This window comes from Segatella copri (assembly GCF_003465495.1).
Lineage (GTDB): Bacteria > Bacteroidota > Bacteroidia > Bacteroidales > Bacteroidaceae > Prevotella > Prevotella copri_G.
Genome location: NZ_QSAV01000009.1, coordinates 1 through 57,671 on the forward strand (window position 1 = coordinate 1; position 57,671 = coordinate 57,671).

Annotated in this window: 35 protein-coding genes (1 of these 35 running past the window's edge); 23 read left to right on the top strand and 12 right to left on the bottom strand. The window is 46.5% G+C overall.

Annotated features, from left to right (window positions below; genetic code table 11):
- The first annotated feature begins 624 nt into the window (after window positions 1-624).
- The 16 genes from DWV53_RS03900 to DWV53_RS03980 all read left to right on the top strand — a co-directional run bounded on the left by DWV53_RS03900 (window position 625) and on the right by DWV53_RS03980 (window position 32,380).
- Window positions 625-963, top strand: coding sequence for an Hsp20/alpha crystallin family protein (locus tag DWV53_RS03900; protein ID WP_367379678.1), 339 nt, complete (start codon window positions 625-627; stop codon window positions 961-963).
- 135 nt (window positions 964-1,098) lie between these two features.
- Window positions 1,099-1,719, top strand: coding sequence for a DUF4251 domain-containing protein (locus tag DWV53_RS03905; RefSeq protein ID WP_259318903.1), 621 nt, complete (start codon window positions 1,099-1,101; stop codon window positions 1,717-1,719).
- Between the two features lie 549 nt (window positions 1,720-2,268).
- Window positions 2,269-5,544, top strand: coding sequence for a glycoside hydrolase family 2 TIM barrel-domain containing protein (locus DWV53_RS03910; RefSeq protein WP_437181742.1), 3,276 nt, complete (start codon window positions 2,269-2,271; stop codon window positions 5,542-5,544).
- A 243-nt stretch (window positions 5,545-5,787) separates the two neighbouring features.
- Window positions 5,788-6,906 carry an AAA family ATPase gene (locus DWV53_RS03915; RefSeq protein ID WP_118151762.1) on the top strand — a complete coding sequence of 373 codons (1,119 nt, stop codon included), beginning with the start codon at window positions 5,788-5,790 and terminating at the stop codon, window positions 6,904-6,906.
- A 15-nt stretch (window positions 6,907-6,921) separates the two neighbouring features.
- On the top strand, window positions 6,922-7,635 hold the full coding sequence (locus DWV53_RS03920; protein ID WP_118151764.1) for a hypothetical protein: 714 nt from the start codon (window positions 6,922-6,924) through the stop codon (window positions 7,633-7,635).
- 202 nt (window positions 7,636-7,837) lie between these two features.
- The gene (locus DWV53_RS03925; protein WP_118151766.1) at window positions 7,838-9,265 is read left to right on the top strand and encodes an AAA family ATPase; all 1,428 of its coding nucleotides are present in this window, start codon (window positions 7,838-7,840) and stop codon (window positions 9,263-9,265) included.
- Between the two features lie 173 nt (window positions 9,266-9,438).
- Window positions 9,439-12,282: a glycoside hydrolase family 2 protein gene (locus tag DWV53_RS03930; protein ID WP_259318904.1), complete on the top strand. Its 2,844-nt coding sequence runs from the start codon at window positions 9,439-9,441 to the stop codon at window positions 12,280-12,282.
- A 44-nt stretch (window positions 12,283-12,326) separates the two neighbouring features.
- Entirely contained in the window at window positions 12,327-15,557 is a 3,231-nt protein-coding gene (locus DWV53_RS03935) for a glycosyl hydrolase (protein ID WP_259318905.1), read from the top strand.
- Between the two features lie 86 nt (window positions 15,558-15,643).
- Entirely contained in the window at window positions 15,644-17,071 is a 1,428-nt protein-coding gene (locus tag DWV53_RS03940) for a sialate O-acetylesterase (RefSeq protein ID WP_117691918.1), read from the top strand.
- A 31-nt stretch (window positions 17,072-17,102) separates the two neighbouring features.
- Window positions 17,103-19,682: a glycoside hydrolase family 2 TIM barrel-domain containing protein gene (locus DWV53_RS03945; RefSeq protein WP_437181743.1), complete on the top strand. Its 2,580-nt coding sequence runs from the start codon at window positions 17,103-17,105 to the stop codon at window positions 19,680-19,682.
- Window positions 19,683-19,855: 173 nt separating this feature from the next.
- Window positions 19,856-22,720 carry an AraC family transcriptional regulator gene (locus DWV53_RS03950; RefSeq protein WP_259318906.1) on the top strand — a complete coding sequence of 955 codons (2,865 nt, stop codon included), beginning with the start codon at window positions 19,856-19,858 and terminating at the stop codon, window positions 22,718-22,720.
- A 115-nt stretch (window positions 22,721-22,835) separates the two neighbouring features.
- A complete protein-coding gene (locus DWV53_RS03955) occupies window positions 22,836-23,729 on the top strand; it encodes a sugar phosphate isomerase/epimerase family protein (RefSeq protein WP_118151772.1) in 894 nt (297 codons plus the stop codon).
- A 106-nt stretch (window positions 23,730-23,835) separates the two neighbouring features.
- Window positions 23,836-25,353, top strand: a complete 1,518-nt coding sequence (locus tag DWV53_RS03960) for a DUF4992 family lipoprotein (protein WP_118151774.1) — start codon at window positions 23,836-23,838, stop codon at window positions 25,351-25,353.
- Window positions 25,354-25,379: 26 nt separating this feature from the next.
- Window positions 25,380-28,691 (top strand): SusC/RagA family TonB-linked outer membrane protein, encoded by a 3,312-nt coding sequence (locus DWV53_RS03965; protein ID WP_118151776.1) that lies wholly within the window; start codon window positions 25,380-25,382, stop codon window positions 28,689-28,691.
- A 36-nt stretch (window positions 28,692-28,727) separates the two neighbouring features.
- Window positions 28,728-30,917 (top strand): RagB/SusD family nutrient uptake outer membrane protein, encoded by a 2,190-nt coding sequence (locus DWV53_RS03970; RefSeq protein WP_118151778.1) that lies wholly within the window; start codon window positions 28,728-28,730, stop codon window positions 30,915-30,917.
- 482 nt (window positions 30,918-31,399) lie between these two features.
- Window positions 31,400-32,380 (top strand): hypothetical protein, encoded by a 981-nt coding sequence (locus DWV53_RS03980; protein ID WP_147468730.1) that lies wholly within the window; start codon window positions 31,400-31,402, stop codon window positions 32,378-32,380.
- A 141-nt stretch (window positions 32,381-32,521) separates the two neighbouring features.
- Here the strand turns inward: DWV53_RS03980 and DWV53_RS03985 are convergent, their stop codons facing one another.
- Window positions 32,522-35,287 (bottom strand): T9SS type A sorting domain-containing protein, encoded by a 2,766-nt coding sequence (locus DWV53_RS03985; RefSeq protein WP_181992402.1) that lies wholly within the window; start codon window positions 35,285-35,287, stop codon window positions 32,522-32,524.
- Between the two features lie 96 nt (window positions 35,288-35,383).
- Window positions 35,384-37,972: a hypothetical protein gene (locus DWV53_RS03990; protein WP_259318907.1), complete on the bottom strand. Its 2,589-nt coding sequence runs from the start codon at window positions 37,970-37,972 to the stop codon at window positions 35,384-35,386.
- 195 nt (window positions 37,973-38,167) lie between these two features.
- Here DWV53_RS03990 and DWV53_RS03995 point away from each other — a divergent pair, with 195 nt between their 5' ends.
- The 5 genes from DWV53_RS03995 to DWV53_RS04015 all read left to right on the top strand — a co-directional run bounded on the left by DWV53_RS03995 (window position 38,168) and on the right by DWV53_RS04015 (window position 44,381).
- Entirely contained in the window at window positions 38,168-39,913 is a 1,746-nt protein-coding gene (locus DWV53_RS03995) for a polysaccharide lyase (protein ID WP_118151784.1), read from the top strand.
- 60 nt (window positions 39,914-39,973) lie between these two features.
- On the top strand, window positions 39,974-40,591 hold the full coding sequence (locus DWV53_RS04000; RefSeq protein ID WP_118151836.1) for a DUF3826 domain-containing protein: 618 nt from the start codon (window positions 39,974-39,976) through the stop codon (window positions 40,589-40,591).
- A gap of 43 nt (window positions 40,592-40,634) precedes the next feature.
- Window positions 40,635-43,403 (top strand): DUF6298 domain-containing protein, encoded by a 2,769-nt coding sequence (locus DWV53_RS04005; protein WP_147468731.1) that lies wholly within the window; start codon window positions 40,635-40,637, stop codon window positions 43,401-43,403.
- Window positions 43,404-43,424: 21 nt separating this feature from the next.
- The gene (locus tag DWV53_RS04010) at window positions 43,425-43,691 is read left to right on the top strand and encodes a hypothetical protein (RefSeq protein WP_147468732.1); all 267 of its coding nucleotides are present in this window, start codon (window positions 43,425-43,427) and stop codon (window positions 43,689-43,691) included.
- Between the two features lie 117 nt (window positions 43,692-43,808).
- Entirely contained in the window at window positions 43,809-44,381 is a 573-nt protein-coding gene (locus tag DWV53_RS04015) for an RNA polymerase sigma factor (RefSeq protein ID WP_118151790.1), read from the top strand.
- A 160-nt stretch (window positions 44,382-44,541) separates the two neighbouring features.
- Here the strand turns inward: DWV53_RS04015 and DWV53_RS04020 are convergent, their stop codons facing one another.
- Window positions 44,542-45,210 (bottom strand): 2-C-methyl-D-erythritol 4-phosphate cytidylyltransferase, encoded by a 669-nt coding sequence (locus tag DWV53_RS04020; RefSeq protein WP_118151792.1) that lies wholly within the window; start codon window positions 45,208-45,210, stop codon window positions 44,542-44,544.
- Between the two features lie 67 nt (window positions 45,211-45,277).
- Window positions 45,278-45,850, bottom strand: a complete 573-nt coding sequence (locus DWV53_RS04025) for a DJ-1 family glyoxalase III (protein ID WP_117586786.1) — start codon at window positions 45,848-45,850, stop codon at window positions 45,278-45,280.
- 83 nt (window positions 45,851-45,933) lie between these two features.
- Between DWV53_RS04025 and DWV53_RS04030 the strand changes: the two genes are divergently transcribed.
- Window positions 45,934-46,824, top strand: a complete 891-nt coding sequence (locus tag DWV53_RS04030) for an NAD kinase (protein ID WP_117586787.1) — start codon at window positions 45,934-45,936, stop codon at window positions 46,822-46,824.
- A gap of 248 nt (window positions 46,825-47,072) precedes the next feature.
- Here DWV53_RS04030 and DWV53_RS04035 read toward each other — a convergent pair whose 3' ends face one another.
- Entirely contained in the window at window positions 47,073-49,091 is a 2,019-nt protein-coding gene (locus DWV53_RS04035) for an alpha-amylase family glycosyl hydrolase (RefSeq protein WP_118151837.1), read from the bottom strand.
- Window positions 49,092-49,416: 325 nt separating this feature from the next.
- Between DWV53_RS04035 and DWV53_RS04040 the strand changes: the two genes are divergently transcribed.
- Window positions 49,417-49,626, top strand: coding sequence for a hypothetical protein (locus DWV53_RS04040; protein WP_147468733.1), 210 nt, complete (start codon window positions 49,417-49,419; stop codon window positions 49,624-49,626).
- 462 nt (window positions 49,627-50,088) lie between these two features.
- Here the strand turns inward: DWV53_RS04040 and DWV53_RS04045 are convergent, their stop codons facing one another.
- From DWV53_RS04045 to DWV53_RS04075, 7 genes are all read right to left on the bottom strand, one after another.
- The gene (locus DWV53_RS04045; protein ID WP_118082101.1) at window positions 50,089-50,295 is read right to left on the bottom strand and encodes a hypothetical protein; all 207 of its coding nucleotides are present in this window, start codon (window positions 50,293-50,295) and stop codon (window positions 50,089-50,091) included.
- A 144-nt stretch (window positions 50,296-50,439) separates the two neighbouring features.
- Entirely contained in the window at window positions 50,440-51,555 is a 1,116-nt protein-coding gene (locus DWV53_RS04050) for a PDDEXK nuclease domain-containing protein (protein WP_118082103.1), read from the bottom strand.
- Between the two features lie 44 nt (window positions 51,556-51,599).
- Entirely contained in the window at window positions 51,600-51,785 is a 186-nt protein-coding gene (locus DWV53_RS04055; protein ID WP_117729633.1) for a transcriptional regulator, read from the bottom strand.
- Window positions 51,786-52,029: 244 nt separating this feature from the next.
- Complete coding sequence (locus DWV53_RS04060) at window positions 52,030-53,424, bottom strand: Outer membrane protein SusF domain-containing protein (protein ID WP_118151795.1); 1,395 nt, start codon at window positions 53,422-53,424, stop codon at window positions 52,030-52,032.
- Between the two features lie 22 nt (window positions 53,425-53,446).
- Window positions 53,447-54,709 (bottom strand): SusE domain-containing protein, encoded by a 1,263-nt coding sequence (locus DWV53_RS04065; RefSeq protein WP_118151797.1) that lies wholly within the window; start codon window positions 54,707-54,709, stop codon window positions 53,447-53,449.
- A 31-nt stretch (window positions 54,710-54,740) separates the two neighbouring features.
- Complete coding sequence (locus tag DWV53_RS04070) at window positions 54,741-56,474, bottom strand: RagB/SusD family nutrient uptake outer membrane protein (RefSeq protein ID WP_118151799.1); 1,734 nt, start codon at window positions 56,472-56,474, stop codon at window positions 54,741-54,743.
- A 21-nt stretch (window positions 56,475-56,495) separates the two neighbouring features.
- Window positions 56,496-57,671, bottom strand: partial view of a SusC/RagA family TonB-linked outer membrane protein gene (locus tag DWV53_RS04075; RefSeq protein ID WP_118151801.1) — the final stretch only. It continues 1,917 nt past the right edge of the window; the window shows 1,176 of its 3,093 coding nt (coding positions 1,918-3,093); its start codon lies off the right edge, out of view; it ends in the stop codon at window positions 56,496-56,498.

The window sequence follows — 57,671 nt, forward strand, 5'->3', positions numbered from 1 at the left end:
TTACGATAAAGGGCAAGGTATAAACGCGGAGCCGCTTACATAAAATAGGGAGAAGTATCATGAAATCGGCAATGGGTTATTGTAAAAGACTAGTAAGAAGCGTCAACTATTTCAGTTTTTAGTATCAGTAGTAGCGTCAACTATCTCAGTCTTATAAAATTGATAGTGTCTACTTTTCTAGTTTATAAAGTAAAAAAGTGTCTACTGTGTTTTGGCAGCAAAGTTTAAATTAATTATCCCTTAATGCCAATCTTACAGAGTTTTTTGCCAAGATTGGCAAAAACTGTTCACTCCCAATATACAAAACGGGTTGGCACGTAACTTGCTTCAACATAGAGTGAAAGCCGAAGCCGGAAGGGCAAGGGGAACGATAAGAACCCTAAGTAATGACATTTGAGGGTTTCTTGAAATCCTTGAGCCTCGAAAGCCGAAGCAATCATTATTAAGAAGGATAAATAAAAAACAATGAGAAATCCCGACAGAGCCGGAAGGCGAAGAGAGGATAAGAAAAATAGAATTTGGAGGTTTTACATTATGTTGTTAGCTCGTAGAAATAACAGTGTTTCAAATTGGTTGGACAGTTGGTTTAATGACAACTTCTTTAATACAAGCTTGATGCCACACATGAACGCGACAGCTCCTGCAGTCAACGTCAAGGAAAGTGCTACAGCTTATACTATGGAGGTTGCAGCTCCTGGTTTGAAGAAAGATATGGTCAAGATGAACATCGACAAGGATGGCTATCTGAATGTATCCATCGAGAACAAGGATGAGAAGAAGGAAGAGCATTACTTACGTCGTGAGTTCTCTTACAGCAGCTACTCTCAGAGCTACGCTTTGCCAGAGGATGCTGATCAGGAGAAGATTTCTGCTGAGGTCAGTGATGGTGTCTTGAAGATTGAGATTCCTAAGACTGGCAAGGAGGAGAAGAAAGATGATGTTAAGCACATTGAGGTTAAGTAATATTTTTTAAGTGCTATCAGCTTTCAAGATGACATTGATTACATCGGGAAAATAATTAAAACTGAGGGGCTAGTCCTGATAATAGGGGCCGGCCCTTTTTTGAATTTATGAATTTAATATAGGAAAGGATCTAGGATGATAAGAATATTTATTTCACTTGTTTTCTGTCTGATGTCAGCCTTTGCCTGTGCGCAGTCAAGCCAGTCAGATGATATGTATCAATGGGGAAAAAACAAGGCCAACGAGCAGTTGGTCAATGATCTTAAGTCACGTCAGAAAGCCCTCTGGAAAGATCAGCGTGACTTGCAAAACCGGATAGATAGTGTGTATTGGGATGAAGCATTGGATGCAATTAAGGATACTACCTTTACCTTTGAAGCTGACAAGGTAGTTTTCCCGTATGGGCAGATTGCCTATGTTAATTCCAACACCAATTTCGTCTCCGTCAATAAGGATGATGCTGTTGTGCAGGTTGCCTTTAATGTTCCCTTCTCCGGACCTAATGGCATTGGTGGAGTTACGGTTCAGGGAAACATAAGTGGATACAAGATTCAAACGGACAAGAAAGGGACTACACAAGTAAGTATGAGTGTTACCGGTATTGGTATTTCTGCCCAAATCTGGATTACCATGTATAAGGGAAGCCATGAAGCCAGCGTGGAGATTCTGCCTAACTTCAACTCTCGTAGGCTCACCCTCAATGGAGTCATACTACCTCTTCACAAGAGTACTGTATTTCAAGGGCGAACATTATAACAAAGAAGCCTGTCTTTATATGCCCAGACTTGCTTAAGCCTTTGGGCATTTGTGTCCAATTATGTGGGGCATTGTTGCCCAAGGCTTTGGGCATGGATACCCCTCGTTTTGGTCACTCGTACCCACGTACGTGGTCATCCGTACCCATGTACGTGGGTATGAGTAACCACGTACGTGGGCATAATTGATGCATTTCGTTCGATATTTCGCTTGTTTTGTATGCAGTTTCGCTTGTTTTGTATGATGCTTGCCTGTTTTTATGATACTTCTCCCTATTTTATGATACTTCGATGATACTTCTCTTGCTTTTTTCTGAAAAGTATCATTTTTATAAATAGTTAGATATCAAATATATAAACTGATATTTACCTGGGAAAATGAGACTTTGAGACTTTTTTCGTGAAAAAACATTGTTAATTGTTAAGTGTGCGCGTGCGAGTGACGGTAAATCTAAAAAGTACTCTTTTTCAGTTACAAAAAATGGGGTGGGGCGTCTTTATTGTATGGACAAAAACGATAAACTGGTAAACTGTTTAAAAAATAAATAATATGATGAACAAACGGAAAATCATGATCATGATGGCTGGGATGGTTTTGCCAATCCTTGCACCTCAGGCTTCAGCTGCTGCAGAGCACCATGACTGGGAAGACCAGCATGTGCTTTCCATCAACCGGGAACCGGCACGGGCTGCATTCATGCCTTATCAGGCAAAGAAGGGAGATAGCCAGATGTCGCTCAACGGTGAATGGAAGTTCAGATGGACGAAGACGCCGGAGGAACGAATCGTGGATTTCTATCGTACTGACTATAGCTGCAAGGGCTGGAAATCGCTCGCGGTACCAGCCAACTGGGAGGTGAATGGATATGGTACACCTATCTATATATCAGCAGGTTATCCCTTTAAAATCAATCCTCCTTATGTGATGACTACACCCAAGAAGGACTGGACCACCTACGAGGAACGCAATCCTACCGGACAATATAAACGTACCTTCCAGCTGAAGGCAAACTCGCTGCTGTTCCGCCAGGACCGTCAAACCTTCCTGCGTTTCGAGGGCGTGATGAGCGCATTCTATGTATGGGTGAACGGCGAGAAGGTGGGTTATTCGCAGGGTTCGATGGAGCCGAGCGAATTTAATGTGACTCCTTATCTGAAGGCTGGCAAGAACGAGATAGCCGTGGAGGTTTACAAGTATAGCGACGGCAGTTATCTGGAAGATCAGGACTTCTGGCGCTTCGGTGGCATCCACCGTGATGTGTGGCTCTATTCCACACCGAATGTCCGCATCCGTGATTTCGCCGTTCGCACCCTGCCGCAGCTCTCTTCCGCTACATCCTCTCCTTGTGATTTCACCCTGCAGATCAATCCGCAACTGGCGGTGGCAGCAGGCGAGAAGGGAGAAGGTTACCGGCTGATGGCGTGGCTGGAGGATGCTGAAGATAAAGGCGTGATGCTGAAACTGCCGGGAACTGACAGACTGGAGGCTTCTCTGCAGGCTTCTGCCGACGAGATTCTCGACCTGAATCATAAGGCAGCCCTGATGAACGAATGGTATCCGCAGCGAGGTGGAAGAAAATTCGAACGTATGGAGGGAGTAGTGGAAAAACCGCATGCCTGGACTGCTGAGACACCTTATTTATATACCCTGAAACTGGCACTTCTCGACAAGCAGGGAAGTGTGGTGGAACAGGTGCAGCAGCGCATCGGATTCAGATGGGTTTCGGTAGAAAACGGACAGTTGATGGTGAACGGAAAACCTATCAAACTGCGTGGCGTGAACCGGCATGAGCATGATCCGAAGTTGGCACGAGTGATGACCGAGGAGATGATGCAGCGCGATATCCTACTGATGAAGCAGGCGAACGTGAATGCCGTCAGAACCAGTCATTATCCGAATGTTTCACGCTGGTATGAGCTGTGCGACAGCGCCGGCATCTATGTGATGGACGAGGCAGATTGCGAGACTCACGGACTCCGTGGTACGCTCACCTCTACTCCCGACTGGAATGCCGCCTTTCTGGACAGAGCCGTGAGAATGGCAGAGAGAGACAAGAACCACCCGAGCATCATCTTCTGGAGCCTGGGCAACGAGAGCGGTTTCGGTGCCAATCATGCAGCCATGGCAGGCTGGCTTCATACCTTCGACCCAACGAGGCTGGTACATTATGAAGGTACTCAGACGCCTTATCAGCCAGCGAAGGGCCTGAGCGAGAAGGATTTTGGTGAGACCGACCCAGCCTGTGTGGATGTCATGAGCCGTTTCTATCCCCGTGTGAAGGCAGAGTATTTGAATCCGGGCGTTCCCGAAGGTTCTGACAAGGAGAGAGCGGAGAATGCCCGATGGGAGCATCTGCTGGATATTGCGATGAGAAAGAACGATAATCGTCCTGTGCTTACCAGCGAATATGCCCATTGTATGGGTAATGCGCTGGGTAATTTCAAGGAATATTGGGAGGAGATATACAGTCATCCCCGTATGGCTGGCGGCTTTATCTGGGACTGGGTAGACCAGGGCATCTATGCTCCGAGAACCAACCATGTGCTCTATGGCGGTGATTTCGGTGATAAGCCTAATCTCAAAGCCTTCTGTCTGAATGGTGTGGTCTTCTCCGACCGCTCGGTATCGGCTAAGTATCAGGAGGTAAAGCATGTTTATGCACCGGTGTGGATAACTCAGAAAGGGGATGAAATCTGGGTAAAGAATCATCATTCCCATCTCTCGTTGGAGGGCTTCAGCTGTCAGTATCAGGTGACGAAAAATGGTGCTCTCGTTCAGGAGGGAGAACTGAAAATGCCATCAGTACAGCCGGGTGATAGTGCAAAGTTATGCAGCTTGCGTGACTTCAAAGCGTATAAAAATACAGATTCCCGATTGAATCTCTCTGTCACTTCCCAACAGGGTGTAGAGGTAGGAAGGGAGCAGATAGCCCTCAGCGATGACTTGTATGAAGCTGGCAGGAAACTGGCTGCGGATGCCATGAAGCGATACAAGTCTTCCCGCCGTTTGGCAACTCTGTCAACTGCCGAGTTGCTGGCACGCAATTTCTCCGTGATTCCTCAGTTCTTCCGTGCGCCAACCGACAACGACAAGAGTTTCGGCAACTGGATAGCGAAGGATTGGAAGAAGACTCATCTCGACAGCACACTTTCCGCTATCCCGCTGAAGGATGGGGAGTATGTATATCATTATGGTGAGGATGGAGCATCAGATAAGGCTGGTTCTTCGGCATCGGCTAAGTCTGGCGGCAATATCCGTCTCCGCTTGGAGGTATCTCCTCAGCAGGACGGCTTCGTCGACGTGAAGGCTACCTATAGTTTTGAGGGCAATCTGCCTGAACTTCCTCGTCTGGGTCTGATGCTGAAGCTGCCAAGAGTGGCTTACGACCTGGTGAAATGGTATGGCAGAGGACCTTGGGAGAATTATCCAGACCGCAAGCAGTCTTGTCCGATAGGATGGTATGAGAGTAGCGTGGAGAATCAGTTTACCCACTATCCCCGTCCGCAGGACAACGGCAACCACGAGGACTGTTCGTATATCGAACTGACCAATAAAAATGGCAAGAATGCCCTGCAGGTTGTCGCTGCCGGCGATACACCTTTGAGTTTCTCTGCCTTGCCATACAGCGTGGCAGACCTCTGTGCCGCCCGTCACGATTTCGAACTGAAGCAGTCGGGTAATCCTAACCTGCGCTACACCTGTCTCAGTCTCGACTGTGCCGTTCTGGGCCTGGGTAACAGCAGTTGCGGACCTGGTGTATTGAAGAAATATTCCATCGACAAAACCAAGACTTATACCCTGCATTTCAAGATGAGAATACTGTGAGGCATCAGGTATGGAAATGCCGTTTTGAGGCAAATTAATAACTTGTCGGAAAAGGTGTGTAAAAGCCCTTTTCCGACAATTTTAGCTCTATAATCTGCGAAAGTTGATGATTTTTGATATATTTTCGCAGCTTATCTCGAATTATTTGTTTTGCATTATGCAATTTGCATAATTTAATTTGCATAATTCGAGAAATCTTATTATCTTTGCCGCCATAACTACTGATTTAATTAGGTAAAGAGTATGGAGAATCCTTTTATTATCACAGGCAAGATTAAGCCAGAGTACTTCTGCGACAGAGAGGTGGAGGCAGAAAGAATCATCCGAAAGGTAACTTCGGGTGAAAATATTGTGTTGATGGCTGCACGGCGTGTGGGCAAAAGTAAGCTTATCGACTTTTGTCTTGACTCGCCGATGGTCAAGAATGATTTTATCGCCATTTCTATCGACATACTCCGTACTTCGAGCATCCAGGAGTTTGCCTTCGAACTAGGTAAGGCTGTTTTCGAACAGGCGGCTCATCGCAGTCAGAAGATGCTCAAGATGGTGGTCAGCACATTGAAATCTATCAATGGGTGTTTCGGCTATGATCCCATCTCGAACACGCCGACCTTTAACCTTTCGCTAGGTGATATCTCCAATCCGCTCTATACCCTGGATGAGATATTTGCCTGTTTGGAGCATGCCGACAAGAAATGTATCGTGGCGATAGACGAGTTCCAGCAGATTGGCTATTATCCAGAGAAGAACATGGAAGCAATATTACGCACTTATGTGCAGAAATGCAGCAATGCCAACTTCATATTCTCAGGTAGCGAGCGCCATCTCATTACGAAGATGTTCTCCGAAAAGGCGCATCCATTCTACAATAGTGCCGACATGATGAACTTGGAGGTGATACCATACGATAAGTACTTGGAATTTGCGAAAAGTTTGTTTGCCAGGTTCGGGAAGGACGTGGAGGAAGAGGCTGTGCGTGATGTCTATGATACGTTCGGAGGAAATACGTATTATATGCAGAAGGTGTTTCATGAAGCTTTCAACCAGACGGATGTAAAGGGCAAGGCTGACAAGGCGATGGCGGAAGCCATCATCCACATGATGATATTGGACAACGACCGCAAGTTTAGTGAAATCCTGTCGCGTCTCACGCTCCCTCAGAAGGAATTGCTTTATGCAATAGCCAAGGATGGCATTGCCAAGCAGATTACTTCCACGTTTTTTGTAAAACGGCATAATCTACGCTCTGCCAGCAGCGTTCAGTCTGCCATCAAGAAATTGCTGGAGTATCATCTGGTATCTACTTCCTTGGGCACGTACTATATTGATGACCAACTGATGAAGTTGTGGCTGAAAGCGTAAGGTGGTTGCGATGAATTGACTAATGGTAAAATTAGCTATTGGTCTTGGGGAGGTAATTATGAAGCAAAGCAAACTTCTATAAATGGGGTTCAAATGATTTTTATAGTAAAAAAAATGAAAAAAAATATCAATAAAATCACATGGGCTTGTTATCTGCTTGTATTGTTTTGGTTAGGAGCATGTACTCCTAACCAAGTACATAATTTTCAAATAGATAATATTGGTATGCAGAATGTTAGCCTGGATGGTTGGCAAGGTAGTAATAATAAGTTCTATTTAATGAAAATAAAACTGAAACATTGTAATGAATACTTTGGAATTGGCGGCATCCCTTATGGTGGTGGAATTTTGGATTCTGTATGTAATATAGTAATTTTTGATGGAAAAAATGAAGATGTCGCGAATTCTTTAAAACCGGTTAGCTCTTTTGTTGAAGACTCTGTCAAAACGTTGTGGGGGCGAATTGGATCAAAAGATTTTCCTTGCCATTATTGTTTAAATGTGCGGCAACTCCAAAACTATTTGAATCGGATGACGGTCGAGGTGCGAGGTGAATATTATAGCAAAGAAGAAGATGCTCATTATATGTATCGTTTGTTCTGTGTGCCAAAAGGACAACCTCTTCCGAAGAAGCTGATATTTCGCTTTGATAAATATTCTATAGAATGTGATGTGAATAATATCCCGAAGAGAGTGAAGGTGACACGAATTGACAAAATGGAACCTTAGGAGACTTCTAGTACAATTCTTGTAAATAGAATACTGATTGTTCCGTCAAAAACAAGGAAAAGTGCATTTCTACACTCCCTTTTCCGACAATTTTAGCTCTATAATCTGCGAAAGTTGATGATTTTTGATATATTTTCGCAGCTTATCGGCGTATTTTCGGAAAAATATCGTATCTTTGCACCATCACTTAAAGAATCATAATATGGCAGAGAAAATCATCGGAAGACATTCAGAGAAGGCTCTCCTGGAAAAATATTACAACTCTGGGAAAGCGGAGTTTATCGCTATGTATGGGCGACGCAGAATCGGCAAGACATTCCTGATTCGGGAATACTTCAGAAATCAGTTTTCTTTTGATATGACAGGAGTATTGGAGGGTAACAAGAACGAGCAGATGACTGCTTTCCACATGGCACTCAAAACTTATGGCTACAAAGGAAGGAAGAACAACACTTGGCTAGATGCATTCTTCGCCTTACGTCAACTCTTGGAGGAAAAACTCCAAGATGGAAAACGATGCGTCATATTCATCGATGAACTACCTTGTCTCGATACACCTAGGGCAGGTTTTGTTCATGCCTTGGGACATTTCTGGAACAGTTGGGCAAACTGGCAATCCCAAATCATGCTCATCGTTTGTGGTTCTGCTACGTCATGGATGGTTCGCAATATCATAGACGACCATGGGGGGCTGCACGACAGAGTAACCCATGAGATGCCTCTCCATCCTTTCACCTTAGCGGAAACGGAAGAATACTTCCAGGAAAATGGATTCAGATGGAAACGTTTGAGTCTGCTGCAAGTATATATGGCTGTAGGCGGTGTACCTTATTATATGAGCCTATTTCTGCCAGAAGAAAGTCCTGCCATCGGACTAGACCGTTTGTTCTTTAGCGAGAACGCAGAACTGCAAAAGGAATATCGCCGACTGTTCTACTCTCTCTTTCGCAATGCCCAACCTTACCAGGACATCATCTCTGTCTTGGCAAAGAAGTCGAGCGGCATGACAAGAGAAGAGATAAGCAAAGCCCTCAATGTTGACAACAACGGCAAACTGGGAGACATGCTTACCGACTTGATTTATTGTGATTTTATCCGCAAGTATAATGTAAGGGACAAAAAGATAAAAACGAACTCGGCACTCTACCAACTTGTAGATTTCTATACCATCTTTTACAACACATTTGCCTCAAAAAACAGCACCGAGGAACATTATTGGAGCAGAAATGCCACTTCTTCGGAAATAAAAAGCTGGTATGGGCTAGCCTACGAGAGAGTCTGCCAAGCACATCTGCCACAAATAAAGCAAGCCCTCGGCATCGCCAGTGTCAAAACAGAGCATTATTCTTGGAAAAGCAAGACCCTGACAGATGGCGCACAAATAGACATCATCATCGACCGTGCCGACAATACCATCAATCTCTGTGAGGTAAAGTATTGTGACCACGAATACCAACTTGACAAGGACGAGTTCTTCAAGATAAATCACAGAGTAGAGGCTTTTGAAGAAGAAACCCAAACAAAGAGTACAATCTTACCTACCATGATTACGACATTCGGACTTGCCAAAGGTATGTATAGCGACCAGATTATCGTTAAGCTAACCATGGATGATTTGTTTGGAAAATAGCAAGGCAAAAAAGCCCAGGTCTCGCTCGGCACGCTTGCCAAAGCCTGGACCTGAGTGATACTGAAAGCGTAATTCAAGATGAAATCATCTACTTATCTAGTTACAAAACCGAGGGTTATGAGTCTTTATTGGGGAATAACAAAATGAATATAAACAAATACGGAATAAACAATATGTATCTAAAACAAACGTTTTTAATAATAGCTTTGGGGGCGATGGCGATGACTGCTGCCGCACAGGCTAGTATTGATACACAGCGCCAGTATCTCTCGGGACATGGATGTGATGATATGGTGAACTGGGACTTCTACTGCACAGGTGGTAGAAATGCCGGCAAGTGGACGAAGATTGGGGTGCCTTCCTGCTGGGAACTCCAGGGATTCGGTACCTATCAGTATGGTATGCGATTCTATGGAAAGGCTACTCCGGAAGGTATTGCTGACGAAAAAGGAAAATATAAATATGAGTTTACGCTGCCACAGGAGTGGGAGGGCAAACAGATAGAACTCGTCTTCGAAGCCGTGATGACCGATGCCAAGGTAACCATCAACGGCAGAAAGGCGGGAAACGGTTTGCATCAGGGCGGTTTCTATCGCTTTACTTACGATGTGAGCGACCGCATCTTCTTCGGAAAACATAAGAACAGACTCGAAGTGGAGGTGAGCAAGGAGAGCAGCAACAGTCAGGTGAACATGGCGGAGCGCCGTGCTGACTACTGGAACTTCGGCGGCATCTTCCGTCCTGTATTCATCGTGGCGAAACCTGCGCAGAACATCGACCGTGTGGCGATTGATGCCAAGGGCGATGGTCATTTTATGGCAGACTGCTACCTGAACCGTGCCGTCAAGGGTGCGAAGGTGAAAACCGAGATTCTGGATGAGAAAGGAAAGGTGGTGGCATCGAATGTGGCTGATGCCAGAAACAGCGATGAGGCGCATGTCGACTTCCAGACGAAAGCCCCTAAGCAGTGGACTGCTGAGACTCCACATCTCTATACTGCCGTTTTCACACTCCAGGATGCAGCAGGCAAGACGCTCCACAGAGAGCGTCAGAAGTTCGGCTTCCGCACCATCGAATACCATGCCAGCGATGGCGTTTATATCAATGGTCAGAAAGTCATCTTCAAAGGTGTGAACCGTCACAGCTTCCGTCCTGAGACCGGTAGAACGCTGAGCAAGGCGAAGAATATAGAAGATGTGAAACTCATCAAGAGCATGAACATGAATGCCGTGAGATTGAGTCATTATCCTGCCGATCCTGAGTTTCTGGAGGCATGCGATTCGCTCGGTCTATATGTAGAATGTGAATTGAGTGGCTGGCATTGGGCACATCCTACCATCGTGGGCAAGCAGCTCGTGAAGGAGATGATTACCCGTGATGAGAACCATCCTAGCATCATCTTCTGGAGCAACGGTAACGAGGGTGGTTTCAATTATGAACTGGAGCCAGATTTTGCTCTCTGGGATAAGCAGAAGCGCGTGGTACTCTATCCTTGGGCTAACCGCAACGGCTTTGAAACCAAGCACTACCGTTCTTATGGCGAGACCCAGGAATATATGAGACAGAAGGAAATCTTCATGCCTACCGAGTTCCTGCATGGTCTGTATGACGGCGGACACGGAGCAGGACTGAAGGATTACTGGGACATGATGATGGCAAACCCTCGCTGTGCCGGCGGATTCCTTTGGGATTTGATGGACCAGGGTGTGGTGCGTACCGACAAGAACAATTATGTAGACTGTATGGGTAACTTCGGAGCCGATGGTATCGTGGGTCCTCATGCCGAGAAGGAAGGCTCTTACTATACGATTAAAGAGGTATGGTGCCCGGTACAGTTGACTTGGAATGATGTGGAGAAAGGTGAACTCACCTTATCTAATCAGTATAACTTCGTGAATCTGAAGGATTGCCGTTTCTCTTATCGTCTGTTGCAGATGCCAGCGATGGGCAGCACTCAGGTCAAGGTATTGAAGCAGGGCAATCTCTCTTCTCCGGATGTAGCTCCGGGCAAGGAAGCCCAGGTGAAGATACCGATGATGGCGAATGCTGATGCGGTAGAAATCAAGGCTGTGAACCATGAAGGTGAGGAAATCATGACATGGAGCAGGGGAGTGAAGAGTGAAGAACGAAGAGTGAAAAATTCCAGTGCTCCAAGTACTTCAAGTGCTTCATCTGCTGCTTATGCTGACCAGGTTGATGCTGTTGAAGTGAAGGCGGGTGGCAGAACTTATCGCTTTGCCAAGAAAGATGGCAGACTGATGGGTGTTGAGGTTGGCAGTAAGGCAATCTCGCTGAGCAACGGACCTCGGTTCATGGCTGCCAGAAGAAGCGACCGCAGTCTGGACCAGTTCTATAATCACGACGATAAAGAGGCTGAGAAGAAAAAGACACTCTATACCGAGTTTGTTGACCAGGGCGCTTTTGCCGGTTTCGAATGGAAGGAAGCGGAGGCAAAGCTGGTGGCTACATATCAGCATGGCTCACTCGATGAGGTAGACTGGCAGTTCCTTTCTGACGGTTCGGTGGCTGTAACCTGTCATTACAATTTCGGTGGCGTAGTAGATATGATGGGCATGGCTTTCGACTATCCGGAAAGCAAGGTTCGCAGCAAGGCTTGGGTGGGCAATGGTCCTTACCGGGTTTGGCAGAACCGCGAACAGGGTCCGCAATACGGCTATTGGCAGAACGACTATAATGACCCGATTCCAGCCGAAAGCTGGGATTATCCAGAGTTTAAAGGCTACTTTGCCAACGTGAAGTGGATGCAGTTCAAGACTGATGAAGGAAAGATCGGCTTCTCTGGTCTGACTGCCGATGAGCACATGGGCGTTTATACCCCTCGTGATGGTAGAGATGGTCTGCTCTATACCTTGCCACAAACCGGTCTGGCAGTCTTCAAGGTGATACCTTCAGTAAGAAACAAGGTAAATACCACCGACCTCAACGGACCTTCAGCCCTGCCAAAATGGCTGAACGGTAAGGGTAAAACTGTGTTTACTTTGAACTTTGAGCTTTGAACTGTTAACTTTAAACTGTTAACTTTTAACTGTTATGAACTGTTATGAATAAGAAAAAACGATATACGGTGATGGCATTGTCGGCGCTTCTGGTAGCGTCGACAATGGCTCATAATGACGAGGCTAAGCCCTGGACCTTCTGGTACTGGATGTATGGCGCCGTTTCCAAGGCTGGTATTCATGCCGATCTGGTCGGTATGAAGAATGTTGGTTTGGGCGGTACCTATCTGATGCCAATCCGTGGTGTCAGCGAACGTCCGGAGTATCAGGGCGAGGCGGCACAGTTGTCATCTAAGTTCTGGGAGATGGTGGATTACTCTTTCCAGCAAGCCGACTCCCTGGGCCTTGACATGGGCATTCATATCTGCGACGGTTTCGCCCTGGCAGGCAATCCGTCTATCCTTCCTGCCGAATCGATGCAGAAGGTGGTATGGACCGATACCATTGTGGGTGGCGGTAAGAAGATAGAAGGCATGCAGATGTGGCAACCCGAAAGTTATAAGGACGGGAAGTTGCAGCCTGCTGGAAGCGAGGGTGGATATTATCAGGATATCGCGGCTTTTGCCATCCGATGCAAGGAGAAACCCCAACTCTTCAAACCGGAGAAGATAGAATATACCGAGGCTGTTTCTACCGCCAAGGGCTATTATCTGGCAGCGAAACCTGCCTCTATCATCTATTCGTTTCATAAACCCGTCACGGTGCGCAGCATGCGTGTGGTGCCTAACGGCAACAACATCCAGTCGCAGCGCCTCCTGGTGCAGGCTTCTGATGACGGCATCAACTTCAGAGATATCAAGCAGTTGGTGCCTCCCCGTCAGGGTTGGCAGAACACGATGTGTGATTATACCTTCAGTTTGCCGACTACCACCGCCCGCTATTTCCGATTCTCATGGACGCCGGAAGGTACAGAGCCGGGAGCAGAAGACCTGGATGCAGCTAAATGGAAACCGCTGCTGAAACTGGAGAATATCATCTTGAGCAATCAGCCGATGATTAACCAGTATGAGGGAAAAACGGGTGCCGTATGGCGTATCGAAACCGATGCGGCAGCTAAGAGCGAGACCGTGGCGATGGCAGATGTACTGCCTTTGAAACTGGAAAATGGAATGGTGATGGGTGTCATGGTGAACGGCAACCTGATGAATAAGTTGCCTAAGGGCACCTGGCGCCTGTTGCGAATGGGACATACCTCAACAGGACAGACCAATGCAACAGCCGGAACCGGTAAGGGACTCGAAGTGGATAAGTTCTCACCGGCAGCCGTCAGGAAACTTTTCAATTCCTGGTATGCATTGTTCCTGAACCGTCCGCACAGCGATGTGGTGAAGTATCTGCACATCGACTCCTGGGAGTGTGGCAGTCAGAACTGGGGCTATCAGTTTGCCGAGGAGTTCAAGGCACGCCGCGGTTACGACCTCATCCCATACCTCCCGATTATGGCAGGTGTTCCGATGGAGTCGGCTTCCAGATACGAACAGGTACTGAAGGATATCCGTCTCACCATCAATGACCTGGTAAACGAGAAGTTCTTCAAGACCTTTACCGATCTGGCTCATGAACAGGATATAGAAGTATCTCACGAGAGTATTGCACCAACCTTCCCTGCCGATGGTCTGCAGCATTATCAGTATGCCGACAATCCAATGGGAGAATACTGGCTCAATTCGCCTACTCACGATAAACCCAACGACATGCTCGATGCCGTGAGCGGTGCACATATTTATAATAAGAACATCGTTCAGGCAGAGGGATTCACCGAGGTTCGTGGTGTATGGAATGAGACACCAGCCATGCTCAAGCCGATGCTTGACCGCAATCTGGCGCTTGGCATGAACAAACTCTTCTTCCATGTAACTGCCCATAATCCTTGGATGGACCGCAAGCCTGGTATGACGCTTGATGGCATCGGTCTCTTCTTCCAGCGCGACAATACCTGGTATCCTGAGGCACGCGGTTTTGTGGATTACATCACCCTGTGTCAGAATTATCTGCAGCAGGGCAGACCGGTGGTAGACATCGCCGTGTTTACAGGCGAAGAGATTCCGAGCCGTTCGCTTACTCCGGATAAACTCGTTCCGATGCTTCCGGGTGTGTTTGGCGCAGAACGGGTGGCTAGTGAACAGAAACGTATGGCTAATGTGGGCATTCCGATGGAAGAATCGCCTGTGGGAGTAACTCATTCGGCGAATATTCTCGATCTGAAAGACTGGTGCAATGCCCTGCATGGCTACAAATATGATTCGATGAACAAGGATGCCTTGCTGAAATGGAATTTCGAATACAGTCCGAAGGGCAAGTTGCCAGGAAACCAGGACTACCGCATCCTGGTGGTTCCGCAGCCGGCAAATACCCTGTCTGCCGAGGTAAAGGCGAAGATAGAGGAGTTGCGCGAGGAAGGCATCATTATCATCGACAAGCCTTATCAGGCAAAGGACTTCTCTCAGTATGGCATCGAACCGGATGTCGTTCTGCCCGAGAATATGGATTATGCTCACCGCTGTGTGTTGGAGGCAACAGGCAGAAAGGACATCTATTTCCTGACTAACCAGGAGGATAAGGAACGCCAGATTACGGCAACCTTCCGTACCAGAACTTCCAAAATCCGCCAGATTGTGAAATTGAGTCTGCCTGCTTATGGTTCCGCTTTCGTTATCCTCTCGAACAAGGAAGACATGCAGGTTATCAGTCAGACAGGTCATAAACTGGTTGAAGAAGAAGGTGCAGGTTTTACAGAAAACTATCCTTCTGTGCTGGCTGTAGCCGATAAGTGGAAGGTTCATTTCGATGATATCCGCAAAGATACCACCGTAACGCTTCCTTTCGACTGGTCGAAGTCGGCAGATGAGAAGCTGAAGTACTACAGCGGTCACGTAACCTTTACCTCTTCTTTTGAATGGGGCGATTCTGTTCCGGTTTCAGCAGAAGAGAAAATGGAAGTTCCAGCCGAGAAAACGAAGACGGCTCCTTCTAATGACGGATTCATCAAAATCCAGTTGGGCAAGATTGGTGATGTGGCACGTGTGCTGGTCAACGGCAAGCAATATGGTTATGCCTGGACAGCTCCTTACGAGGTGTATGTTCCGAAGCGCGACCTGAAGAATGGCAGCAACGAAATACAGATTGTTGTAGCCAATACCTGGCACAATGCGCTGCAGGGTGCTGGCGAGGGAAAGGCTCCGTTTAAGGGAATCTGGACCAATGCCAAATATCGCACCAAGAGCAAGGCGCTTCTGCCTGCCGGATTACTCTCCACGATTAACATCGTGTATTAGTTTATAGTTGATAGTTAATAGTTGATAGTTAATAGTTCATAGCAAGACTGCTCATTTAACATTTAACATTGAATACATTGAATAAAATGAAGAAACTGTTATGTTCAGCTCTGCTGCTTGCCATGACTCTGGCAGCGCAGGCAGAAGTGAAACTGCCAAAAATCTTTGGCGACAACATGGTATTGCAACAGCAGACGGAATGCAACCTCTGGGGTACTGCTGATGCCAACAAGGTGGTAAAAGTGCGTGCTTCCTGGAACGGCAAGACCTATAAGACTCAAGCCGATGCCCAGGGAAAATGGGCGATGAAGATAGAAACGCCTCAGGCTGGCGGTCCTTATGAACTGAGTCTGAGCGACGGAAAGGAACTGAAACTTCACAATATCCTGATTGGTGAGGTCTGGATCTGTTCGGGTCAGAGTAACATGGAGATGCCGATGAAGGGATTCAAGGCACAGCCTGTTGCGGGCACTCCGGAAGAACTGATGCTGTGTAAAGACCAGCAGTTGCGCCTCTTTACGGTTCAGCGCAATGCCCAGTTGCATCCTGTTGATACGGTGGCTGGCGACTGGAAGGAAGCTGATGCAGCAAGCGTTCGTGAGTTTAGTGCTGCTGCTTATTATTATGGTAAGACGTTGCGCCAATCGCTGGGTGTACCAGTAGGTCTGATTGTTACTTCCTGGGGCGGTAGTGCCTGTGAGGCATGGATCAACGGCAATCTCATCAAGAGCGATTGGCTCAAGGCATTCCCTAAACTTCATACACCTTGGAATGAGGCTGATGTGAAGAAATATCAGCAGCGCTGTCCTTCAGCTCTCTATAATGGTATGCTCCATCCGCTCATCGGTTACACCATGAAGGGTGTTATCTGGTATCAGGGTGAGGATAACTGCAATCGCTATGCTACTTATGCCGACCAGATGCAGACCCTGGTAAACAGTTGGCGCAAGGAATGGAAGCAGGGGATTTTTCCGTTCTATTATTGTCAGATTGCACCCTACGATTATAGTCTGATAAAATGGAAAAACAACAGTGCCCTGCTTCGTGAAAAGCAGATGGAGGCAGAGAAGCGCATCAGCAACTGCCGTATGGCTGTATTGCTTGATGCCGGTCTGGAGTATGGCATCCATCCACGTAAGAAGAAGGAGGTGGGCGAGCGTCTGGCTCTGCTTTCTCTTGCCAATACTTATGGTCAGAAGGGATTGCCTGATTTCGCTGTCTACAAGAGTGTTGAGTTCAAGGGCGATACCGCTGTTGTCAGCTTCGACCGCAGCAAGGAGTGGGTTTACTTCAACAATGGTCCTAAGAGCGACAACTTCGAGATTGCCGGCGATGACCAGGTATTCCACAAGGCACAGGCTTGGATTTCACGCAACAAGGTGTATGTGAAGAGCGAGGAAGTGAAGAAACCTGTGGCTGTGCGCTATGCATTCAAAAACTGGGTTGTGGGCGATCTCTTCCACGATGGTCTGCCTGTCAGCTCTTTCCGTACCGACGATTGGGAAGTGAAGTAATAGTTTATAGTTTATAGTTAATAGTTTATAGATGAGATATTACATATTGATGGCTATGATGCTTTTGCTGGGTGTAGGCTCGGCAAAGGCATCGGCTTACGATGATACATCGGTGGCGGGGTTGTTCCCTGTCAGCAACCAGGGACGCGAGGTGTGGAATTTCAATCCCAACTGGCGGTTCCATCTGGGGGATGTGCAGGGCGCAGAACGTGCCGACTATGATGATACAAGCTGGGGGGTAGTTTCTACCCCTCATAGTGTGAAACTGGAACCTGCTGAGGCTTCGGGTTGCCGCAACTATCAGGGTATAGCCTGGTATCGCAAAACCTTTATCGTGCCGGGCAATCGCTCTGAAATCTATTTCGAGGCGATAATGGGCAAGCAGAAGATTTATGTGAACGGCAAACTGGCTAAGGAGCACTTTGGCGGTTACCTGCCTGTTATCGTCAAACTGAAAGAGCAGGGACTGAAGAAGGGCGATAAGTGTGTGGTGGCTGTGATGGCTGACAACTCTAATGACAAGAGTTATCCTCCTGGCAAACCGCAGTATACACTCGACTTTGCTTATCATGGTGGTATCTATCGCGATGTGTGGCTTATCAATAAGAAGGATGTTTCTATCACCAATGTGATTGAAGCCGACCGCCGTGATGCCGGCATCTTCGTTCATTTCTCGGATATTTCAGAGAAGCAGGCGAAGGTGTTTGTTGATGTCGACTTGCAGAATGTGAGTGGAAAGGCACGCAAGGTGAAGGTGGAGCAGAGTCTGCTGGATGCTTCGGGCAAGGTGCTCAAAACCGTTTCGCAGAATGTGCTCCTGGCAGCAGGCGATGCACATCAGACCGTCAGACAGATGTTCTCTGTCAGGAATCCGCATCTCTGGTCGCCGGAGACACCTTATTTATATAGTGTGGTTACCCGCATCAGGGACGGTAAGCAAGTATTGGACGGCGGAAAGACCAAGTTGGGTATCCGCAGTTTCGAGTTCCGAGGCAAGGAAGGTTTCTGGCTCAACGGCAAGAAATACCGCCAGTTTATCGGTGCCAACCGTCATCAGGATTTTGCCTATGTGGGCAATGCACTTCCCAACAGTCAGCAATGGAGAGATGTGCTCCGTCTGAAGAATGCCGGTTTCAACATCATCCGTACTGCCCACTATCCTCAGGACCCGTCGTTCATGGATGCCTGCGATGAACTCGGAATCTTCATCATCGTGGCTACACCGGGCTGGCAGTATTGGAACAAGGACCCTCAATTTGCTGAGCGTGTGTTCCAGAATACCCGTGAAATCATCCGTCGTGACCGCAACCATCCTTCGGTTCTGATGTGGGAGCCTATCCTGAATGAGACCCGCTATCCTAAGGATTTCGCCCTGAAGTCGCTGCAGTTGACCAAGGATGAGTATCCTTATCCATACCGTCCTGTGGCTGTTGCCGACTGGAATTCGGCAGGTGTCAAGGAAAATTATGATGTGGTTTACGGATGGCCGGATATGGATATGAGCGGCATCAGCCAGTGTGTCTTTACCCGAGAGTTTGGTGAGTATGTGGATGACTGGTATGCGCATAACAACCTGAACCGTGCCAGCCGCAGCTGGGGTGAGAAACCGATGCTGACCCAGGCTTATTCTCTGGCAAAGACAACAGAGGAGATGCACACACCGGGACAGTTTATCGGTGGTTGCCAATGGCATCCTTTCGATCATCAGCGCGGCTATCATCCAGATCCTTACTGGGGCGGTATCTATGATGCATTCCGACAGAAGAAGACTGCTTATTATATGTTTGAGTCACAGCGCAGCGACCAGCCATTTGTGCATATCGCTCACGAGATGACCCAGTTCAGCGGTGCCGATGTGACGGTATTCTCTAATTGTGACAGCGTTCGTCTTACCACCTATCAGGGTGCTCATACCTATACTTTGCCAGTTCTTCATCCTACGGCAGCCGCCTTTAATGCCCCTGTGGTATTCAAGAATGCCTGGGATTTTTGGGAGGCTCGCGAATACAGTTATAAGAAGAAATCTCCTCAGATGGTAGTGATGGTAGCAGAGGGATACAAGGATGGCAAGGTGGTTTGTACCGACCAGCGCATGCCTTCCCGCCGCAGCACCAAACTCCGTCTTTATGTTGATGAGATGGGCAAACCGCTGGTGGCTGATGGCAGCGACTTTGTGGTTGTGGTAGCCGAAGTGACCGATGATAACGGTCATGTTCGCCGTCTGGCTAAAGAGAATATCCGCTTTACCCTGGAGGGTGAGGGCGAAATCATTGGTGATGCCAGCATCAATGCCAATCCGAGAGCTGTAGAATGGGGTAGTGCTCCTATCCTGGTGCGCAGCACGATGAAGCCGGGCAAGATTAAGATTCATGCCGAGGTTCAGTTCCCGGGTACTCATGCTCCTACTCCTGCCGACCTGGAGATAGAGAGCGTAGCTTATCAGGGAACCATGATGATGGGTACAAAGACAGCCAAGTCTGCCACTTCATCATCTGTTCAGAATGCTTCTTCTGCCACTTCTTCTTCTTCTCATGAGTTTACACCCGAGCAGAAGGCAAAGATGCTGAAAGAGGTAGAAGACCAGCAGGCTGATTTCGGTATTAATAATTAATAATGCGTAACCGGAGAGTTCTTTGCAGAAGATTCCGTTTACGTAATCGTTATCGTCTTGAAATCTTCAAAAAACAGAAAGTTTATTGGAGATTTCAAGACTTTTTTTGTACTTTTGCATACGTGAAACGATATTTTACCATACTTTTCTGTTCGCTTTATGCCTTGTTGGGTATGGCACAGAACAATATGCAGGTAGCTCATTATTCTACGAAGGAAGGGTTACCTCATGACATCGTATACTGTTCTCTGAAGTCGGAAGACAGTTTCCTGTGGTTTGGAACCTGGTTCGGCTTATCTCGTTTCGACGGCTCCCGCTTTGCCAATTATTCAGATGCTTACATCTCTTCTTCCGACCAGCCACCCCGTAAGGTAGAATGGTTGGCAGAAGATGCTCTGGGCAATCTCTGGATCAAGACGCTCGACTGGAAACTCAGCGTCTTCTTCAAGCAGACCGAACGTTTCGAAGATGTCTATGATGAACTGAAACCTTATGCCCGTAACCTGCAGGTCATCAAGATTCAGGCAGATGGTACCGGTAAGATTCTCCTGCTCACCAAAGATAAGAACCTGCTTCTTGCAGAAACATTAAAGGATGGAAGCATCCGTATCCAGACGCTGGTAGATGCCCGAAAGTATATCAATACGTTCAATTATCAGTTGCGCCAGGATGTGGTACAGCTGAAGGCTTCACGTGCCAACTATGTAGGAAAGGATTATCAGATTTATTCCGTTCCTGTTACTGCGAAAACCAGGAAGTGGACGCTCGGCATGTGGCAGCAGTATTTCGCCCGTAAGTCGAAGGAACATTTTGTTTATCATACCCCGAACGGATGTGTGTGGCAGTTGGATGAATCGCATACCGCCCTGGTGTGCCATAATCCGAAGACCGGATGGGAGCGCCGTTATCCGGTTTCGGGCGTAGGTAATGTGGTGGAGCCTAAGTTCATCGCTACCTCTCATCATGGTTACTTCTATCTTTCCGGTGCTGGCGAAATTATCTATATTGATCCGCAGACGATGGAAGGCGTCAACCTGGCTTTCCTTCCTAAGTTCCAAGACCATAAGCCAGACAGCCACTTCCTGCACATGAACCTGGACAAGGACGGACTGTTGTGGCTCACTTCTGCTGATAATGGCATTTACCGTGTCAGTTTCACCCCCAACCAGTTCCGTGTCATCCCTTTGCCTGGCGGCGACAAGAGTGGAGTGAAAGCCATCTGCCAGTTGAAGAATGGTGATGTGCTGGTGGGTGCCCGCAGCAAGAATGCTTATCTGTTGGATATGAAGGGCAGGGTGAAGCAGGTATTCGATTATGCCCATCATCAAATCGGCAGCATTTATCATGCCATGTATGATGACAGGCAGAATCTCTGGCTCTCTACCAAGGGAGACGGATTGGTAAAACTGACTCCCGATGCCTCCAGACCAATAGGGTATCGCATCGATCATTACCGTCATGATGCCCGAAACCCTTATTCCATCAGCGGCAACAATGTCTATATGACCTGTCAGGATTCCTACCATCGCATCTGGGTGGCTACGCTGGATGGAGGTCTCAATCTGCTGCAGGAACAGGGCGGAAAGGTGCGCTTCTACAATAAATATCATGGTATGAAAAACTATCCGGGTTACGGCCTCTATATGGATGCCCGCAACCTGGTAGAGGACTGCCATCAGAGAATGTGGGTAGGAACGATGGACGGACTGATGTCTTTCAGGACAGATTTCAAATCGGTTGGCGACCTGCGCTTCGAGACCTATCGCAATACCGAAATCAATACCCGTGCCAATAGTGATATCTACGGACTTTACAAGGATAACAACAGGCAGGTTTGGATGTGTACCTTTGGTGGAGGTCTGAGTCGTCTGGATGGTTTTGACGAAGTGACGCATCTGCCTATCCTTACTTCTTTGGGAGCAAAGGAAGGTTTGCATAATGATGTCATCATTTCGATTTTAGAGGATAAGATGGGCCGCCTTTGGCTGGTAAATGCCGATGGCTTGTCGTGCTATGATTATCAGTCAGACCGCATCCAGCATTTCGACAATTCCGATGGATTCCCTGATGTCCAGTTGGAGGAAACTTCTGCGGCTTTGCTCCGGAATGGGGAAATATGGCTGGGTTGCAAGGAAGGAATCCTTGCTTATCAGCCGGAACGTATCCATACCACCCGTCTGCAATATCCTATATATATAATAGGTGGAGAGGTGAACAACCGCGATATCCGCAGTTACAATCAGCCAGCCATCCTGAAGAAGTCTATGGTTTATACCGACCATCTCACCCTGCGTCATTCCCAGTCTATGTTCACTCTGGAGTTTGCTGCTCTGAATTTCTGCAATCCGGAGCGCATTAGCTACCGTTACCGGCTGAAGGGTTACGACCATGACTGGCATTATACCGGCAAGAACCGTCTGGCTTCCTATACCAATGTGCCGTCGGGAACCTATCAGTTTATCGTAGAGGTAATGGATGCCACCAATCCTGATTCTCACAGCACGAGAGAGCTGACCATCACCATTCTTCCACCATGGTGGGCTACGTGGTGGGCTTATCTCATCTACATCATTCTGATATCCGTAGCCAGCTACTATGCTTTCCGCTATGCGAAGTATCAGATTCGGCTGAAGAACAATATCTACATCCAAAACCAGCTGGCAGAGTATAAGCGCAAGTTTAATGCCGAACAGCAGGATAAGCAGTTTGCCGACAAGGTGCGCCGGTTTATGGAAGCCAACCTGACCAATACCGATTTCGAGATAGATATGCTGGCACAGGAATTGGGCATGAGCCGTTCTGCCTTTTTCAAGAAGACGAAGGCTGTGATGGGCTGTTCGCCAAGCGATATGGTGAAGGTTTTCAAACTGAGTCATGCCGTAGAATTGCTGAAGCATTCCGACCAGAGTATCACCGATGTTGCCTACAGTTGCGGCTTCACCGATGTAGGCTATTTCGGCAAGTGTTTCCGTAAGAAATATGGCATGTCACCAAGAGAGTATGTAGCACAACAGCAGGAGAGTGAAATAAAAAAATAAAGTTTTTTATAAAAAATCTCAAAAAAGGTGATTACAGCGTGAACCAATGTGCGTCTTTTAGGCAATTGAAACAAACAAATTAAATGTTAACTAATCATTTTTACCTAAAAGGCTAATGAAACAACTGTCTTATCATAGTAGGTTTATATTGGTTCTGTTATTTACGTTGTTGAACACTTTACCAATATGCTCACAGGCGGCAACTCCTAGGTACAGGATAGCTGCTTGCGACTGGATGATGCTGAAACGTCAGAAGCTGGGCGAGTTTAAACTGGCTCATGAATTAGGAGCAGATGGCGTTGAGGTTGACATGGGCGGATTGGGTAAACGCGTGTTATTTGATAATCAGCTTAGAGAACCACAACAGGCAGAAAAGTTTCAGGCTGCAGCCCGTCAGTATGGCGTAGCTGTTCCTTCTATGGCGATGAGTGGCTTCTTCGCTCAGAGTTTCCTGACTCGTGATAATTATCAAGACCTTTTGAAAGATTGTTTCCAGACGATGAAACTCTTTGGCAGCAAGGTGGCTTTCCTTCCACTCGGAGGTAGCGGAAAAGACTGGCAGCAGGAAGGCTGTGCAGCATACCAGCAGATGGTTTCTCGCCTTCGCACAGCCGGTGAGATGTCAAAGCAGGAGGGTATCACCATCGGTATCAGAACCGGAATGGGAGCTAAGTTTGATAAGAAACTGCTGAAGAAAGTAGGCAGCAGTCAGATTAAGGTCTACTACAATTTCCAGGATGCAGCCGATCATCATCGTGATATCTGCAAGGAACTCCGGAAGTTGGGCGCCCAGCGTATCGTCCAGATACATGCTTCCAATACAGATAGCGTAAATCTTCAGGAAGACCCGGAGATTAATCTTCCGAAAATCAGGAAGACGCTTGACAAGATGAAATGGAGCGGCTGGCTGGTGGTAGAGCGGAGCCGTGATGTAAAGAGGGTAAGAGACGTGAAATATAATTTCGGTAGAAACATCGCTTACTTAAAACAGGTATTTCAAGAGCGGTAACAGTTTCGGGGAATAACTGGCAAACTACTTTTTTATAATTAGGAAAGTGTAAATCGTGTTAGAAAAGAAATAAATCAAAATATAGTTAAACCTAAAAAAGACAATTATGAAGAAAAATCATTTCATTGCGCGGAAAGGACTCTTCTCTCTGGCACTTGCTGCCGTAGGAGCGATGTTCTTGGGTTCGTGTGCCGTTGATGGTTTTGATGACAAAGAGAAGTTTGACGACGGCGTGTCTGGAGTGAAACTTGAGTCACCTGAACTCTCGACAAAGACAGTTGCTGCTTCTGATGGTTCAGATAAGCTGCAAGTATCATGGAAGGTAGTCTATGGCGCTGGTGGTTACGAGTGTAAGGCTTATAATGTGGATGATCCTGACAATCCTGAGGAGGTGGCGAGTGATACCATTGATGGTACCTCTTTCCAATTCAAGATAGCTGAAGATACCAATTATAAGATAGCTGTGCGTACCTTGGGTAACAAGGCAAAGAACAATACTGAGGCTGATAAGGCTACAGAATTGGAATATAGTACATTGGTTCCAGCTAAGACCATTCCTAATAATTCTGATATTTCAGAATTCATTGCTGCCAACTTGCAGGAATCTGATAAGGAGCAGGCTTTCGAGTTGGAAGCAGGTGGTACTTATACCTGCAATAACTCAATTGATTTCAAGGGCAACAAGATGACCCTTCGTGGTAACAAACTGAGCCATGCTTTGGTTACTATGGGTGAAGGTGCTGCCATCTATACTTCAGCTCAGCTGAAGGTGAAGTTCATCAATTTCGACTGCTCTGCCACAACTCATAAGGGTGGTATCATCGAGATGTCTCCAGAGCCACCTGCATCTTGCTCTGCAGAGTCTCAGGGCGTTGGTGCTGGCAAGAATGGTGGTAAGCCTGCCGATGTATATATCCTGCAAGACCCAATTATCATTCAGGATTGTGCCTTCAAGAATGTCATCGACGGACTCTTCTCTGTAGGCCAGTGCTCTTGGGGTATTGCTGATGTACGTGTGATGAACAGCGTGGTTCAGATGCGTAATGACGGAAAGAAGAACTCTAATGGTGCTATCATCTGCGGCTTTTCTAATGGCTTCAAGGCTCCTAGTGGCGGTCAGTTCTGGTATGGTGGTATTAAGAGTATTACCATCAAGAACTCTACTATCTACAATACTGTTGAAGGCAATGATAAGAACCGTATGTTCCGTTTCAACAACAAGGATTTGGACCGTGTCTTCCCTACAGCAGGTGGTTCTTGCACCATGATGGATAATACCTTTATCCGTGTATATGACAAGAAGGAGTTCGGTAACAATACTCCTAATCGTAAGGAATATGTGATTACTTATGATAACAACATCTTCTATGACTGCTTCCGTTTGCAGAAGTTCATTCAGGGCAACTGTAAATTGGAATATCATCAGAATTTGAATACAGTCTGGGGTATCGCCAACTCTGTTGATGGAACAGATAAGGGTAAGCTGGCTACTGAAGAGGATGCTGGATTTGCTGAGGCTGAGACCAAGAAGGAACTTGACTTCACCCAGTCTAACTTCGGGCTTAATTTCAAGGCTACCGGTGCGATTTCAAGTACAATCGGTGATCCACGTTGGAGAAAATAATTTAAACTATCTAATCTCGAAACAAGATGAAACGTAAATATATAAAGACATTGGCCTTTGGTATGGCACTTACCTGTGCTGTGCCTGCAATGGCTCAAAATAAAGTAGTGCAGGGTACTGTACTCGATGACCTCGGTGAACCTGTTATCGGTGCTACCGTAAAGGTTGCCGGTACCAAGACTGCTGTGATTACCGATATGGATGGTAACTATAAGTTGTCTGTTCCTAAGGGTGGCAAGGTTACCGTTTCTTATATTGGTTTTAAGGATGCTACTACCAATGGTGGTACCATCAAACTGGTTGCTGACGACAAGACTCTTCAGGAGGTGGTAGTCGTAGGTTACGGTACCCAGAAGAAGGCTCACCTGACCGGTTCTGTAGCAAACATCCCAACAGATGAAATCCAGGACCTTGCTAATGGTGGCTTGGCTTCTTCTTTGGGCGGTCTGGTTAACGGTTTGAGCGTAAGTGGTGGTGAGAGCCGTCCAGGTGAGAATGCCCGTATCATGATCCGTGATACCAACTCATTGGGCGAAGTTGGTTCTACAGCCCAGCAGCCTCTCTTCGTTATCGATGGTTATATCTATCCTAATGATGTAAAGGTTGGTAACACTTACCAGAACCTCGGTGCTGAGGCTTTCAATAACCTGGATGCCTCTGAGGTAGAGAGTATCTCAGTATTGAAGGATGCTTCTGCTGCCGTTTATGGTGCCCGTGCTGCCAATGGTGTTATCCTCGTAACTACCAAGAAGGGTAAGATGGGTGCACCTCGCATTTCTTATAGCGGTTCTTTCGGTTTCACCGATGAGGTTTCTCGCCCTAAGATGCTGAATGCTTACCAGTATGGTCGTTTGTACAATGCAGTTATTGCTGCCGATCCAACCAATACTTCCCTCAATAAGACTACTGCCCTTTTCCAGGCAGATGAGTTGGAGGCTATGAAGAGCCTGAACTATGATTTGCTCGATAAGTATTGGGAAACAGGTATGACTCAGAAGCACAGCGTAAATGTAAGTGGTGCTACCGATAAGGTGAACTATTTTGCAGGTATCTCTTACTTCGATCAGGATGGTAACCTCGGTAAACTCAACTATAACCGTTGGAACTATCGTGCCGGTGTGGATGTAAAAGTAAGCAAGTGGTTGGGCGCTAACCTGACTGTAAGCGGTGACTATGCTACAAAGGAAAAGCCATTGGTAAAGGTGGGTGGATCTGGCGATGAGAAGGACTACAACCTCCTTCTGACCCGTCCTACTTACATGCCAGAATCAGTAAATGGTTATGATATCCTGGCTTATGGTCCTAGCAATACACAGAAGAACCAGAACCAGCAGTATAACTTTGCTACTCTGCAGAATAATGGCGACTACCGCAAGAACATGAATTCTAACCTGAATATCAGCGGAAGCCTTAATTATGATTTCGGTTGGAGCAAGATTCTGAAGGGATTGAAGTTGCGCTTCTCTTATTCCAAGAGTATTAATACCGATAAGGGTAATGAGTATGGTTCAAACTTCACCCTCTATCAGATGTTGACTCGTTATGGTAGCGGTAACCACCTTTATACTCCTACCAGCGGCGATAATGCAGATTTCGATTACCTGGCAGCGTCTAACTTCAATGGTGTGACAACCAATAATGGTGACTATCTGGCTCGTACCATGGTTCGTACTGATAATTATCAGATGAACTTCACAGCCCAGTATCAGCGCGATTTCGGTCAGCATCATCTGGGTGGTCTGTTCTCTATTGAAAAGTCTGAGGCAGAGAGTGAGTACTTGCAGGGAAAGCGTTTGACCCCATATCCTTTCACTACCGGTCAGTATAACTCTGCAACAGGTGAGATGACTACTATGTTTACCCGTAGTGAGAGCGGTACCCTTTCATATATCGGCCGTATCAACTATGCATTCGCCAACAAGTATCTCTTCGAGGCTCTGGTTCGTTCTGATGCATCAACCAAGTTTGCTCCAAAAAACTACTGGGGAACATTCCCTGCTTTCTCTGCAGGTTGGGTAATCTCTGAGGAGAGCTGGTTCCGCAACAAGGTGAAGGGAGTTGACTTCCTGAAGCTCCGTGCTTCCTGGGGTATGACCGGTCGAGACAATACAGCGGCATGGCAATGGATGCAGGTTTATGCACAGGATGCTAACCGTGGTACAGTATTCGAGACTGGTAAGGATTCTGGCAACCGTATCACTATCAACAAGAACAATTCTGCTGTAAATACAGATGTTCATTGGGATAAAGACTACAAGACCAACGTGGGTATTGATGCCCAGTTCCTCAACAACCGCCTGGCTGTAACCTTCGATTACTATTATGAGAAGAACCGCGAGATGCTGATGAATATCAAGCAGACTGTTCCTTCTACCGTAGGTACACAGAGTGCTGCATCCAACATCGGTGAGATGGATTCATGGGGTGGTGAGCTCTCTGTTACATGGAAGGATAAGATTGGTAAGGACTTCAAGTATCGTATCGGTGTCAACACTGGTTGGTCTGATAACAAGGTGTTGAATATGGACTGGGTTACAGATTATCTCTACCGTCAGATTACTCCAGGACATCGTACAGACGTAGGTCTGTGGGGTATGCAGTGCATCGGTATGTTCCGTAGCTTCCAGGATATTGAGGAATACTTCACGAAGTACAACATCTCTACTTATATGGGTATGACCAAAGACCAGGTTCGCCCTGGTATGTTGATGTATAAGGATGTTCGTGGTGCTTACGATTCTGAGACCGGTACTTATGCCGGACCTGATGGTATCGTAGATGTAGACAACGACCAGGTAGAGTTAGGTCACCGCAGCAGCAACCTCTATGGTTTGACCATGAATTTGGGTGCAGACTGGAAGGGACTTTCTCTGACAGCTCAGATTGGTGCAAGCTGGGGTGGTTATACCACACTTCCTGGTGCAGCATTGAAGTCAACAGGTAATCTGGAGTATTGCAACATGCCTTCATTCTGGAATCCAGACAATATGTTTGCTTATCAGGATGTATATGATGGAGCAGGAAATCTCGTAGTTAAGGAGAACCGTGAGGCTTACTATCCTAACCTGAAGTATACAGATGTGAATGCTGTAGCATCCAGCTTCTGGAGAGTAAGTACAGCACGTGTGGCTCTGAACCGCTTGACCTTGGCTTATACTTTGCCAAAGAGCTGGTTGGGCAGTATCGGCATCAACAGTTGCCGTATCAATATTACCGGTCAGAACCTCATCAACTTCTACAATCCATATCCAGACAACTTCATGAATCCTATGTCGGGATCATACGGAAGCTATCCTAACCTCCGTAAGTGGACAGTGGGTGTGAATCTCTCATTCTAATGAGATACTTATATAATTCTTAAAAAGAAAAGAACAATGAAAACGACAATAAAATTATTCAGTCTTGGTTTGGTTTCAGCCTTGGCTTTCAGCTCTTGTAGTGACAGCTTCTTGGAGGAAAAGAAGAACTATGACAATGTAAATAAAGACATCTACAACTATTATGAAGGATGTGATGGTCGTGTAAACGATATCTACAGTTGGTGTTTGCCAACAACCAACGATTTGACCTGGAAGTATCCTTCTATGGGTAATGCGGATGAGGCTGGTAAGTCTACTGAGGAATACAGTGGTCTCAGCTCTTTTGTAGACCCACAGGTTGAGCTGAGCTCTACCAGTACCACAAATTCGGTTCCTGATTTCTTCATGGGCGACCAGGCCAATATCCAGGCATCTGTATATGGTAGAATCCGTAATGTCAATGATGTTATCCAGGGTATCAGCGGCAGCACTCTTTCTGAGGAACAGAAGAATGAATTGCTCGGTCAGGTATATTTCTTCCGTGCATGGTGCTATTACAACTTGTTCAAGTGGTATGGCGGTGTGCCTCTGGTTAAGGAAACACAGGATCCTGTAGAAAGTTCTGTTACTCCTCGTGCTACGTCTAAGGAGACTTACGAGTTTATTCTCGATGATTTGAACAAGGCTGCTGATATGTTGGCAGCCAAGACAGAGAATGGTTCTGGATGGTCGCAGAAAGGTCGTGTAACTACTGGTACAGCCTTAGCATTGAAGGGTCGTTTGATGCTTTTGTGGTGTAGCCCTCTCTTCAACCGTACTAACGATGAAAACCGTTGGAAGACTGCTTATGAAACCATGAAGTCCGATTTGGAGCGTATCAACAAGTGTGGTTATCACTTGTATACAGATAATGACAATAAGAATGGTTCTACCTTTGCCAAGATGTTTACCGATGGCGGTAATAATCCAGAGGCTGTGTTCGTTACCTTATACAATAATGTAATAGGTGATGGTCTCGATAATCAGAAGAACAACAACTGGGAGCGTCAGATTCGTCCAGCTAATACAGGTGGTGGCGGTAAGAATGCTTCTCTGATGCTGATTAATGTGTTCCCAATGTCAGATGGTAAACTTCCTGAGAGTTGCGATACTTATACCAAGTTGGCTCGTTCTGAGAAGACTTTGGATAGCGAGACTCCATTCCTGAATCGTGACAAGCGTTTCTATCGTACCTTCGCTTTCCCTGGCTTCCGTTGGGCTTACGATGGTAATGCGTCAGAGCGTGATGCCAACAACCCTTCTGATGGTGCCAACTATGTACTTTGGAACTATGTATGGTATACCAGCATGAATGATGCCGGCAACCCTGAGAGTGGTGATTCTTATGGTGCAGACAACCTGTTGAAGAGCCGTCAGGGTGTATATGTACGCAAGAAGAGTGATGATTTGGATGTCAATTCTACTCCTCTTTATAAGTACGTAGCTCTTGATACTAAGGGTGCTGCTCCATTCTATTCTGCTGCACCATTGATTGAACTCCGTTATGCTGAGGTTCTCCTGAACCTTGCTGAGGTTGCTGCTGGTGCAGGTCATCTCGATGAGGCTGTTGGATATGTTAAGCAGATTCGTGAGCGTGCAGGTTATTCTGCTGCTAATTCTGAGGATGATGGTATCACACCTGCAGCTTACAATGATCAGGCTACCTGTATCTCTCAGATTCTCTATGAGCGTCAGATTGAGTTTGCTTACGAGGGTAAGCGTTTCGATGACCTCCGCCGTTGGATGCTCTTCGATGGTGGTACTGGCAAGGTAGAGGGTGCTCCTTCTACATGGACTTTGACTGGTTGGGGTGGCAATACTTGCACATGGCTTGGTTTCAAGGCTTTGAACGGTCAGCGTCGTGAGAATATCCAGTATCGTGTTGCAGATAAGTATGGCGTAGGTGGTACAACTTTCAATTCTGACCCATTGTTGAAAGCTGGTATTGAGCGTCCTAAGGGTGTTGATCTCCGTGAGGATGATTTGAATACTCAGCTCGAGAACTTGTCTACATGGTATAAGGACAACTTGAAAATGAAGGTACAGAAGGGTGATGGTTACGATTCTAACAAGAATCTCCTCTACATGAACTTCCGTCCTAAGTATTACTTCTTAGGCTTCACTTCTGGTACATCTAACGCCAACAAGGCTTTGCCTCAGACCATCGGTTGGGGTGATTACAACAATGGTGGTGCCAACGGTACCTTCGACCCATTGGCTGAGTAATGGCAAGAGTGGAATGACGATATTGTCATAACATAATATATTAAGGTTGCGGGGTGTGTTCTCTTGATAGAGAATGCACCCCGTTTTCTGTCTCTGATATTTTCAGTAGGAGGGTGTGTCTAAGTCTGGATAATAGTTGGCGCATAACAGTTGACCACCGCATGCACATCACCTGTTGTGCATGCGCATATCAGCTGTTATGCAAGCGCACAACAGCTGTTGTGCGACCGGAGATACTAACTATCTCACCAACATATCCTATCTTTTCCACCAATATATCCTATCTTTTTCAACAACATATCAGTAACTCAAGTTTTGCAAGTAGTTCAGTCAACTTATACTTTCCTGCTAATCCCACCTTCTTTCTACTCTGACTTCACATAAAAATGGAAATTTGTGGGTGCAAAAGCCTAGCTCTTGCGTCTTATGGATAAACAACTATAAAGACAAACGTAAAAATATTAATTTAACTAGACAATGTTATGAAGAAATTTTTTACTTTGATTTCTATGGCACTTGTTGCCATGAGTATTAACGCTCAGACAGAGAGTTGGTATGTTAACAATGAGGATGGTACATTGAAGGCAGACTATGTTGCTAATGCTGATGCCAGTGCGATGTCTGTTGTTAAGTTCTCAACTGCCAACGTGGAGGGTACTCATACCTCTGGTCCTGTTGCCGGCTATAATGACGGCGCACTCGAAAATGGCAAGTTGACGCCAAAAGTTGACAATACCTGGAATGGCATCGAGAGTAAGGCGTTGAGCAAGGATGGATCTGTTGCTCCTTTCTACTTTGTTAAGGGTAAGGGTAATCCTGTAAACTTGGATAAGGTTGAGTTTGAAGAGGTTGTGACTGATGGTAACCCAACAGGTAACTACCGTGCCAAATGGGATGCAGCTTACTATGCTCCAGATGGTAGCAATGGACTTCCTACCAATGGTACATACATTACTCTGACCCCAAAGGTAGCTGGTACTTTGAAGGTTGGCGTTTGGATTAATAAGGGTAATCGTGATGTATATGTTGCAAAGGGCCGTGACGCAAAAGCCTTAACTTTGGGCACAGAAGTGAAGGTGTCAGGATATATTAATGGTCAAAATAATGATGGTGCTGATGACAGCCCATTGAAAGGTTATCCAATGTTGCAAGATGAGATATCTGTCAAGGGCAATGCAGGTAACGATGCTTATATTGTAGGTCCTGGTAATCAGGCAGTTTGGGTATATTTGACTTTCTCTGCAACTGCTGGCGAAACTTACTATATATTCAACAAAAATACTCAGATTGGTTTCAGTGGCTTTGAGTTCACACCTGAGGGTGGTGATACCGATGGCATCGTCAACATCAATGCCTCAACTTCTGCCAAGAAGTCTGTTCGCTACAATATGGCTGGCCAACAGGTGAATGCTTCTTACAAGGGTCTCGTTATTGAGAATGGCAAGAAGTTCGTTCAGAAGTAATCTGACGTTATTCGGTTAGAATTTTAAGATAAAAGAAACAATCATAAAAGGGAGCGCATCACTAATGGTTGCGCTCCCTTTTTTGCATCTCTCAGGATGCTGAATTATATGAAAAATGCACTTTCTAAGGTGCAGATTGCCTTATTGTATGCAAGTTTTCTTCGAACTGATTACCTTGCCATCCTTCAACGCCTTGATGATATAAACACCTGATGGGAGAGAATCGAGATTCTTGCCTTTTCTCACCTTGATACCTGCAGCATTGTATACCTCGTAGCTATCGGCTGCGGTTGAGGTCTGAATGTTTTGAATGCCTGTTGCAGAACCATCTGTCAGATAGAAATGGAAGGTGCGGGTATAGGTGCTGATGTTGTCATCATCGCTTACCTTGACAGTATAATCTACGAGCGCCTTTCCACAATCTTCGTTGGCGGTGAAGATATATTCACCCTCGTTGGCACCCGTATCATGACTCATCTTGCTCATCGCATCACCCTTAGCTTCGCATTCAAACTGAGGATTGTTGGTGTAGCCGGCAAAGTATTTCTTCATGTCGATGGTTACGCTTTCGTCCTGCTTGAGAGTGAAGTGAGGCTCGGCAAGCCAGTTGAGATATTCTTCGAGATTGGTGTAGCCATCTGCGTTTTCATCGGCATTTCCATCACTTACGCCTTTTACTTCCTCCCACCAGTCTGGCATTCCGTCCTGGTCGGTATCCCAGTTGGCTTCGCGTTTTGCCTCTGTGATATTCAAGCCCTTGAAACCTTCGCATCCCTTATCTTCCTCGCTGTCGATAAGTCCCTTCTTGCCACTCTGACTGCCTACTGTCGTGGTAGTTCCGGCTAACGTCTCGTTCACCATTCGGGTATCGTGATTATCCAGGAAAGGCTGGTTGGCTCCCACATCGCAGAGCACATTCTTATAGGCTGCCTTGGCACTCTCGATGGCTGCCAGAGACTCGAAGAATGGCTTCGAAACGAATGGCTCCCAGTTTACGACCTGACCATTTGATGTTTCGTAAGTATAGGTATCTTTGAGTTTATCTTCTGTCAGGGCTCCATTGCCTGCAGCCTGACGGATATTGCCATGAACGTATGCAATCTGTGTACCGCTTCCGGTGCCTTCAAGCTGAAGGCGGAACAGTTTTTTCTGGGTGGTAGCTGGTCCCATCTTATAATAGTTGTTCACGAAGTTCACCTCGTGGCTGCCACCATCCGTAGCACGGCCACCCCAGTTGTAAACCACATTATTAAATACATCGTGATGACCATCGTAAGCTCCTACACCATCCAGTCCGCCGCTCAAACTCCAGTTTCTTCCTTCGCAATGAGCCAGCAGGTTGTGGTGATAAGAACCTACCTTGAGTGTTGCCGACATTTCGCCGCCGCCGATGGTTGCTGCATATCCGTGGGCTGTACCCGCACTATAGTTAGGATGACCTGCCACATTGAGCGCTTCGGAAATCAGGGTGCGCTGAAGGGTAAGACTCTTGGCGTTGCGGCTTGAGAATGCCTCATCGATGGTCCAGGAGATAGAGCAATGGTCCATGATGGCATTGTCGTTGCCTGCCATTCCCATACCGTCGAGTCCGTTCACCTTATCTTCATCGCTGATAGTTCCACCGTTGGTCTCCTTATGTCCCAGACGCATACGGAGGAAACGGGTGATGCCTTCGCTTGCCATACCGAAAGGACAGCCGCGGAGCATGATACCGTTGCCTGGAGCCGTCTGTCCGGCGATGGTAACGTATTCGTCGCTGCAGGTGAGTCGTTTTTTCAGGTCGATGACGCCCGCCACATCAAAGACGATGGTGCGCGGTCCGGTAGCTTTCTTGATGCCGTAACGGAAGGAACCCTCTATCGGATTCTCATCATCGCCATTATCTTCGAGTGTGGTTACGTGATAAACGCTTCCGCCTCTGCCGCCCGTAGCATACTTACCATATCCTTCTGCACCAGGGAAGGCAAGATGACGGGGACGGAAACTCCAGACATCGCCTTCGTATACATTACCGGCAGCATCTTCCTCGTCGATTCGCCAGTAATAGGTGTTGAGGTTAGATGCCTGGTTGAACGTATATTTTGCCTCGGTAGTTGTGGCTACTTCTGTAAGACTGTTGGCATCTGTACCTATCAGAACATGGTGCTTGACGGCTTTTTCGGCTGAAGTCCAGGAGATGGTGAGCAATCCGTTATCGGCATCGGCATGATAATCTCTGTTCTCCGGATAAGGATCTGTGGCTGCTGTCTGTGGATTCGGACGGTCGAAGATGAGGGCGTTGATGGTGAGCGAGGTGGTATAATTGCCGCTCTTGTCATCGCTGGCACTCGGTGTGGTTACGTAAGAGATGACGACATCCTTTCCCTCTTCAGCAACAAAAGTTACGTACGACATGCCGCAGGCTGATGGAGTCAGGGCTCTGTTGGTCTGTGCGATGCCTTCCTGCTGTCTGGTGCCGTTGACGTATACATCGAGCTTCGGTGCATTGAAACCATCGTTGTTGTTATGGTAAGCCATCAGCGAGTGCTTGCCGGCGCTCAGTCCTTTGAGGGTGATGTTGAGGCGGACGGCACCTTCGGTTATCTGTGGGGTGTTACCGTCTTCGTAACCATAGATGGCAAAACCGTCGGCGATGAGCTTGGAACTGCTGAGTCCGTTCTTGAACCAGCATGATTTCAGTCTTCTGCCTGCATAAGAATCATCATTAGCCAGCGTGATGGTGATAGGATTTCCGTCAGCATCTTCTACTTCCTTCGATTCTGTTTCGCAGGTGTTTACTGCCCATGCTGTGTACTCGGGTTCATTGACCTGTGCTTCTGAACGACCTGTCAGATTGAAGTCGATTCTCTGTGCCGATGCTGTCAGTGCTGAGACTAAAGCCATCGAGAATAATACTTGTCTTTTCATGTTTTACCTTAAGTTTGAAAGTTGTTTTATTTCATTTTTATTGATTCTTCGGGATTAGATATTGTTTGGTGTATCATCTTTTGTGTTTCCACATCGCTATTGGGTAATAGCGATGTGGAAAGTACGTTGCAGGGAAGCTACCTGGTCTTTGTCGGTTGCCTTCACCTTGATGTCGATGAGGCAGTCGGCAGCCTTTTTGTTGAGGTTGATGGTGAGGATTCCCTTCTTATTGAGTTTCATCTTGCCTTCCTGTGGCTGGATGCTGCTCTCCAGGATGAAGACTGGCTGCTGGTTGTAACCGGCGAAATACTGCTTCAGGTCGATGACCAGCTTGCTGCCTGCTGAGGTGATGAAATGTGGTTCTGCAAGCCAGTTGAGATAGCGCTCCAACTGGGTATATTCGCCATCGGTCAGCTCGTTGTTGTCGGCAGCTGACGGGTTGGTACCAGCCAGTTCCTCCCACCAGTCTGGCATTCCATCCTGGTCGGTATCCCAGTTGGCAGGGCGACGGTCGGTGAGTGCTTCAAACTCCTTCCAGGCATCGTTGCCGGCATCCAGGTTATCATCTATCAGTCCCTTCTTGCCAGTCTTGGAACCTACATATTTATAGGTTCCGTTCAAGGTTTCTTCTACCATGCGCTGGTCGTGCTGGTCGATGCAAGGCTGGTTGGCTCCCACATCGCTCAATACGTTCTTGAAGGCAGCGCGGGCACTTTCTACCTTGGCATAGGATGGGAAGAATGGTTTGTCGGTAAATACCTTCCAGTTAACTACCTGTCCGTGAGAAGTAGTATATTTGTAGGTTTCGCCTTCCTTGTCGCTGACCAGTTCTCCATGCTTTCCTGCCACAGCTCCTGCATTCTGCTTTACATCGCCCACGTAGTTCTGGCGGATATTATCATGCATGTAGTAAGCCTGACTTCCCTGGCCAGTACCTTCCAGCTGTGCATTGAGGATATATTTCATGCTGGTGGCTGGTCCCATCTTGTAATAGTTGCCTACGAAGTTTACCTCGTGGGCTCCTCCATCACAGGCGCGGTTGCCCCAGTTGTATACTACATTATTAAAGAGGTCGAGCCTTCCGGCATAATATCCGGCTCCATCCAGTCCGCCACCCATACTCCAGTTTCTTCCTTCGTTGTTGGCAAGCAGGTTGTGGTGGAACGAGCCTACATTACCACCGATGGTTGCGGCATAACCATGTTTGGCATTGACATAATTCTGATGACCAGCCTGGTTGAGTGCTTCGGAGATGAGGTTGTGCTGGAAAGAAATGTTCTTGCCGTTGCGGCTGGAGAAAGCCTCGTCGATGGTCCAGCCTACCGAACAGTGGTCGATGATGGTATTGTCGCAGCCTGCAGCACCCAGTCCGTCGAGGGTAATGGTCTTGCCGTTTTTATCGAGATATTTTCCCAGTCGGAGACGGATGAAGCGGAAGATGCCTTCTGATCCGAAACCGAAAGGATGCTCACGGAGAAGGATTCCCTTGCCGGGTGCAGTCTGTCCGGCTACCGTGATGAATGGGTCGGAACAAACCAGACGGTCTTTCAGGTCGATGATGCCGGCAACATCGAAGACGATGGTGCGAGGTCCCTTAACCTTGGTAATTCCGTATCGGAGAGAGCCCGGCTGCGGATTCTCAGGGTTATCTTCTAAAGAGGTAACGTGATAAACCGAACCGCCACGACCGCCGATGGCAAATCTTCCATATCCCTCGGCACCTGGGAAGGCGAGACGGCGTGGGCGGAAGTTCCATACTTCTCCCTCTGAAACCTTGTCGTTGGCATCTACCTCGTCTACACGCCAGTAATAATCGTTGGCGCTGCTGAGACCGGTGACTTCGAAAGCGGTTTCTTCTGTGGTGGCAACCTTCTTCAACTGGTCGGCGCGCTGTCCTATATAAATAAGGTGTTGCTTGGCACCTTCGCCGGTTTGCCAGCGAAGAACAACCTTGCCTCCTTCTGCGTTGACATGAAGATCATCATCGGCAGGGTAAGGGTTGAGAGCGGTGGCTTTCGGGTTGGCTTTGTCGAATACCAAGCCATTGATGGTGAGCGTGTTGTTTGCGTTATCCACACCTTGCAGCTGATAGTGGATAACTACAGGCTGGTCGTCGGTTACATCAAATTCAATGTACGACTGGCCGCTCTGCGATGCCTTCATCTCTCTTACGGTCTGCTTAATATCCTGTGCAAGAATCTCCTGCATCATGCTCTTCTGCTGGATACGTTTCTTGCCCTTCTTCACGGTGATTATCTGTTCCTTCTCTCTGGAAACCTGGATAGAAGGAATATTGCCGGTAAGTCCGTCTACGATGTTGTGATAGGCAAGGAGAGAGTGATGCCCCGGTTTCAGACCTCGGATGGTGATGCGGAGCTGGGCATTATCGCCTTTTGACGGATATACTACGATACCATCGCTGGTGAGTCGGTCGCCCAACTGTATGCCCTGCTTAAACCAGTTGGATTTGATAATCTGGTCTTTTATGGGAGTATCGAGTGTAATCTCCAGTCCACCCAGAGCAAACTGGTATGTATTGCCCTGCTTCACACCAACAGGAGTGAAATTGAGGGCAGTAACTTCAGCAGCCTTTCTGCTGGCTATGTTGAAGTCAACCTGCTGCGCCTGGCTTGAAAGCGCCATCAGCGAAGCGGCAACTAAGGGGAAGCATCTTCTGTTCTTCATTTTTCAACTTTATGTTTTTTGTTTTATGTTTCAATAAAATAATAGATAAGTAACTTTCGTTTATATATTATAGGTGTAAGACGTTCCTGCGGATGAAATGTCGCCACCTGTTCCCGAAAAAATGCGCATGTTCATTGAGGACAAAAGAAAGGGAAAGGCGTCTTTAAGATATAATGAACAAACAATATTAAAACAATGCAAAGAAGTAAGAAGATTTTCGCTGCGATGGCATTGACTATCTTGCCAGCAGCAACTTTCGCTCAGTATCCTACTATCACAAAGGAGGCTCAGGCGAAGATTGATTCTATGCAAGCTGCATGGACTGCCCATTCTGATTCTGCTTGGGCTGTGGCTTTCCCTATAGTAAAACAAGAGGCAATGGCAGGACGTCCTTATGTGCCATGGGCTTCCCGTCCATACGATTTGCGCCAGGCTAAGATTCCTGCATTCCCAGGTGCTGAGGGTGGCGGTATGTTTACCTTCGGTGGCCGTGGCGGCAAGGTGCTGACTGTGACCAATCTCAATGATGCTGGTCCTGGTTCTTTCCGTTGGGCTTGCGAACAGGGTGGTGCCCGCATCATCGTCTTCAATGTATCGGGAAATATTGTATTGAAGACTCCAATCATCGTCCGTGCTCCTTATATCACCATCGCCGGACAGACAGCTCCGGGTGAGGGCGTAATGATTTCGGGTGAATCTTTCCAGGTTGATACCCATGATGTTATCGTTCGCCATATGCGTTTCCGCCGTGGTAATACCCATGTATGGTATCGTGAGGATTCTTTCGGCGGTAATCCGGTAGGTAACATCATGATTGACCACTGCTCTTGCGAGTTTGGTCTGGATGAGAATATCTCTTTCTACCGCCATATGTTCGATTTGCACGACGGTAAGCCAAAACGCAAGGTGCCAACGGTGAATGTAACCATCCAGAATACCATCTCTGCCAAGGCACTCGATACTTGGAACCATGCCTTTGGCAGTACAATCGGTGGAGAGAATTCTACCTTCATGCGTAACCTCTGGGCGGATAATACAGGCCGTAACCCTTCTATCGGATGGGGTGGTGTGTTCAACTTCGTGAACAACATCGTTTACAACTGGGTACATCGTACAGCAGATGGTGGTGAGTTCTCAACCATGAGCAACTTCATCAACAACTATTATAAGCCAGGACCTCTTACTCCGAAGGGTGCCATCAGCTATCGTATCGTGAAGAGCGAAAGCCGAAGCAACAAACTCTTCCCTTGGGCTCAGTATGGTCGTATTTATGCTGAAGGAAATATCGTAGAAGGCAACGAGGCTGTAACCAAGGACAACTGGAACGGCGGTATTCAGATTGCTGACAAGGATCTTCCAAATGGAATACCTGCAGATGTAAAGACTCTGATGCGTTCTAACGAACCATTCGCCATGCCACACATGACCATTATTCCTAAGGACCAGACTTTTGATAAGGTGCTTGAGAGTGTGGGTGCAACCATTCCTTCCCGCGATATAGTGGACCAGCGCATCGTAGAAGAGGTTCGTACCGGTCAGGCTTACTATGTAAAGAAACTGCCTAAGAAGAATCCATATGGTGACTTCTGGGGATTGGCTGACAAGTCGAAGGCTGAAGATGGCAGCTTTAAGTACCGCCGTTTGGACAAGGATTCCTATAAGTTGGGTATCATCACAGACATCTGCCAGGTTGGTGGATTCCCTAAATATAAGAAGGTGAAGCCTTATGTAGATACAGATGGCGACGGTATGCCTGATGAGTGGGAGATTGCCAACGGCCTGAATCCTAACGACCCTAGCGATGCCAACAAGGATTGCACGGGTGACGGATATACCAATATCGAGAAGTATATCAATGGTATCAGCACCAAGGAAAAGGTGGATTGGACTGACATGAAGAACAACCACGATACCTTGGCTGAGAAGGGAAAACTCCTGTAAATCAGAAATGAATGCCCGGAGTTGTTTCTCTGGACTCATTTCTTAATGCATGACAAGAATATGAAAAAACTTTTGAGAAATAAGTTGTTAGGCGCAGCCTGTCTGCTCTTGCTTCCTTTGGGAGCAGGAGCACAGGTACAGCTCGACAGCGTGGGGCGTGATGCCAAGTATGTGAACAACATCATCGCCCGTTCGCAGAAAATCGTGGATGCGCTGCAACTGACTGATAAAAGCAGCAAGCAGAATGTGCTCCACATCATCTGTAACCGTTATTTCCTGCTGAACGATATCTATGAGAAGTTCGGCAAGAATAAGGTTGGGCGTGATGCGGAACTCTATAAGCACCACTTCGAATTTGCTGCCAATCTGGAAAACTATCTCTCAGAGAAGCAGGTAGAGCAGGTGAAGGATGGTATGACCTTCGGTGTCGTTCCGAAAACCTATCAGGCTCATCTGGAGATGATTCCTTCTCTGAAAGAAAACGAGAAACTCCAAATTCTCAATTGGTTGAAAGAAGCTCGCGAGTTTGCCATTGATGCCGAAAATTCCAAGGCTAAACATGGCTGGTTCGGAAAATACAAAGGACGCATCAATAACTGGCTCACCAAACGGGGCTACGACCTGAAGGCGGAGCGCGAGGGGTGGTATAAGCGTATTGAAGCGGCAAAGAAAAAATAAACAGTTTCCGTAAGGTTATAAAAACTCTGATGAAACAAGAGGTATGAAAAGATTATTTTCTATATGGATATTTACGTTAGTAGGGGTTGTGCAAATCTTTGCGCAACCCTTCGCGTTTGATTTTAGCTACGTGGGCTACCAGCAGAGCGAAAAGGGAATTCCGGATGCGGACGTTGTGGTCTTCGTAAAATGGAAAGAAGGCGACCAGAGCGCTCGCATACAGAAAGCCATCGACTTTGTTTCTGCCCGCAAAATGGATAAGAAGACGGGACTACGAGGGGCTGTCTTGCTCGATAAGGGTGTATTCGAACTCTCACAGCCACTTCGCATCCAGACTTCGGGCGTGGTGCTCAGAGGTACTGACCGCAATCAGACGGTGCTATATAAAAAAGGTGTAGACCGTGGAGCGGTGGTGTATCTGGAAAGCGAAAAGCAGATGCAGACGCTGGGCGAACCCATGAAACTGTCTGCTCCCTGGAAGTTGGGAGAGCGGAAGGTGACGCTGCCTGCCGGCTGCAAGATGGGCGATGAGATACTGATAGTACGTCCTTCTACCAAGGAATGGATTCAGAAGATGGGCTGTGCTGACTTCGGTGCAGGCAAGGATCTGGGCTATTGGGGCTGGCATCCGGGAGAAATCAATGTGCGCTGGACCCGTAGTGTGGTTTCTGATGGAAAGGGAGGATTGCAGTTGGATGCTCCTTTATCCATGTCGCTCGGTCAGGATGATGCGGAATGCTTCGTTCAGCGCATCGCCGGTAATGACTGGCGCTTGAAGAATGTGGGTGTAGAAAATCTCACGATAGATTCTGAATATGATACTACCAATCCGAAGGATGAAAACCATGCCTGGGAGGGTGTATATATTAATAAGGTGAAAGATGGTTGGGTGAGAATGGTGAATTTCCGCCATCTGGCTGGTTCGGCTGTAGTAACCCAGCGTGATGCTTCCCGTATCACGGTAGAGGATTGCATTTCTCAGGCTCCTGTCTCTGAAATCGGTGGCTACCGTCGTCGCACCTTCCTCTGTATGGGTGAACAATGTCTGTTCCAGCGTTGCTATTCTGAACAGGGCATGCACGATTTTGTGGCTGGTCTCTGTGCAGCGGGTCCTAATGCCTTCGTACAATGCGATGGTTATGAATCGCTGGGTTATAGTGGTGCAGTGGGACCTTGGTGTACAGGATTGCTCTTCGATAATGTGAATATCGATGGCAACGACATCAAGTTCTGCAATCTCGGTCTCGAAGGCTACGGCATCGGATGGAATACAGCCAACAGCCTCGCTTACCAATGTACGGCTGCCGGCATCTTTGCCGACAGTATTCCTGATGGCAGCAACAACCATGTGTTTGCCTGTTGGGCGCAGTTTAACGGCTCTGGTGATTTCCAGCAATGTAACAATCATGCCAAACCATGGAGCCACTTTGCCTCTCTTCTGGAGAAACGACTGGGTAGGGATGTCTCTGCCCAATGTCGTGTGTTGGAGAGAGAACGCAACAATGTGAGCAACAATCCTACCTATGATGTGGCACAGAAGATGGTAGAGGAGGCTCGCAAACCTCGCATCACCATGCAGATGTGGATAGCAGACAGCGCCCGGTTCATGGCTTCTGTTTCTCCTGTCAAGGCTATGGATGTGGATAAGATCAAGGAACGTTCTAAGAAAAAGGCGGATCTTTCCCATGCCGGGAAGCCTGTCTTCGCGATAAAGGAGGGTAAGATCATGGTGGCTGATACGCTGTTGAAGGGTGCAAGAATGAATACCCCTTGGTGGAACGGACGTGTACGTTACTCGGCTTTCCCTAAGATTGCCGATGCCGTGACCCGTTTTGTGCCGGGAATGGAGGGACAGGGCACTACTACCCGTGTGGATAGTGTGGTGGCTCATCTTCGTGATAAGCATGTGGTGCTCTTCAATCAGAACTACGGCTTGTGGTATGACCGCCGCCGTGATGACCACGAACGTGTGCGCCGCCGTGATGGAGATGTCTGGGCTCCGTTCTATGAACAGCCTTTTGCCAGAAGCGGACAGGGCACGGCTTGGGACGGACTGAGTAAGTATGACCTTACAAAGTTGAATCCGTGGTACATCAGCCGTATTAAGGAATTGGCAGAAAAGGGAGCCAAAAATGGTTTGCTGGTTATCAACCAGCACTATTTCCAGCATAATATCCTGGAGGCAGGTGCCCATTGGGTAGATTGTCCATGGCGCCCAGTCAACAATATCAATGGTACGGTGTTCCCTGAACCTGTTCCTTTTGCAGGTGATAAGCGTGTATGGATGGCTGAATACTTCTATAATATAGATAATCCGGTGATGCGCCAGCTGCATAAGCAGTATATCATGAAGATGCTGGATGCCTTTGCTGATGAGCCGAACGTGATTCAGTCGATTGGCGAGGAATATACGGGACCTTATCATTTTACGAAGTTCTGGTTGCAGACCGTTGCCGAATGGGAGGCTAAGACGGGCAAGCATGTCTGGGTGGCTTTGTCGTGCAACAAGGATGTGCAAGATGCCATCCTCCAGGATCCGGAGTTGAGAAAGGTGGTTGACATCATTCATATTGAACAGTGGTATTATACCCAGAAGGGACTTTATGCTCCTGAAGGAGGCAAGAATCTGGCACCTCGCCAGTATCAGCGTCGTCTTCGTCCGGGCAAGGTTACCTATGATGATGTCTTCAAGAGTGTGAGCGAGTATCGTCAGGCTTATCCTGAGAAGGTTGTCATTTACAGTGGAGCTTCGGCACCCGAGAATGGCAAGGCGGTGATGGATGCCGGCGGCTCCTGTCCGAATGTGAAGTAATATGTAATAAAAGTAGAGAAGATGAAAAGAATGATAATAACAGAATCTGTAAGAAATCTTTTATTGGATTCCGACTTTCTGGAGTCGGTACTCGGTTCTCCTATCGTAGAACCGGATGCCAACTCTGGGAGGCCGGCATCTTCTCGAAAGCTTGAGAAAATGTATCTTCCTGCCGAAATAGAGCAGGCAAAATATGTTCTTCTTCATCTTGACGAGATTTCGGGCTTGTTGTCTGAAACTGACATAGAAGAACTGAAAAATCGCATAAAAAGCCATTTGTACCCTTAAAATGGGAGGAAAAATACACTGAATACCAATTTTTCCCATTCATTTACCTGATTTTTCCTTAGAGTTTGCTGCATTTAGGCTACTTTTGCACCATCAACAAACAAAAGTATACCTAAGATGAAAACAAACTACAATAACATCAGAGAAAGAGAGGAAGCAGCACAGACGTTGCTCGCTGCCTATCGCCAAGGCGACCAGAACGCTTTCATGTCTTTATATGATATGTACGCGGGAATGTTGCTCAATTATGGTCTGTGTATTACATCAGACAAAGAACTTGTAAAAGATTGTGTACAAGATGTGTTTATCAAACTCATCTCTAAAAGCCAGGATTTACAAGTTACAAAGGTAACCTCTTACCTGCTCATTTCTCTCCGCAACAGATTGCTGGATGAGTTTCGCCGCAAGAACTATATGACGGAGACTGCGGTGGAGGATATCCGTATCTCTACAACTGTAGAAGATGTGGAAAACTCTTATATCCTTGATGAAAGTTCGCTCAATAATGTTCGTAAGGTACAGATCCTGATGGATGAGCTGACACCACGCCAGCGCCAGGTGTTCACCTTATATTATATAGAGCAGCGCAAATATGAGGACATCTGCGACATCATGCAGATGAACTATCATAGTGTACGCAATCTGGTACATCGTGGCATGTTGAAGTTACGTGCAGCCGTAGCAGTATAAACTCTTCTGAAGGAGTTTGAGAGATGTTATTGGTAGACCCAAAATAGAGATTTGCACTTTAGGTTAATGGTTAATTAAAATAGGTTTATTATAGTTATAAAAAAGGCAGGGGACTCCGTGAGGAATTCCCTGCTTGTTTTTTATGCCTCGTTGTTTCGCCTTACCCCAGCAACGCTTCAGCTATCTTGATGTCGAATGGGGTAGTAATCTTGATGTTCTCACGATTACCATCAACCATCGCAACCTGGCAGCCAAGACTTTCTACCACCGAAGCATCATCGGTAAACTGTTCCTTGTATTCCTGGTTGAAAGCCTGCTTTGCCAGACCGATGTCGAAGGTTTGGGGAGTCTGCACCACGCGGTAATCGCTGCGCAGCACATTCTTTCCGCCTCCGTGCTGGTCGATATAGCGCAGGGTGTCGGTTACGGTATATACAGGGATGGCTGCATATTCTTCGCGAGCCGTCTCGAAACATTCCTCGATGACTTCTTTAGATACGAATGGGCGCACGCCGTCGTGAATACCCACTACGCCATCTTCATCATCAGGAATGAGTGCCAGTCCGTTCTTGGATGACTGGAAACGGGTGTCGCCACCATTAGCTATCTGGTGTTTGATGCTGAAATGATGCTCCTCGCAGAGCTGGTGCCAGTATGCCTGCTGACTCTCCGGCAGAACCAGGATGATGTTCAATGCAGGGTCGTATTCATGAAAACGCTCTATGGTGCGCATCAGGATAGGCTTGCCCGCTACCGGCAAGAACTGTTTGGGAATTTCACTTCCCATGCGGAGGCCCTTGCCTCCGGCTACTATGATTACGTAATCCATTTTTTAAGTGAAGAGTTAAAAGTGAAGAGTGAAGAATTCTAATCCTGCCTTTCTTCACTCATTGTTATTATTTGCTTTTCATGAGATGATCATACATCATGCCATCCTGCAGGGCAGCTACGGTTTCCTTGCTTACGAAATAGCTCAATATCTTATAGGCGTATGGGAGGGTTGCTGCAGGACCTTCGCCCGTAATCACGTTGCCGTCTTCCTGGAAGAGGGTGGCGGTATATTCGGTGTTCTCGCCGAAATACTGCTCGAAGCCAGGATAACAGGTAGCCTTCTTTCCTTCGAGAATGCCTGTGCTTGCCAGAACCATTGGGGCTGCGCAGATGGCACCGATTCGCTTACCAGCCTTGTGCTGGGCGATGAGCGCCTGGCGTACACCTTCGTGCTCGTTCAGGTTTGTACTGCCTGGCATTCCGCCCGGAATCATCAGCATGTCAGCATCTTCAAAGCTGGCAATATCCTCAAACTTCAGGTCAGCCTTGATGGTAACACCATGCGATGTTTCTACCCATTCAGTACCCGTTACACTTACAGTCTTGATGTCTACACCACCTCTACGGAGGATGTCAACCGGAGCCAATCCTTCGATTTCCTCGAAGCCATTGGCAAGAAATTCATATACCTTAGCCATAATTTATTTGTTTTTTGTCTTGTTATTCAAATAATATGATTACCTTTGCAAAAGTAAGAATAATTATTGAAATAACAAAATAAATGGCACAGCAACATTTAAAATTCGCAATATTTGGTAATGAATACCAGGCTAAGAAGTCGGCTTCGATAGAGAAAATCCTTCTTTATCTCGAAAAGAAGGAGGCTGAAGTTTATGTGGAGAATGCTTATTACGAGTTTCTTACCCGCGACCAGCATCTCGATGTGAAGGCGGCTGGGGTGTTCGAGGATTACAACTTCGATGTGGATTACGTCATCTCTATGGGTGGTGATGGTACCTTCCTGAAGGCAGCGAGCCGTGTGGGAGCCAAGGGTACGCCTATTATCGGTGTGAATATGGGCCGGTTGGGCTTCCTTGCCGATGTGCTGCCAAGCGAGATAGAGTCGGCGCTGGACAGTCTTTATGCCGGTGAATGTCTGATAGAGGAGCATGCGGTGATTCAGGTGGAGGCAGAAGGTGGCGTTCTGGCTGGCAATCCGTTCGCACTCAACGATATTGCCGTGCTGAAGCGTGATGATGCTTCGATGATTTCCATCCGAACGCAGGTAGATGGCGAATTTCTCGTTACTTATCAGGCTGATGGACTGATTGTTACCACGCCAACAGGTTCTACGGCATACAATCTCTCGAATGGCGGTCCTATCATCATTCCGCAGAGTGGCAGCATCTGTCTTACTCCGGTGGCTCCTCACAGTCTGAACATCCGGCCTATCGTAATCAACGATACGGCAGTCATCACGCTCGATATCGAGAGTCGCAGCCACAACTATCTGGTAGCCATCGATGGTCGTAGTGAGCGTATGACGGAGGAAACCCGCCTCATTATCCGCAAGGCTCCTCATAGCATCAAGATTGTGAAGCAGCGCAACCAGCGTTACTTCTCTACCCTGAGAGAGAAACTGATGTGGGGGGCTGACCAGCGCGAAAGATAAGTAGAATAAGAAAATAATTAAAATAAGAAAAGAGGTATATCCCGAAGATGAATCTTGGGTATACCTCTTTTTTCTTACCTAAAACAACTAACTAGTAACCTTGTATGTACTAAAACTACCTTTAAAACAAACCTAAACCTAAAAACATAAACCTTAATAAACCTAAAACCTTAATAAACCTAAAAGCTTAAAACTAAAAAACTTAAACTAAAAACTGAAACTATTCTTTGAACTTATTTGTTATATTCTTATCTGATAATCACTTTCTTTCCCTGATGGATGTAAACACCGCTCTCAGCAGGCTTCTTACTCAATTTCATACCGCTAAGTGTATACCATGCATTGTCTGTTGTGGTATTGTTTATGGTTGGAGTTCCTGTGATGCCTGTTGGTCCCCAGATGGCGGTAACATCCTTGCAGGTGTATTTGCCATTACTCTGTGCAGTGGTAATCTCATAATACTTGGTGCTGTTGCCGGCATTCAAGTCTACGGTCTGCTTCTTGCCTGTTCCATTTCCCTGATTGAAGATGATGTTTACGATAGCATCCTTGCTCTTGATCTTGAAGTCCATATAGTACCACTTCTTACCGTTCAGCGTCTTGGTTGCTGTGACAGCAGTACCTGGCCATTTTTCTGTGAGCTCTCCGCTTGTATTCCATGCGTAGAAATACATGACTGAACCCCAGTTGGTTACCTGGTCGGCATTGGCATATACGGTGATGGTATATGGCTCGAATGCCTTGACGGTATAATTGTAGGTACGGATACCTGTTACGGTTCCGTTGCTGAGCAAGCCAACCTTCAAGGTGCAGGTCTCATCTATGTTGATGGTGTTACCTGTAGCCACCTGCTTGCTCTTGGCTGTAGGGGCTGTGCCGTCAGTAGTGTATACCAGTTTGGCATTGCTGTTCTGACTGACAGCCGTAAGCTTAGCCTTGAAACCTGCCTCGTATTCGCCTGATGGTATATTGCACCATGCGGTTTCTGCAGATTTAGAAAGATAATAACGGTAGTGGTATCCTTCGAGAATCTGTGTATAGTCGGCACCTGGAGTATATGCCTTGGTGTTGTTTCCTACAACCACGATGAGTTTCGCCTTGTTGCCAGTAGTCTCATTGGCAAAGCATGCGGTCTGTGCCATCTTGTTGGTATAATTGCTCATGTTGGTGATGCCTGCAAGTTTGCGGGCTTCAATCATGCTCTTGATTTCTTTTTTGTAGGTTCTCCAGTGTGGCTGGAACACGCAAGGAGTTCCCGGCATGGCGAGCATATAGGCATTGGCTGCAAGCGTATCTCGCTTAAGAGGATCCAGCGGCTCATCTTTAGAGCGGTATTGCATGTCGTGATTCTCTACGAATGTGATGGCATACTGACGGTAGGTTGCATCATGCATCAGGTTGTAATCGCTCTTCAGCTTCGACCAGTTTGGTGATGAAACAATCTTATTGTCTTTTACGCCTACTGCATCACGTACATTATAACGGAACTGGAAGTCGAAGGCAGCGCTCTTCTTGTTGGTGCTGTTTATCCAATTGATGATAGATGGGTTTCCGTCCCAATATTCACCTACCGAGAATTCTACACCGGTAGCATCATTGTAGTCAGCCACGTGAGTACCGCTGAAACCCTTTACCATGTCGTAGCGGAAACCGGTATATCCTATATCCTCCTTCAGGAATTTCAGATATGCCTTGATAATCTTCTGTACGTTCTCGCTCTTATGGTCAATATCACGGCATCCTCCAAAGTCGGTTCCCTCATCATAGTTATTGCTGAGGCTAACCCCGTCTTTTTTTGCCTGTATTGCCGTACTTCCATCATCATCATTCTTGCAGATGTCGGTAGACAACATCTGGTAGGTCACTCCATTGTATGTCTCTGCAGGGAAGGTGAACCAGCCGTCTGTATTGCGATGATTGACCACAACATCTGCTATTGCGCCTATGCCGTTGGCTTTGAACTTGGCAATCAGACTTCTGAGTTCAGCCTCAGTTCCGAATGAGGAATTCTGGTTGAAATAATAATATGGCTTATAGCCCATTACCTGAGTAGTTTCGATGCATTTACCGCTTTGTGGAAGCCATACAAGGTCGATGAATCCTTTCATATCATCGGCTTGCTTCTCTAAAACAGTCCATTGGGAGTAGTCGTAAGAATCCCATGAGAATCCTTGCAGCATGACGCCACTATAGTTAGCAAGCCAACCTTGTGCCAGCATGTTCATGCTTGCCAGTAAAGCGATGAGTGTAAAGTATATCTTCTTCATAATTATCATTGTATTTTGTGATTATTATTTTATGTTTAATTGCAAGTTGTATTGTTATACGTTGGCAAAGTTACGATTTATTTCATTAGCTTGTTCAAAAATTGATGCAAATCAAGCGAATAAATTGTGCAAACGTTTGCATTCCGGTGCGCTTTTCTTCTATATATAATTAAGGTATATGTAGCTTTAGGAGATAATTATTATTAAAAAACTAGAAAACATTTGGCGGTCTCGTTTTTTATTGCGTAATTTGCGTTGCGTAAAAAGCGCAATGAACGTTTGTATAATGAATGATAACAAGATATGGCAAGATTGAACAATCCTTTTGGGGGCGATAGCTCGTGAGCATTTGGTATCTTCGCCGTTGAGTCAGCAGTTTATCATCACCCACCATCTTCCATCTACGAGCAGCGTGAAAACGGCATTAAAGGCATTGGTAGATAAGCAGCTGGTAAGCAAGACTCCGACTGGCTATCTGGTTAGCGACCGCTTCTTTGCGAAATGGCTGGTGAGAGGAGGAATCATAGCCAACTGAGGAAATGAAAATTACGTCCCGACGCAGCAAAAGATACGTCCCGACGCAGCAAAAGATACGTCCCGACGCAGTAAAAGATACGTCCCGACGCAGTAACAGATACGTCCCGACGCAGTAACAGATACGTCGGGACGTAATTTCAGAAGCATCCTGGTTCCCATCAAGTGAGCCTCTTTCGCATCATGTACGTCATTGCGCAAGTTCATACGTTTCATTGAGTCTACGGATACGACTGCGCTGGGTTAAAGATACGACTGCGCTGGGTTAAAGATACGACTTCGTTGGGTTAAAGATACGACTTCGTTGGGTGGAAGAGTCAATTTCGTTGGCTGAATGAAGTGGCTGAAGTAGCATAATGAAGTACTTGAATAAGGCGATTGATGTTGCTGAATTTTCAACTATAAGCCTTTCTAGGTTTCCATGAAGTTTATGCGATTTATATGATGGTGGCAGTTTACTCTCTCATTCTAAGCACTGTTTGATTAAGTCGTGAGCATCTTTTGCATGATATACTCTGCCTGCTTTAACATCTTCTAGGGCTTCTTCAATACCACTTTTCTTTTCGGTTTGAATAACCCAGCCAAACTTTTTTGCCAGTTCCTTTAATAAGTTGAAGTCAACTTGCGGAACAGTTATAGTTGTTTTTATATTATTTATAGCTACATCCATATTGCTTTCCTTTTGATGTTATTTTAAATGATGCCGCAAAGATACGACTTTTCCTCGTAACTTCCAAGGTTTTAGGGAAAAATGTTGAGAGGGGGATAAAGAAAAAATAGACGGCTCCCGGAAACGAGAGCCGCCTATTGGATGTTATTCTTGATTCCATTCGTTGAGTCCCTTTTCGATTTCTTCAATGGAAGGAAGGCTGCTGCGAAAATCTTTTGGCAGAGCTTGACCTAATTCATAGTCGGATACACCAATTGGCTTCTGTATATCACGAAGTGCATATTCTGCTTTTATTCTGTCTTTGGTCTTGCAGAGAAGCAAGCCGATAGTCTTGTTGTCGCCTTCTCTGCAAAGCGTGTCATCTATGGCAGAGCAATAGAAATTGAGCTTACCGATGTATTCGGGCATGAAGTCTGTGGCTTTCAACTCTATAACTAAATACCTGTGCAAAAAGGTGTTATACATCAGCATATCGATATAATAGTCATCACCTGAGACTTCAATGTGATATTGTCTTCCCATAAAAGCGAAGCCAGCTCCCATTTCGACCAAGAATTTTTCGATATGTTTGATGAGCCCAATCTCGATGTCTCTTTCGTCATATTGGTCGGTGAAAGTGAGCATGTCGAAAATATAAGGGTCTTTCAATAATGATTTAACCTCTAGTGCTTCTGTAGCAGGGAGCGTTGTGTCGAAGTTATTGGCGAGAGCGCCATGCTTGCCATAATAATCGAGCTTGATGGCTTCTGTTAAGTATCTTGTCTGCCAATGCCCTATAATGCATTGTATCATGTACCAATATCTTGCTTGAATATTTTTTACTTGCTGTATGAGAATTATATTGTGAGTCCAAGATAAGTGCTTGATAGGTAGTTCGGTCGGGGCGTTTCCTAATTGCGCAATCATTGATTGCGTAATTGGGATATTTCCAACTTTAGCCATGGTCAACTCCTTGTTGTACTCATTATAGAACTGCATCATGCACTGCATGTTTCTTACGGAGAATCCTTTCCTTTCAGGATACTCATTCTTAAGATCTACAGCTAGGCGCTGTAGAGTCTTCTTGCCCCAACCATCAGCCTCTTGGCTTTTGGTAAGCATTTCACCGATGTCCCAATTCATACGGAGCAACTCCTCGTTTGCTGCGTACATGGCTTTTTGTTGGGCAAAAGAAACACGATGCTTGATTTGTCTCAACAAAGACGGATAACCTTGGAAGTTTCCCATGCCTAATTCTTTTTGTTCAATTTCTTGTTTCATATAGAAGATTGTTTGTTCCAATCTGCAAAGAAAATGCAAAATCATCATTCATCGTCCTTTGCAGGTTCAAATAAGTCCTTATATCCAAAGAAGATGTTTCCATCTGCGGTTTTTGCGGAAATGACAATTCCTACGAAAGGATTGTTCTCAACTTCAATCACTTCGCCCTGTGTCCAGTCTTTGGCATGTGTCAAGTCTGGAGATATTAATACTTTGTCGCCAGTTCTCATATTCACAAAAATATAAATGTTGTACTTATTCGGTGCAAAGAAAATGCAAACGAGCGCAAAGAAAGCTTGTTTTCAATTTGCCGAGTGCAGCTTTTCTTATGCAAAGATACGACTTTTCCTCGTAACTTCCAAGGTTTTAGGGAAAAAATACTTGAAAAGGGGGAGGAGAAAAAGAAAATAGGCGGCTCCCGGATTTGAGAGCCGCCTATTGGTTATGCTATTTTTATTATGATGAAACAAATACTTATTCTACTGTGCAGTAGATATTGTCCTTAGTCTTTCTTGTAGGATACAACTTGACTGTGTTGCCTGCAACTGTAAGGTTGTCGCCACCTGCTGTCAGGTTGTTGAGACTTCCACCGAGGTTGACAGCCCAACCACCGTTTACGCGGAACTTCCAACCGTCGGCTGTCACGCCAACATTAGTTGCCTCGAAGCAATACTCTTCAGCATTCCAAGTCATGACTGCGTCGCCATCCCAATTGTTGAAGCCACCAATCATACTCATGGTCTCAACCTTAGTGGCTGTGATAGTGCCTTCTGAAAGATTAACATCGAAGTAGTAGACACCCTCTCCAGCGTTCACGCCAATGTTTCCATTTTCGTTGGTAGCAGCTCCGCCAAAGCTTACAAATGCACCAGCATTGATTTCGTTGTCCCAGCTTCCAGCTACACGTTGGAACTTGAACTGGAGATCAGCTCCGTTAGGATCGGCTACATATACATAACCAGTGTATACGCCCTTTGCCTCGTCCACGAGAGCGAGCTTCTGGTCAGAGCTCTTCCAACCGTCAGTTGCGCCAATGAAGTAGATGAATGGATCGTAGTTAACCTCCTCTAAGGTATAAGAGTAGTCCATCATGTTGATGGTGAGCTTATACTTACCAGCCTTGGCAATCTTACCTGCCTTAGCGTCACCGTTGGTCAGCGCACCAGTCATGCTGTCGTCGCCGTCAACCTTAGGACCTACTACGCCGGCAGCCCAGAGGTCATCTGCATCAATGTTTTTCTTAGGAATAATCTTCCAATACTGGTCAGCCTTGGTTGTTTCGAAAGATACGGTGAAGACCGGATCCTCATATACATCCTTGTCGCTGTGGTTGAATGCTTTTGCTACTTCCTTAGTCCAACCATCTACGTCATCTGTAGTAAACATGTCGCCTACGAGGTAATAGCCTTCTTCGATAACTGGAGCCTCAGGAATAGCCTTTACCTGGAATGTTTCTGATGTAGCCATCTTCACGGCTGTAGCTCCATTGCTTACCCATGCGTCGAGAGTAGCATCGATATCACGCTCTGTAGGACGCTTGCCAAACTTATCTACAATATAATTTACCAAGTCAGCTTTTGCCATGTTACCTTCTGCGTCAATATCGAAAGCTCGACCACCAATATTGATCTTGTAGGTTGGAGTGTAGGAAGCGTTGGAAGAAGTGGGAGCAACAATGCTCGCCACTTTTACCTTCTCTGTCTTAACATCAGCCAAGTTGATGACATCAACTGGAGTTACGCTACCTTTTCCGAATGATACGGCTTCCTCCTGAGGATTTGACTGTGGGGTACCCCAATCTGTGTAGTCTTCGGTACATGATACCATAGACATCAGCAGGGTCATTCCCAATAATATTTTCTTAATCATAATTGTCTATACTTTAAGTGATTTACAATTTAACGATGCTGAATGCACCTGTGATATCGTTGAATGAGATGCAATACTTGCCTTCAGTCAAACCGATGTTATGACCATTAGCCTCGCACTTACCATACATGTTGACAGCGCCATCTTCTGCACCATATCCCCAGTTGGTATCCCAAGAACCAGCAATCTTGAACTTGAAGCTTACTGTCTGTCCGGCAGGAACTTCCATCACATAGTACCAAGCGTGGTTTTCAACGCCCTCTGTGTTGTAAGGAAGCATTGGAGTGTCGCTCGCGAAATCGTCTAATGAGGTTGCAATCTGGATAGTACCATAGTTGGTTACATTACCCTCGTACTTCACCATAGTGGCTGTATTGTTGGCGGTGTTCAATGTGATTGTGTAGTAACCGTCTGCTCCTGCAAGGATATGGCCACCATCGCTATTAGTTGAACCACGATAGGCGATATTGTCCTTCAACTTTCCACCGCCGTCCATACTGTAGTTCCAATCGAAGCTTGAAGGCAGAATCTTGAAACCTGCTACAGCAGATTCTGCTTTTTCGTCGAATTCGTCTGTAAGGAAGTAGTTGGTGTATTCAATCTCACCAGCACCAGTCTTCTTGTCATAAGAGAAGTTAGGCTTCAAGAACATAGGAAGCGCATCAACACCAATATTCTTGTCACCTGCCCACTTGCCGCCAAACATGTTACCTACGAGATACCACATTGTTGGAACAGCATCCTTCAGTTCAATATAGTAAGGCTTTACGTTGAGCTTTACTGAGTTTGAAGCGACAGGGTTCAGACGGCTTGTGCCCTCAAGGATGTAAGCGTTAATACGAACGTACATCTCCTGCTCGGCAGGAACATTACCTTCAGTCCATTTAAGTATCTTTACCAATGCCTTGTCCATTTCTTCTGCAGAGGCAGAAATATTACATTTCTGTGTGGTGTTGCTAAGAACAGCGTAGTCTGGCACCTTTTCTCCACTCTCGTCTGCAGCAGCTTCATCAGTAGAAACTGTGAAGCTGTTGGTTGGAGATACTTGCACCTCGTATGTTGCGTTGATTGGGGCATTGTCTGCTGTGTACTTAGGCTGTGACCATGTAAGCTCAAGACCAGTAGATTTTTCCAAATCAATAGTCGCATTGGCATATGCAGGAGTGTTCAACACAAACTCTTTAGGCTGAATCAGCGTTGGGTTTGAATCGTTGTCATCCGAACATGATGCGAATAAGCTGATGATGCCGACAAGCAGAGCACCAATTATATATTTATTCTTCATATTGCGTTTTCTTTTATAATTCTATTATACTTTAGTTTTTGACCTCGTTATATCCATCAATCTGAGTCAAGTTCTTGTTAGAAAGAACCTCTGAAGATGGGAGAGGATATACATTATAGGTCTTGGCGAAGGTTGTACCATTAGTACTACCACCCTTGAGTTCCCAATTGTATGTAGCCTGACTGCCACCAAACTGGTTGAAACGGATCAAATCGGTACGGCGGAGACCTTCGCAATACAACTCACGGGCACGCTCATCGAGCACGTCGTTAAGAGTATAAGAATCACGTACGGCAGCGTGGGCACGATTGCGAAGAGCATCGATATACTTCTTTGCCTTAGCCGAGCTTTCACCATTGATGTGCATCTCTGCCTCTGCTGCATTGAGGTAAGCCTCAGCTACACGGAAGAGGAAGAAGTCGATGTCTACGTTGTAGCTGTCGTGAGGAGTACCACCATTAGAATAGTTGTTATTCCATTTTGGTGTTGCAATACCCTTGACGAACTTATCGTTAGCACCAATCTCCAAAGTACGATCGCCGTCACTGTTGCCTTTACCCCAAAGGATAGCACGGTCATCAACGTTCATAGCACGGATTTCGGAAGCTGACTTGTTTACAACAACTTCTGGATTGGTAAAGAACTTCTCTACGAATTGTGGGCGAACACGCATACCTGACCATGTGTTGGCAGTAGTGGCAGCATCCTTAGCTGTAACAGTCTGCATCGTAGCATCCCAAAGAGCAGCTACATAGAACATAGAACCACCGTATCCCTGAGTTTTTTCTCCATCTTGCATCAATGGGAGTAGAGCCTCGCAGCTTGCACCATTTGAACCATTGTCGCCCATGAAGAGCAGGTCGTATGGCTTGTAGCCATTAGCCTTAGCCTCATTAGACATCTTGCTGTCATCGAAGAGCTTGTAGTCTGAATTGATAACATTCTCGGCATATTCGAGAGCCTTATCCCAATATTGATTGTTCTGACCATCGTTATTGAGGTATGTACCAGCATTGAGGTACAGACGGCTTAAAAGCAACCAGCATGTGCCTTTATCAATACGGCCATAGTCTGGGTCGTTGTCAGTCTCAGGCTTTGCCTCCAACAGGTCTGGCTCTGCAGCGAGCAATTCGTCCTTTACCCAGTTGAACAGGAACTCACGGCCCAACTGAAGAAGCTCTGCACGAGTGTAAGACTTGCCTTCCTCAAACTTTGAATTGTAAGAGTGTGCCTGACGTGGTGTCTCTGCAGAAATCTTGTCAATGAATGTAGGGTCTCCAAAGAAGTCGAGCATCAAGAAATAGCTATAGGCACGAAGTACACGTACCTCTGCATACTTAGTTTTATCCTCTTTGGCTGCGTCGAGGCTCAAGAAATGATTCTCGTAAGAGATGTTCGACATCAGACGATAGTAGAGGTTCTTCAGAGTAGCATTACCCGGATCGAACTTATTGTAGGCAACATCTGCGATACCGCCATCTGACCACCAGCAGACGGCTTCGTCGGTAGGTACCTCGTTGAAGTTGAACAGGTTGCGTAGAAGGGTTGACTTACCAGCGTCGTCGATAGTGAAATCGGCATTACCGTCATTACCCTCCATGATAAGACCAGCATAGCACTTGCTGTATAAGCCCGTAATATTAGGATTGGCATCAACAGTAGGGTCAATGTTTCCCTTGTTCAAGTCATCCATGCAAGAGCTCAAGCTTGCTGAAAGCAGAAGAGCTGCTGCTGGGGCAATTATGTTGAATTTATTGAGTTTCATATCGAAATCTATTTTAAAATGTTAGAAGTTAAGGTTCAGACCGAGCAGGAATGTGCGGCAACGAGGATAGATGTTGTCGTCCTTACCTGATGTTACTTCAGGGTCGATACCTTTATACTTGGTGATAGTAAACACGTTAGAGCATGAGGCGTAGATACGGCCAGAGATGCCCTTGTAGTTGCCACCCTTCAGCAGATTGTTGAAGTTATAGCCCAGTGTGATGTTGTCGCACTTCAAGAAGCTGCCATTCTGTACGAAGTAGTCGGTAAGAGGATAGTTGTACGAAGTCCAGCCAAGAGCTACTAACTCCTTTGTGGTATTTTTATAATATCCCTTTGCACTACATACCTCTTTTGTGTTTATCGCACCTTCTGCGTATCCATTATAGAGATAGTTTCCGAAGCTTGCACGGAAATTACTTCCGAGGTCCCAGTTCTTGTATGCAACCTTGAAGCTGAAACCACCAGTCCAAGGAGCCACGATATTCTTATAGAAATATCTGTCGTTCTCGTCAATAGAACCATCACCATTACGATCTACGTAGCAACCCATGATTGGACGTCCGCTCTCATCGTAAACCTGCTGGTAAACCAAGAATGAGTTGGCTGGCTTTCCTACCTTATGATAGGTGATTGCCTGATCCTGACCAACCTTCATTCCTGCCTCCATCAAATCACGACCGCCTGCAAGTTCGGTAATCTCGTTCTTGTTGTAAGCAGCGTTGACGCTCAATTCTACAAACCAGTCCTTGGTCTGGATAGGACGACCTGTGATAGCTACCTCAAAACCCTTGTTTTCCAATGTACCTGCATTCATCAAGAGCGCATTGTCAAAGTTCTGACCTGCAGCGATGGTTGTTGTGCTGAGCAAGTCGGTTGTCTTGCGGATATAACCATCAAGGTTGATGGTGAGTCTCTGGTCGAACATACCATAGTCGAGACCTACGTTCCATGTAGTAGTCGTCTCCCAAGTCAATTCGTCATTGTATGCCAATGGACGGTAGAGTATTCCTGGGTTGTTGGCAATACCACCGATTGGATAAAGGTGGTGATTACTTGTACTCTTCTTATAGGTAGCGGTGTAGTACTCTCTACCTGTATCCTGCTGACCGGTCTTACCCCAACCAAGTCGGAGTTTCAAGTCGCTGATAGCATCAACATCTTTCAGGAATTTTTCGTCTTTGATACGCCATGCGAA

Coding starts and splice junctions, on each gene's coding strand:
- DWV53_RS03900 (WP_367379678.1), top strand. CDS start 625: ATGAACGCGACAGCTCCTGCAGTCAACGTCAAGGAAAGTGCTACAGCT.
- DWV53_RS04010 (WP_147468732.1), top strand. CDS start 43,425: ATGAAAAGAATGATAATAACAGAATCTGTAAGAAATCTTTTATTGGAT.
- DWV53_RS03930 (WP_259318904.1), top strand. CDS start 9,439: ATGTATCTAAAACAAACGTTTTTAATAATAGCTTTGGGGGCGATGGCG.
- DWV53_RS03945 (WP_437181743.1), top strand. CDS start 17,103: ATGAGATATTACATATTGATGGCTATGATGCTTTTGCTGGGTGTAGGC.
- DWV53_RS04005 (WP_147468731.1), top strand. CDS start 40,635: ATGAAAAGATTATTTTCTATATGGATATTTACGTTAGTAGGGGTTGTG.
- DWV53_RS04030 (WP_117586787.1), top strand. CDS start 45,934: ATGGCACAGCAACATTTAAAATTCGCAATATTTGGTAATGAATACCAG.
- DWV53_RS03905 (WP_259318903.1), top strand. CDS start 1,099: ATGATAAGAATATTTATTTCACTTGTTTTCTGTCTGATGTCAGCCTTT.
- DWV53_RS03935 (WP_259318905.1), top strand. CDS start 12,327: ATGAATAAGAAAAAACGATATACGGTGATGGCATTGTCGGCGCTTCTG.
- DWV53_RS04065 (WP_118151797.1), bottom strand. CDS start 54,709: ATGAAGAATAAATATATAATTGGTGCTCTGCTTGTCGGCATCATCAGC.
- DWV53_RS04015 (WP_118151790.1), top strand. CDS start 43,809: ATGAAAACAAACTACAATAACATCAGAGAAAGAGAGGAAGCAGCACAG.
- DWV53_RS03915 (WP_118151762.1), top strand. CDS start 5,788: ATGGAGAATCCTTTTATTATCACAGGCAAGATTAAGCCAGAGTACTTC.
- DWV53_RS04050 (WP_118082103.1), bottom strand. CDS start 51,555: ATGAAACAAGAAATTGAACAAAAAGAATTAGGCATGGGAAACTTCCAA.
- DWV53_RS03940 (WP_117691918.1), top strand. CDS start 15,644: ATGAAGAAACTGTTATGTTCAGCTCTGCTGCTTGCCATGACTCTGGCA.
- DWV53_RS03980 (WP_147468730.1), top strand. CDS start 31,400: ATGAAGAAATTTTTTACTTTGATTTCTATGGCACTTGTTGCCATGAGT.
- DWV53_RS03995 (WP_118151784.1), top strand. CDS start 38,168: ATGCAAAGAAGTAAGAAGATTTTCGCTGCGATGGCATTGACTATCTTG.
- DWV53_RS03925 (WP_118151766.1), top strand. CDS start 7,838: ATGGCAGAGAAAATCATCGGAAGACATTCAGAGAAGGCTCTCCTGGAA.
- DWV53_RS03950 (WP_259318906.1), top strand. CDS start 19,856: ATGGCACAGAACAATATGCAGGTAGCTCATTATTCTACGAAGGAAGGG.
- DWV53_RS04020 (WP_118151792.1), bottom strand. CDS start 45,210: ATGGATTACGTAATCATAGTAGCCGGAGGCAAGGGCCTCCGCATGGGA.
- DWV53_RS04060 (WP_118151795.1), bottom strand. CDS start 53,424: ATGATTAAGAAAATATTATTGGGAATGACCCTGCTGATGTCTATGGTA.
- DWV53_RS04025 (WP_117586786.1), bottom strand. CDS start 45,850: ATGGCTAAGGTATATGAATTTCTTGCCAATGGCTTCGAGGAAATCGAA.
- DWV53_RS03990 (WP_259318907.1), bottom strand. CDS start 37,972: ATGAAGAACAGAAGATGCTTCCCCTTAGTTGCCGCTTCGCTGATGGCG.
- DWV53_RS04070 (WP_118151799.1), bottom strand. CDS start 56,474: ATGAAACTCAATAAATTCAACATAATTGCCCCAGCAGCAGCTCTTCTG.
- DWV53_RS03910 (WP_437181742.1), top strand. CDS start 2,269: ATGATGAACAAACGGAAAATCATGATCATGATGGCTGGGATGGTTTTG.
- DWV53_RS03985 (WP_181992402.1), bottom strand. CDS start 35,287: ATGAAAAGACAAGTATTATTCTCGATGGCTTTAGTCTCAGCACTGACA.
- DWV53_RS03970 (WP_118151778.1), top strand. CDS start 28,728: ATGAAAACGACAATAAAATTATTCAGTCTTGGTTTGGTTTCAGCCTTG.
- DWV53_RS04055 (WP_117729633.1), bottom strand. CDS start 51,785: ATGAGAACTGGCGACAAAGTATTAATATCTCCAGACTTGACACATGCC.
- DWV53_RS03955 (WP_118151772.1), top strand. CDS start 22,836: ATGAAACAACTGTCTTATCATAGTAGGTTTATATTGGTTCTGTTATTT.
- DWV53_RS04035 (WP_118151837.1), bottom strand. CDS start 49,091: ATGAAGAAGATATACTTTACACTCATCGCTTTACTGGCAAGCATGAAC.
- DWV53_RS04045 (WP_118082101.1), bottom strand. CDS start 50,295: ATGGATGTAGCTATAAATAATATAAAAACAACTATAACTGTTCCGCAA.
- DWV53_RS04000 (WP_118151836.1), top strand. CDS start 39,974: ATGAAAAAACTTTTGAGAAATAAGTTGTTAGGCGCAGCCTGTCTGCTC.
- DWV53_RS03960 (WP_118151774.1), top strand. CDS start 23,836: ATGAAGAAAAATCATTTCATTGCGCGGAAAGGACTCTTCTCTCTGGCA.
- DWV53_RS03965 (WP_118151776.1), top strand. CDS start 25,380: ATGAAACGTAAATATATAAAGACATTGGCCTTTGGTATGGCACTTACC.